The following is a 46725-nucleotide window of genomic DNA, read 5'->3' on the forward strand; positions in this document are numbered from 1 at the left end:
TTTCTGGTTTTACCAGTACACTTGTATCGGCTCCGCCCCTAGCCCGACGTTTCGCGCGTCATCTGCTGGGGGAAAATGACGAAATAATTAGGGTTTGCTGAAAAAGTTTTTCGTGGGGACAGGGTGTGGGGTGTGGGGTGTGGGGTGTAGGTTTTTACCCATTTTCATCTGGTAAATTACCTAATTTTCAGGGAAAAAGTCCCAGAATTTTCCCCCCGATCCCTCCCAGCTCTGGGACTTTTTGATTGACCAAAAGTCTAAAAGTCTTACCCAACAAGGTTTTTAGATTTATTTAGCAAACCCTAATTGCTAATTGACAAAAGTTAAGAGAGAAATTAACTGATGGTTGCCATTAACCCTAATCGACTTTTTCCAATTGCCAAAGAATTTGGTTTCCCTCGCGTCTGACCCGGGAGATTACCCAATTTCGCCACGGCCAATGGTCGCCGCGACTGGTAACGGCCCCTGGATTAATATCCATTAAATCGGCCACTTCGGCGCTGGTAATCAAATAACCGCGATTGGCCACTTCATCGGCAATGCGTAGGGTTTCGATCAGATGTCTTAGCTGGTCAACTCTTTCTCCCCGGGGTAATTGGATTTCATCGCCAGCGCTATTAGGTGGTTCATTCATGATGATGGTCTGGTCAAAGTTGATTAACAATAAAAATTGTCGGTTAAGGCAAACAATCAAGCTTTCCTCTCGTTATTCTATCGATTCTATCAATAATAGTTGTCATCAAAACAGTCCTATCTCCTCGAATCTTACCGTCATATCTTTACTAAAACCCTAAAAACCTCTTGACAAAAAACACAAAGTATAGTAACGAAATTCAGGGAACGGGGAAAGTGGTTAGCGGTAACTGATAACTGATCACTGATAACTGCTATAAAATTGGACTAGCCTTTTTCCCCAGAAAAAAAATTCCCCCTCCATGACCTTAATCCTCTACAACACCCTCAGTCGTCGCGAAGAACCCTTTACCCCCCTCATCCCCGGCATTGTCTCCATGTATTGCTGCGGCATTACCGTCTATGATTATTGCCATTTGGGTCATGCGCGTACCTGTGTGGTTTGGGATGTGGTGCGGCGTTATTTGGAGTATCTCGGTTATAAAGTGCGCTATATTCAGAATTTCACCGATATTGACGATAAAATTCTCAATCGGGCTAAAAATGAACATACCACCATGGCAGCCGTAGCCGAGAAATTTATCCAGGCCTACTTTGAGGATATGGCAAAATTAGGAGTCAGACCGGCGGACGCTTATCCCCGGGCCACTCATACCCTCGACGGTATCAAGCGCCTAGTCTATGAATTAGAACAAAAAGGCTATGCTTACCCCAGCGATGGCGATGTTTACTACTCCGTCCGTCGTTTTTCTGATTATGGCAAACTATCGGGGCGAAAACTGGATGATCTGCAAGCTGGCGCCAGCGGCCGGGTAGAAACCGACGACCCGGAAGCAATTAAAAAACAAGACCCCTTTGATTTTGCCCTCTGGAAGGGGGCAAAACCGGGGGAACCTAGTTGGGATTCTCCCTGGGGCCAAGGTCGTCCGGGCTGGCATATTGAATGTTCGGCCATGGTTAAAGAACAATTGGGAGAAACTATCGATATTCATGTGGGGGGAAGTGATCTGATTTTTCCCCACCACGAAAACGAAATTGCCCAAAGTGAAGCGGCTACGGGTAAACCTCTAGCCCACTATTGGTTACATAATGGCATGGTTAAGGTGGCCGGGGAAAAAATGTCGAAATCCCTCGGTAATTTCATCACTATTCGCGAGTTATTGGCAAAATATGACCCCTTAGCCGTGAGATTATTAATTTTAGGCGCCCAATACCGCAAACCGATCGATTTTTCCGATGAGGGATTGCAGGCGGCCACTAATGGCTGGCATACTTTACAAGAGGGTTTATCCTTTGGTTATAAGCATCTTCCGCCCGATAATCCCAGAATTACCGACCAAGAGCTAGAAAATCGCTTTCAAGAGGCGGTAAATCACGATTTTAACTTTGCCGGTGGTTTAGCAGTGTTATTTGAAATCGCTAAGGAATTACGCAAGGAGGGTAATAATTTAACCCATGCGGGTAAGACAGACAGCAATCTGGCCCAATTAGCGGTAAAATGGCATACTTTGGTGAAATTGTCTAGGGTTTTGGGCTTAGAAATTGCCGCTGACCAGGGAGAAACCCCTGTTTCTGAGGGAATTAGTGCAGCGGATATCGAAAATCTCATCCAACAACGGACAGAGGCAAAAAAAGCGAAAAATTACGCCGAAAGCGATCGCATTCGTGCAGAATTAAAAGCCCAAGGCATTAGTTTAATCGACCAACCCGGGGGAGTGACTAAATGGTTAAGAGAGGGAGACTAGAAATTCTTTAACCACTTCCTCTACTTTGCGATTGCGGCCATCCACCTGATAGTTTAATTTCTGCATAGTGCTGGAGGTAATTTTGCCAGTGAGTTTGGCTAAAACCTGTCGCAATTGCGGATATTTTTGCAAACTATCCCGGTTAAAAATCGGTACCGCTTCGTAGGGAGGAAAATAGCGTTGATCATCTTCTAGGATGACTAAATCTAGCACGGGAATTAAGCCATCGGTGGAATTTCCCGCCACTAAATCCACCTGTTTTTCGGCTAAAGCGCGGTACATTAACCCTAAATCCATCACTTTCGGGGGTTGGGCAAAAGTTAGGCCGTAGGTCTTTGCTAATCCCTTGTAACCGTCTTCCCTTTCCAAAAATTCATAACCAAAACCCGCTTGCCAATTGGGGGTATATTTAGCCACCTGCGAGAGAGTTTTAAGATTGTATTGACTGGCGGTTTCTCCCCGGATAACAATGGCGAAAGTATTCTCAAATCCTAGACTGGGAAAGACTTCTAGATTAAATTTTTCTGGATAAATCTTTTGCAGCTTTTCAAAGACTAATCGGGCATCGTTCAGGGGTTTTTCCTGTAAAATTCCCGTGAAAGCCGTGCCAGAATACTCCACATAACCGTCGATTTTACCCGCTTTCACCGCTTCATGACAGATCAGAGTACCACCGAGATTAAATTGACGTTCAACCCGTAAATTCGTCTCTTTTTCGATTTCCTGTGCCAAAATTTCCCCTAAAATCACCTGTTCGGTAAAATTTTTGGAACCGATCACCACTGTGCCGGGGGATGAATGGAAAATTTGAGTCAAGAGGAAAGATAGCAAGGCCAACCCAATTAAACCTAAGCCCCATTGCCATTTAGAGGGCTTTTTCGGACGTTGCGAAGGGGAAAAGGTCTTTTCTAGCCGACCGAGACTCCAATCGGCAACAAGGGCTAAAAAAGCGGCAGGAATTGCCCCCGCCAAAATTAACTGATTGTTGACCGTGGCAATACCGCGAAAAATAAACACTCCCAAACCACCGCCACCAATGGCGGCTGCGATCGTAGCTACACCGATAGCAATCACCGTGGCAATTCTCACTCCTGCCAAAATTGTCGCCCCTGCCAAGGGTAATTCGATATAGCGCAGGATTTGACCGTCGGTCATGCCTAGGGATAACCCGGCTAATTTTAATTCGGGATCAACTTTTTTGATGCCCAGATAGGTATTTAAAACAATTGGCAGTAAAGTATAGAGAGTTAGGGCAACAATAGCGGGAATTTTGCCGATTCCTCCCAAAAAAGGCACGGAAATTAAAAAACCAAATAGGGCTAAACTGGGGATAGTCTGTAGGGTGTTAACGATCGCTATAATCGGTGGGGCGAGAATAGCTTGACGACTAATTAAAATACCTAGAGGAATCCCGATTAAGCTACCCATAGCCATGGCTATTCCCGTCAAGAAAAGATGCTCTCCTGTGCGAAAAGCGATTTCCCCCCCATAATCTAGCCAAAAACTATCCATAAACTTCCCTTAAAGCGGCTGCTTCATCCTATTGTATAGAATAAATAGTATCTATTAGTTCCAGTCTTGATTTAAAGATTCTATCACCATCTTGACATTATTTCCTCCCTAAAGACCAATGACTAACAAATTTAATCCTCGGGCTAAAACTGTTGCCGATTGGGCCTATATCGGTATTGATAAACATTTTCATAAAGTTCTTAGACACGAAGCTGGGGTTTTACTCGATCAGGATACGGAAGAATTACATCAAATTCGTGTGGGAATGCGCCGTCTTCGCAGTACTTTAACTGGTTTTGCACCCGCTTTAACCATGCCGAAATCTGCCGATCAAAAACGGGTGGGTAATCTGGGCAGAATTTTAGGAGAATTGCGGGATTTAGATGTGTTAAAAGAGGCTTTTATCGGTCATTATCAGCCAATTTTGCCCCCGAAAGAACAGGATTTACTAAAGAAAGTTTTACAAGTTCTCGAACAACAAAGAAAAAAGGCATTTGCTAAGGTAGAAAAGCTGTTAAAGTCCGATAAATTTCTCAATTTTAAGGCAGATTTTGCCAGTTGGTTGGATAATCCCACCTATCAACCGATAGGAAAATTAGATATTGCCACGGTTTTACCAGACTTATTATTACCGCAAGCGAGTCGCTTTTTACTGCACGAAGGCTGGTTAGTTGGGGTAAATTTAGAGGAAGATCAAAAAGTAAGAGAGTTTTCTAGTCAAGAAATTGATGACTTATTGGAAAAGGAAGGATTATTACTGCATGATCTTCGCAAAGAAGCCAAGCGTTCCCGCTATAATATGGAGTTATTCACTCAGTTTTATGGCGACAAATATCAAGAGTACCTAGAAGATATTAAAAACCTTCAAAGTATTCTCGGAGAAATGCAGGATTGTTGTGTTCTCTCGGATTTTCTTAGCCAAATTTTCCCCAATTGTCTCGCCAAGGAAATGCCCACCTTACTCGAAATTTTCCGAAATATCCGTCACCAAAAATGGCAAGAATGGCAACCCTTACAAAAGAAATTCCTTGACGCTGACACCAGAAAAAGTCTGCACAAGACAATTTTACAGCCTATTTTTCGGCCAAATAGTGTAAAATTAGAAACTAATCCAGAATCCTGAGATTAGAACCGATGAATTTTTTTCAAAAGTTAAACCACGCCATTAGTCAAAACCAGACTCTACTTGTCCTCGGTTTAGATGCTAACCCCGAAATGATGCCCTCCACCCCGGGAGAATTAATCGTTAATTTAGAACAGTGGCTCAAGTTTATTATCGATGAAACTGCCCCTTTTGTCTGTGCCTACAAACCAACTTTAGGCTTTTATCAAGCTTTGGGAGCGGCAGGGTTAGAATTATTACAGCGAATTTTAACGGCAATTCCCCCTCATATCCCGGTCATTTTGGATGCTAAACACGGCGATATTAATACTAGCAGTATTTTAGCCGAGACTATCTTTAAAACTTGGCAGGTGGACGCGGTTACTCTCAATCCCTACTCCGGACAGGATCACGTTGCTCCTTTTTTAGTTTACCCCGAGCATGGTGCTTTTATCCTCTGTCATACTTCCAATCAAGGCGCGATTAATCTGCAAGAATTCCCCAGTCGCGATAATCCTTTTTATCTGCAAGTTGTCAAAGAAGCTTGCACTTGGGGAACTCCCGAACAAGTATTTTTAGAAGTGGGAACTACTCAACCAGAGATATTGAAAAGGATTCGCAATTTTGCTCCCGAAAGATTGATTTTATTACGCAGTATTTGGGAAGAAAAAAGTCAATTCTCCGAGTTAATTACTGTGGGTTTAAATAGTCATGGCGAGGGTTTATTAATTCCTGTACCCCAAGACTTTTTATCTCAACCCGATTTGGGGGCAAAAGTCAAGGATTTACGAGAGGAAGTCAACAAAATTCAACAAAATCACCAGCAAGAATCGAGCCAAGATGATACTTGGACTGCTAACGTTTGTCTTTTAAAACAACATCCTCATCAGGATTTAATTCTACAATTATTTGATATTGGCTGCTTGATGTTTGGCGACTATGTGCAAGCATCGGGAGAAACTTTTTCCTATTATATCGATCTGAGAAAAATTATCTCTAATCCTAATATTTTTCAGCAGGTAATTGAAGCCTATGGAGAAATATTAAAAACCTTGACATTTGACCGCATTTCTGGTATCCCCTACGGTTCTTTACCTACAGCTACGGGTTTATCTTTATTATTAAATCATCCGATGATTTTCCCCCGCAAAGAAGTAAAAGCTCACGGCACAAGAAGAGTAATTGAAGGTAATTTTCAAGTGGGGGAAACCGTGGTAGTAGTGGACGATATTTTAATTTCTGGCAAAAGTGCGATCGAGGGGGCAGAAAAGATTAAATCGGCGGGATTATTAGTTAATGATATTGTGGTTTTTATCGACCATGGTGGCCCTGTTAAAGATAAACTTCGTAGCCATGGTTATCAACCTTATTCGGTTTTAACCCTAGCAGAAATTACCGATACTCTCTACGAAGCGGGAAGACTGACAGAAGCAGAATATAGCTGTTTTTTAAATCGCTCCCATTGATATTTAGGGTTTGCGGCAAAAAGTAGGGGCGAAGCATTCGGATAGAATATCTAGGGTTTCACCGATAGGTTATTGCCCGAATGCTTCGCCCCTACAGGACGCGGGCCGATGAAGAGGCCAGGTTTTGAACCACGATTCTCTCAAAATCTTGCACCTGTGGGAGCGAAACAGAACCCTAAAACCCTTACCTCGTCTATATTTCACATTTATTCAGCAAGCTCTACTTAGTTTCTAGCCTTCTTTTTCGGTAGGAGAATCGCCGAATCCTTTCTTGGAGCCTTTTGCCTTTTGCCTGTTGCCTGTTGCCTTCAGAAGCTGATCACTGATTACCGATCACTGGAAATTGTTAAGAAACTTGACTGCGTAAGACCTTTAAGGGATTGAGGAGCTTACCTTCTTCCTTTTCCTCAAAAATAGTTAAATCTTCGGGTTTACAACGTTTTATATGCAATTTAATCCCCTGCGCTCCTTCTGTTTTCAAATCTTCTTCGTAACCAGCTTGAGCGACTTCAGCCTCGTCTTTAGCGAGAAAAGGACCAAAATAATAAGTACATCTGGGATAGTCGGTTTTAATCTCGACCCAGTAGGCTAATCCGAACCTTTCGAGTAAGCTAATCAAAAATTCTTTCATTTCGTTCCCCATCTAAATCTACTCTGGTGGTTTTGTTACGTTTGTTTACATTTCGCAAACTTCCTTCCTATTCTATTTATACTTTCTCCTTTTGGCTATTGGGAGTGTCGAAAAATACAGATTTTCAGTCGGGGGAATTTTGCCAGCGTTGCCGGTAAACCTCGTAAAGAGCCATAGCCGCCGCCACCGAAGCATTGAGACTGGGGGTTTTGCCTGCCAAGGGGATAGATACCAACTCATCGCAGGACTTTTGGGCCAACAGACTCAAACCCTCTCCCTCCGAACCTACCACCAATCCTATCGCACCCGTTAAATTGATTGTGTGTAAAGATTTACCAGTTTTTGCCGCCGTGCCGTAGAGCCAAAAACCGGCCGCTTTTAATTCCTCTAAAGCACGATTGAGATTAACCACCCTAGCGACGGGTAAATATTCCAGGGCCCCCGCCGCCACTTTCATCACCGTCGATGTCACCCCAGCGGCGCGACGTTGGGGAATAACTACCCCCTGACAACCCATAGCTTCGGCGGTGCGAATGATTGCCCCAAGGTTATGGGGATCCGTAATACCTTCAGCGATGACGATGACGGGGTGGCGACTTTTGCCCTTAGCTTTTTCGATCAGATCGGCTAATTCGATATACTCATAGGGAGACATTTGGGCGGCGATCCCCTGATGATTGGCCTTACTGGTAATCTGATCGAGACGGAGATCGTCCACCTCATCAATTACCGTGCCGTTGGCTTTGGCTTTTTCCAAAAGGGTATGATAACGGGGATCGTAACGGAGTCGATTGACTACCCAAATCCGATTCAGTTGGCGCTCCTCCTCCATGGCCGTTAAAACCACCCGGCGACCGTAGAGCAGATCATCAGCTTCTTGGTTTTCTGGAGTTACTGTCGGGGATTTAGCCAGAATTGGCCCAGTTTTTGACCGCGAGGGCCGGCGAAAATTACTATTATCGGACTTGCTACGAAATGGTCGATCGCTCATGATTGCATGGATTAATAAAAGGGGGTCGGGAATAATAGTTAGTAAAAGTATAGTCAAATATAGACAGACTCAATTCCATTGCAGAAATTCCCTTCACTTTTACTTCGAGAGATTAATTCTCCTTGGGTGAACTACGCACCTCTCTATCCCATAGCAGTTAAACGCATTTGGGAATGCTTTTCGTAAAATACCTGAGGGCTATAATTCTAGTTTTTCTAATAGTTGATGTAATCTTGAGGGGTCTTGTAGATAAAGATAGCCGAACAGGGTTTCTAAACTGCTGGCCTGCTGATAGACTTGGGCTGTCAGACGACGACGTTTTCCCGTGACCGCATTGCGTCCCCGGCGCAGAATTTCTTTTTCTTGGTCCGTCAGATAGGGCTGCAGTTGCGCTAAATCTAAAGCCTGTTGTTCGGCCCTGACTTTGCCCACCACCTGAGCGTGATAGTCTCCCAGACGCTGGGGCGGCAGTAAATAATAGGTGCGGATGTATAATTCATAAACAGCATCCCCCAGATAGGCCAGAGAAGCGGGCGATAATCGGTCAAGACCCTCTAGGATTGGTGAACCCTGGCCACTGACCTGTAAGCGAAGTTTTTCGAGAGGAGATTCCACGATTTACGCTTTTTCTAGATATTCGATCGCCGCTTCCAGGGTGGATCGCAGGGAAAAAAACTTCTCCAATCGCACCAGTTTTACGGTTTGAGTTACCCGCGCATTGGTAACAATTTGTAAACTGCCCCCTTCGGTTTTGGCCTTTTTCACCAATTTTACCAAAGCCCCTAAACCGGAGCTATCGATAAAATCAATCTGAGCCAGGCTAATAATCACATCCTTAGGACCCTGCTCCACATAGCCTTCGATCACCTTACAAAAAGTCGGTTCGGAAAAGGCATCTAAAAGACCCGTCAAACGGAAAATTTGGTACTTATCTCTGACCTCGCGGGTGCCTCGCAAGCTGACAGTCAAGTTAATTGCTTCTGGAATAATCGCCTCCTAGCTCTAGAGCCGTAAAAATCAAAACCCTAGTATATCCTAAAAATTTACGCCCGATCCTTTTTTGCTTGCCGCATTAAATCAACAAATTTGCCAAACAGATAATCGGCATCGTGGGGGCCAGGACTGGCTTCGGGGTGGTATTGCACCGAGAAAAAGGGCAAGGACTTGTGTTTTAAACCCGCTACGGTGCGATCATTGAGGTTGAGATGGGTAATCTCCACTTGCGGATTTAAAGAGGCTTCCTGCACGGCAAAACCGTGATTCTGACTGGTAATTTCCACCTGTTGCTGCAGTCCACAGGGTTGATTTAACCCGCGATGGCCAAATTTCAGTTTAAAGGTTTCTGCCCCTAGGGATAGGCCTAAAATTTGATGACCCATACAGATGCCAAAAGTGGGTTTTTCCCCTTGCAAAAGTTGCTTGGCTAGGGCAATACCTTCGGTGACAGCCGCTGGATCTCCCGGTCCGTTAGAAAAGAAAATACCATCGGGATTATAGGCGGCGATTTTTTCCGGGGGAGTGTCAGCGGGAACCACGATCACCCGACAACCGTAGCTGGCTAAACGCCGGAGAATATTGCGTTTGATGCCAAAATCGATCGCCACCACCGTTAACGGTTCTTGATCGCTATCAATTGGCGCAAATTCCCAGGCGGACGGAGTGGGAGTCGTCCATTCGTACACTTCCTTGGTGGTTACTTCTTTGACGAGATTTAATCCCGCCATACTGGGGGCCGCCTGCACCAGCCGCAGTAAATCGTGATAATCGAGTATTTCCGTGGAAATTGCCCCATTCATCGCCCCAACCGAGCGAATTTTGCGGGTCAGGGACCGGGTATCGATGCCATAGATGCCAATAACATGATGAGCGGCCAGATAATCCGGTAGAGATTGGCTAGAACGCCAATTACTGGGCCGGTGGCAGATGTTTTTGGCGATCGCTCCTTTCACCTGGGGACGAATTGACTCCTCATCCTCGGGGTTAACCCCCGTATTTCCCAATTCTGGATAGGTAAAAGTGACGATTTGACCAGCATAACTGGGATCGGTGAGGACTTCCTGATAACCGGTCATCCCCGTGTTAAAGACAACTTCGCCGACGGTGGTTCCCTTGGAGCCGAAGGAATAACCCTCGTAAACTGTACCATCGGCCAGAACTAATAAGGCTTTTTGACTAGCAGCACTGGATATCATCGTCAATTTTTTAATCTTGAGTAGTGGTGAGAAACAGAAGTCAAGGATAGACTAGAACAGGGACTAGAAAACGAATTGCTTAGTTTTAATTGGCTAGAGCGTTTTATGATTAAGAGTACATCCGCTCAAGGACAACAGCCTCCCCTGACTAGCCATCGGCAAAATCCTATCGCTTAAAAAATAACTATATAAGTAATATGAGTCCAAGAAAACTGACTGATGCCACGAAAAAAGAAATTCTTAAGCTTTATCGGGAAACGGAGGCCACCACTTCCACCTTAGCCGAGCGTTATGGAGTGAGTAGTTCTACGGTCAGTCGTTTTCTCAAAAATTCTTTTTCTGGCGAGGAATACGAGCAGTTAATCCAGAAAAAACGCTTGGCCCGCAATGGTCGCGGCCTTGAGGAGGAGGAGCCAGCAGCGGATCTACCAGAAAAAGCGATCGAGGTGATTAGTGTTCGGGCAGCCCAAATCGCAGCTAAGGATGAGCAGGCTTTTGAGCCACCGATCGCTTCTGTGGAACAATTAACCCTGTTAATGGATACCGTTTACCCGCCAGAAGCAGATAATCCAGAAGATACAGAAATTAATGGCGATAAGACTCTAGAAACCGCTAATTTAAGCGAGTTTTTCGTCGAAGCTATCGAGGAAGAGGAGGAAGAAGATGAGCTTGACGAGGATTGGGATGAAGAGGAGGATGAGGATGAAGATGAGGAGGAGGGGGAACTAGCGGACAGCTATTTAGGCCCGACTATCGTTAAAACCGCCCAATTACAGATCTTACCCCTCTCGGCGGCGGCTTTTCCCAAAACCTGTTACTTGGTCATCGATCGTGCTGCCGAATTAATCACCCGTCCCCTCAAGGATTTTGCCGAATTGGGTAAGGTTCCCCCTCAGGAAATCCAGCAGCGCACTCTCCCCATCTTTGAAAGTCATCGCATCGCTCGTCGTTTCTCCAAGCGCAAGGAAAAAGTGATTAAAGTTCCCGACGGTCGCCTGATCGAAAAAGCTCACGCTCAACTGGAAGCTAAAGGGATCACCCGTCTGCTCATGGATGGTCGTATCTACGCTTTAGAGTAGGGAATTAGCGGGTTAGCAGGGTGTGGGGTGTGGGGTGTGGGGTGTGGGGTGTAGGGTGTGGGGTGTAGGGTGTGGAAAGAATAAATAAAAATAATCTCCTGTCTCCTGTCTCGGAGTCTCCTATTTAAACAATAGATAAGTTTTTTAACAAGAGTAGTTTTAGATACTAATTACCCGATGCACTGGGGTAGAATTGGAAAAACCAGTCCAACTGTTTTAGCCAAGCTACTTAACTATGATGAAAATTAACTTGCTGTTCGCGTTATCTTCTCTTAAAAAATCGAAAAAAAACTTTACATAAACTCAAAGGAGGGCATCGTAAATTGCTCATCTAAAAGCAGAGTGAGTTATCGGACAAAGTTTTTAGGTGCTTTTGTTGATTACTTCTTAACCACCATCTTATAAGTAGAAGAAGGGAGATGAAAGTTAATCAGTTACTAAGACTCTACGAACAAGGAGAGCGGGATTTTTTAGCCATTGACTTGATGAGTCTAGATCTACAACAAGTGACTCTAATCGCTGTCAATTTTGCTGCGGCCAATTTGCGCGGAACTAATTTGAGTCGCTCTTTTTTGACTAAATCAAATCTGCGGGGAGCGAGTTTGAATTGGGCGAATTTAACCTATGCCAAATTAAGTCAAGCGCAATTAGTGGAAGCGGACTTAACCAAAGCCAATCTCACCGGGGCCTTTATGGTACAGGCAAACCTGCGTAACTCGCGCTTAAGTGGGGCGGATCTTTCCCATGCTAATCTCCGGGGAGCGAATTTATGCGGGGCGAATTTATGCGGGGCGAATTTATACTTAGTTAATCTCTTGGAGGCAACCCTAGATAAAGTCAATCTCAATTGGGCCAATTTGCAGGAAGCGCGGTTAAGTGGGGCTAAATGTCGTCAGATTTCCGCAAGGGAAGCCAATTTTAGGGGCTCTTTTCTGAAAGAGGTGGACTTTCAAGGGGCCAATTTAGAAAGGGCTAATTTTAGTGAGGCACGTCTGACGGGTAGTGATTTACACGGGGCCAATTTAGCGGGTGCTAATCTAGCGGGAGCGCGTTTACAACAGGTAAATCTACAGGGAGCGGACTTGAGGGGTGCTAACTTGACGGGGACTTGTTTTGAGAGTGTCACTGGTTGGACAGAAACCGCCCAAGAAGATGATATTTTTCCCCTAGACTGGTTTCAGCCCCGTTTTGCTACTTAAAAGTCAATATATCTTCCGAAAGCCCGTCCTTTTCCTATCAATTAACGATTAGCTGGAGTGGTTAATCTTTGGTTAGGAATGGGGATTGGGGGAGCATTATTCGGCTCATCCTCGAAGAGTAAAGTAGGGGGAGGAGGAGGAGTGGTAGCGCCGGGAGATGCTGCTGGAGATGGACTGGGATTAACGGCAACGGGGGGACTTTTCGGAGTGACGACGGGTGCGGGAGAGCTAAAACCGAGGAGAGCTTTGCCAAAGGGAAAAACATTTCTCCAGCGTTGAATATTGGGATGACCAAACCAATCTTGACGGGATACCTTCACCGAGAGGAGAGGTGCGATCGCCCCTGATTTTTCGGCCGTTATCAATAAATCAATTTTATTAATACCCTGTTGTTGATTAAAACGACTGATGATAGTTTTCTCGGCTAATTGCGATGCTCTAGTCAATAATGCTTCGTAGGATTCTCCCTGTTGAACTGTGATGGGAAGATTAACAGTGGATTGAGCAAAAACCACGTCAACGGCGATAATTCCCGTCAGCAGCGTTAAAACAGTAATAGACTTGTACATAGGACAGACGGTTAAACAGTCACTCCCTGGTTAGGGTCGGGATCTTCCCTGTTAGAGTTCCCCGATCGCTTTCTTAAATTACCATGATCGATCTCTGGCCACAATGGAATTTTTTCGGTAGCGTAATCGTCCTTAGTCCCTAGCAATAGGCAATAGGGGAATACTTAGGGCTGGCTGAATAAATCTAAAAACTTTGTTGGATAATATCTTTAGGCTTTTTTCAAATCAAACAGTGCCGGCCATTGGAGTGATCAGAGGGAAAATTCAGGGACTTTTTCCCTGAAAATGGGTAAAACCCCACACCAACGCCAAACTTTTTCAGTATAACCTAATTATATTTGGCCTTATCGACCAGAGGTTGTTAATTATGACACAAACTAGCGAAACCGTTACCTATTCTCTCGAATCTGTCCTAACAAGGATCGAGAGTAAAATCGACAATCTCCAAAGAGATGTTAATCAAAAATTTGACAGTCTCCAAAGAGATATGGATCAGAAAATTGACAATCTCCAAAGAGATGTTAATCAGAAAATTGACAGTCTCCAAAGAGATATGGATCAAAAATTTGACAGTCTCCAAAGAGATATGGATCAAAAATTTGACAGTCTTCAAAAAGATATGAATCAAAAATTTGACAGTCTCCAAAAAGACGTTAATGATTTAAAGGTGGAAGTCACAGAAACCAAGGGAGATATTAAAACTCTTGACCAGAAAGTCGAAAGAATAGATAAACGACTGGAAAAAGTTGAAGATAGTTATGCAATCCTAGTTAAAGATATTGCGGACTTAAAAGGGTTTAAATCCCTGATTATCCCCATGGTCGTAGCTTTTTTAAGTGCCGTGGTAACTTTAGGATTGCGCGGCTTTTTTCTTGGTAATAAACCTTAATTTTTTATGTCAAGAAAGTAGTTATTTGTAAGAGGTTGTTAATTATGACACAAACTGGCGAAACCGTTACCTATTCTCTCGAATCTGTCCTGAAAGAAATTAAAGATAGCATTAAAGAGGTTAATCAGAAAATTGACTCTCTCCAAAGAGATGTTAATCAAAAATTTGACAGTCTCCAAAGAGATATGGATCAGAAAATTGACAGTCTTCAAAGAGATGTAGATGAGAAAATCGACAATCTCCAAAGGGCTATGGATCAAAAATTTGACAGTCTCCAAAAAGATGTTAATCAAAAATTTGACAGTCTCCAACAAGATGTGAATGATTTAAAGGTGGAAGTCACAGAAATCAAGGGAGATATTAAAAATCTTGATCAGAAAGTCGAAACAATGGATAAACGACTGGAAAAAGTCGAATCTAGTTATGCAATTCTAGTTAAAGATATTGCGGACTTGAAAGGGTTTAAATCCCTGATTATCCCCATGGTTGTAGCTTTTTTAAGTGCCGTGGTAACTTTGGGATTGCGCGGCTTTTTTCTTGGTAATAAACCTTAATTTTTTATTTCAATAAAGTAGTTATCTGTAAGAGGGTTTTAATTATGACACAAACTAGCGAAACCGTTACCTATTCCCTTGAATCTGTCCTGACAAGGATCGAGAGTAAAATCGACAATCTCCAAAGAGATGTGAATCAGAAAATCGACAATCTCCAAAGAGATATGGATCAGAAAATCGACAATCTCCAAAAAGATGTTAATGATTTAAAGGTGGAAGTCACAGAAATCAAAGGAGATATTAAAACTCTTGATCAGAAATTTGAAACAATGGATAAACGACTGGAAAAAGTCGAAGATGGTTATGCAATTCTAGTTAAAGATATTGCGGACTTGAAAGGGTTTAAATCTCTGATTATTCCCATGGTTGTGGCTTTTTTAAGTGCCGTGGTAACTTTGGGATTGCGCGGCTTTTTTCTTGGTAATAAACCTTAAATATATCAAGGAATATTGTTATCATCAAGTTTATTTTTTACTCTACCAATAAAATCTATGAGTTTTTGTATTAATCCTCATTGTCCCAAACCGAAAAGTATCACGGAGAGTCGTTACTGTCAATCCTGTGGTTCCGACTTGCTTTTAAATGGTAAATATCGAGTCACAAATTTATTGAGTGCCAAAGGTGGATTCGGTAATACCTATGAAGTGATAGATGAACGTAAAATACCTAAAGTGTTAAAAGTTCTTACCTACGATTCTAGCAAAGCTATTGATTTATTTCAACAGGAAGCCAATCTTTTAAAACAATTAAATCACCCTGGTATTCCCAAAGGAGAAAACTATTTTATTTATCATCCCCGGGAGAGTCAAACTGCTTTACACTGTTTAGTCATGGAGAAAATTGCTGGTATTGACTTAGAAGAACATCAAAAACAAAGAGGATTTAAACCGATTGATTATAATCTCGCTTTGGATTGGTTAAGTCAGTTGGCTAATATTCTCCATGAAGTTCATAAACATAAATTCTATCATCGTGATATCAAACCCTCTAATATTATCTTAAAACCCGATGGTCAATTAGTTTTAATTGATTTTGGGGCAGCGCGACAGGTGACTAAAACCGTCCTAGCAGGAGGCAAAAATACGGGAATTTATACCCCCGGATATGCTCCTCCTGAACAATCTCTTGGTCACTCTGTCCCCCAATCAGACTTTTATGCTTTGGGCAAAACTTTCGTCTTTTTGTTAACCGGTAAAGAACCCAGTGACCCGAAAATTTATAATATTAATACAAATGAATTTAACTGGCGTAAATATGCACAAAATATCCCTTCTCGATTAGCAGATTTTATCGATAATTTAATGGCAGAAAAACCTATTGATCGACCGAAAGATACCAAAACTTTGCTAAAAATTATTACCGATATTAAAGCCAATCCCCATCAAACTAAAAAAACTAAAAATTCTCCTCCTGAAAAACCTAAAATTATTCCTATTCCCAATCCTGCACTTATTTCTTTACTCGCCGCAATTTCTCCCAGTTATGCTGGGTTTTGGCTCCGTTTCAAAGCTTCTTTAATTGATTCTTTTATCGTTTTTATTATCGCAGCTTTATTAGGTGGTTATATCTGTTTTCGCTTACAACAATGGTCAACTTTTCAAGATTTAAATCTTAACTTTGATATTCCCAAAGAAATCTGGGTTTACTATGCAGCAGGATTAAGTGCAGCCGGAACAACAATTTTTGGTTTTGCTTTATTTATAGTGGCAATTATCTATAATATTCAAGCCAAAGTTAACTTTACTCACGAGCATATTGCCATTCTGACTGCTCTTGGTTTAGGAATAGTTATTAAATGGTTATATTATGTTTTCTTAGAATATCTTTTTAAAGCCACTATTGGTAAAATGTTTTTTGATTTATCCGTCACCGATAGCCAAGGCCGACGCATATCTTTTGCAAGAGCAAATCGCCGCTACTTACTAAAATATCTCTCCACTGCTCCCTTATATTTGGGCTTTTTACTGGCAGCCTGGACAAAGAAAAAACGCGCCCTTCATGACATGATTTCTGGTACACAAATCCGCAAAAAAAAGTAACCAGATACTAAATAGGATAAGATTAACTACAATAGGGACAAGATATTCCTGCTCGGTAATTGGGGGACTGTTTATCTTTTTCATCGATGGGATGACCGCAAGCGGGACACATTTCATAATGTCCTACCTCTAGATTAGCTGTTAGTGCCACTCTTTGATCAAAAACAAAACATTCTCCTTGCCAAAGACTCTGATCGGGACTAACTTCTTCTAAGTATTTCAAAATACCTCCCTCTAGCTGATAAACTTGAGAAAAGCCTTGATTTAATAAAAAAGCTGCCGCCTTTTCACAACGAATTCCCCCCGTACAAAAAAGAGCTATTTTTTTATCGTTAATACTATCAAAATTTTCCTGAATATACTCAGGAAATTGGCGAAAATGCTGGATTTCTGGGTTAAGCGCTCCCGCAAAAGTACCGATCGCCACTTCATAATTATTACGAGTATCGATCACTACCACGTCCGGCTCTTTCAGCAATTGGTTCCACTCTTCAGTTTTGAGATAAATTCCTGTGTTTTCGAGAGGATTAGCCTTGGGTTGACCAAAAGTCACAATTTCCTTTTTTAAGCGAATTTTTAAGCGTTGAAAGGGCAAATAATCACAAACAGACTCTTTCACCTCTAGATTAGCTAAACGAGTATCGGTTTTTAACCAACTAATCACTTCAGCGATCGCTTGACGGTTTCCGGCGATCGTTGCGTTAATCCCCTCGGCTGCCAGAAGAATAGTTCCTTTAATTCCTCTTTCTTGGCAGTATTTTTGTATTTCTGGCTGTTTTTGACGATAATCTGACAAAGCCACAAACTGGTAAAAAGTGGCGACTAGATAAGACATGGCAGGCAAGGGAAAAATTAACTTGTAATATTTTTCACTATAGGTTATAATAACGAGAGTGTCTCAAAAACCAGATCGGGGGTTTAGCTCAGTTGGTAGAGCGCCTGCTTTGCAAGCAGGATGTCAGCGGTTCGAGTCCGCTAACCTCCATAGTCATGACTGATTCCTCTTTGCTTGGTGATTAGCTCAAGTCTTCTTGGGGAGACAATTAGCTAGGGTTTGCTGAAAAAATCTAAAAACCTTGTTGGGTAAGACTTTTAGACCTTTTGTCAATCAAAAAGTACCAGGTATGGGAGTGATCGGGGGGAAAATTCAGGGACTTTTTCCCTGAAAATTAGGTAATTGACCCCCTCAAAATCGGTAAAACCCTACACCCTACACCCCACACCCCGCACCCTGTCCCCACCAACAAACTTGTTCGGCAAACCCTAATTACTAAATGATGTCTCGTACCTATCAAGCTACTGGAATCAATCTGCAAGGAATGGCCTTCGGAGAAGCCGATCGCCTCTTAACTATTTTGACCGCCGAGTATGGTTTAATTAGAGCCATCGCTCCAGGTGCGCGCAAGTATAAATCTTCCCTGCGGGGTAGAAGTGAACTATTTGTGGTCAATAATCTGTTGATAGTCGCAGGAAAATCCCTAGATAAGGTCGTTCAAGCTGAAACTATCGAATCTTATCCCAAATTAAGTCAAAATCTCGCCAAACTAACCGTTAGTCAATACCTCTGTGAACTGGTTTTGGCGATCGCCCTGAGCGAACAACCCCAGAGGGAATTATACGAATTAATCTGCAGCCATCTGGCCAGAATTGAAGTCCTCGACGAGAATGAATACATACTTCCCTACCTTTGTCAAGCAATTTTTCATTTCTTAATAATTGCCGGCTTAGTGCCGCAAGTCCATAACTGCCTGTTGACGGGAAAAGCTTTAATTGGGGACAATTGCCTAGGATTTAGTTTCGAGGCAGGGGGAATAATAGATCTAGCTGCCCTAACAGAAACAATCAACCCGCCCAAAATCGATAGTAAACTGACGCGGCAAGAACTGCAATTACTGCAATGCCTAGGAAAAACAGATTTTCCCCCAGAAGAAAACCTTACCTCAGAACTAGCTTGGATTAACCTCGATCGTTTGCTGCGTCGCTATACTCAATATCATCTGGGAAAAACTTTTCGCTCCTCGGCATTAGTTGAGGGTTTATCTCCCTTAGAATTTTAAACAGATAGCAAAAATCATCATAATGCAACTGTTTGACTCAGAAACTGACGACGCTACGTCCAGCGCCTCCCCCACTCCTGTTTTTAATTCTTCCGATTCCTCACCGAGGCAATCCGACGCAGAAACCATGAACCGCTTGCCTAAACGTGCGCCCAAATCCAATCCTAGTCAGGGTTTTGCCCCAGTGCTAAAAAACCCGCGCTTTCTCATTCTCTGGGCGGGGGGAATTTTTTCCCAATTAGCGGATAAATTCTATTTAGTCCTGATGATCTCCCTAATTGCCACCCATTACCAAGAAGCCGATCAATCGATTAGCGGCTGGGTATCGGCGATAATGATTGCTAATACAATTCCGGCGGTGTTAGTGGGTTCGGTGGCGGGTGTATATGTTGATAGATGGTTAAAAAAACAAGTTTTAGTTATTTCTAACCTTTTACGCGGGGTTTTTGTCCTCGTCATACCCCTATTATTATGGTTAGTGCGCGAGCAAACTTTAGCGGTTCCCCTCGGTTGGTTGCCTGACGGTTTAAGAAATTGGCATTACCGGCTACAAGGAGAATTTAATTTACCCTTCGGTTTTTTCCTGTTGTTAGTCATTACTTTTCTTGTCTCCACCTTAACCCAATTTTTTGCCCCCGCCGAACAATCTACCCTGGCATTAGTAGTAAAACGTCGTCATCTTCTGCCCGCAAATTCCCTCAACACTTTAACCACCATGGCAGTATTAATTATCGGTTTTGCCATCGGTGAACCTCTATTAGCTTTTGCTGATAGCATTTTCGGCACGAGAGCCGGACAATTTGATATTGGCAAAGTGATGATTGTCGGTGCTTTTTATATAATTGCCGGTTTAATTCTAATTATCCTGCGAACTAGCGAAAAATATGTTATTCCTACCGCAGAACAGCCCCATGTTTGGGAAGATATCCGCGACGGCATTCGTTACCTCAACAAAAATCATAAAGTTCGTAACGCCCTAATTCAATTAGTCATCTTATTCTGTATTTTTGCTGCTCTATCAGTATTAGCCGTCAGTATGGCGGAAAAACTACCCGGGTTAAAAGCTTCTCAATTCGGCTTTTTATTAGCCTCCTGTGGTGCAGGAATGGCAGTTAGTGCGATTACTTTGGGTTATTGGGGCCAAAAATTCTCCCACACCCAATTAAGTCTCTGGGGTTCTCTGGGTATGGCGGCAGCTTTAATCGGTTTATCTTTAGCAACAAAGAGTTTAATTTTAGCCTTCGCTATGACCGCTTTATTAGGGATTTTTGCCGCTTTAGTCGGGGTTCCCATGCAAACTACCCTACAGGCAGATACACCCCCCGAAATGCGCGGTAAAGTCTTTGGTTTAGAAAACAATGCCGTTAATATTGCCCTCTCTTTACCATTAGCTGTTGCGGGTATCGCCGAAACTCAATTCGGACTCCGACCGGTACTATTAGCTTTAGCAGTTATGGCAGTCATCGGCGGTGGTTTTACTTGGTATGTTTCTGGCAATTTATCTAAAGATTAGCGGAACTTTTCAGTTATCAGTTATCAGGAGTCAGTTATCAGGAGTCAGTTATCAGGAGTCAGTTATCAGGAGTCAGTTATCAGGAGTCAGGAGTCAGGAGATTGCCTTTATTTATTCTCCTATCTCCCCCGCAAAGAAGCGGGCGTTGTCAGATCAGAATATGAAGAATGAATTGCGACACAACGAGAGCCTTACTGTTAAAGCGTTTTCAAGTCTGCTCTGATGCGCCATCATCTTCAAACTTGACAACGCCACTAAACGGTTGTACGAACAGGGTTATCAACGAGAGGATATTCTCAACCTCTTTAAAATAATAGAAAACGGGTTTCTTAAAGAAACCCGTTTTCTGGATAATCCTAAGAGTGAGCTAACCCGCTACACTTTTGTCAACTTTTATTGATTTAATGTCCACTTTTACCGTAAGTATTGTCAAGTAACCTTAAACTTGTTAGAATCAAAGAGTTGTTATTTTCTGGTAGTCATTCACCGATGAGATTAGTTAAGATGATATTACATGACTAATAATGTTGATCATGATCGCTTATTTAAGGAATTGATTTCCACCTTTTTTGTCGAATTTATTGAGTTGTTTTTTCCTGAAGTAATGAATTATTTAGACACAGACTCAATTACTTTTTTAGACAAAGAAGTATTTACCGATGTCACGGAAGGAGAAAGGCATGAAAGCGACTTAGTAGCACAAGTTAGGTTTCGCGGAAAAGAATCTTTCTTTCTGATTTATGTCGAGGCGCAGGAAAGTTCTCGAAAGTGGTTTAACCGGCGGATGTTTACTTATTTTGCTCGCTTTCATGAGAAATTTGTCTTACCGATTTATCCGATTGTAATTTTTTCTTACTCCCAGCCCAAAAAAGAAGCAATTAGTCAGTATGTAGTCGATTTTCCCGATTTTAAGGTGTTAGAATTTAACTCTGAGAGCTGAGAGGGGGACAAGCGAGCTAGAAGGTAGATAGGGCAAGCGATATCGCTCTTTGTCCTTTGATGTAATCCTTCAACCGATAGCGGCTAATTTGCATTAGCTCTTCTATATTTTTTTGGGAACATTTGATGTAGCTGGAGCCAATGATAGAGATGTTGACCCACATAAAAACTGCTGTGTCTGCGTTGACCTTTATATCTTGTTTCAGGTCTTGTGACATATTTTTGGATTCCCATATCCTTAATTTTTTTACCTTGCATTGTGGCACTTGTAGAGGCGATAGCTATAACAATTATCAGCTTTGATAGGTATTGCGGTGCTAATTGAGAACCTTCTAAGCTATAGCCTCCCGACTTAAAATCTCGAAACATATCCCCAATATCAAATCTTTTTTGATCGGCAATTATTGCCGTCTCTAAATCTCCAAAGTTAGTCAGAATATACCAAGGTTCTTTTGTTTGAAAACCCCAGTAGTTTTTTTCCACTTACCCGCTAAGTTAAACTCGACAAATCCCTGCTCTTTTGTAATATTGACATCCTTCAAAAATAGTTTAGTTCCTGGACTTAAACCTAACTCTCTCATTTCTTGATAAATTCATTCTTTTGTCTTGACATTTGTACTTTGTTTTTGTCTTAAACAAAAGTACAAACTCTTTTTCTGAAGACACTTTCTAAGACTGACCGAGCAAAATTCTCTATCTCCTAACACCACTATTTTATGACCTGATAGCACCGTCAATATTTTCGCCAATACTCGCTGCTGTTCTTCGAGATTACTACTTCCTTTTTTATCTAATATCTACCAATATATTGGCATGGCTTTTTTGTTATAAATCAAACTCACCATCAAGATATTAATTGCTCCCCAACTCGTCCAGTCTATGGCAATATATACTAATCCTTTTGTTGTGAATCTCTGCTGCTGTTTTAACAGCTCTTTTAGGCAGGGAAACCAGATTTTTTCAATATTCAGAATTTCCAGCTTGAAAAATCTTTTTAGTTTTTTTCTCCGACTCTCAAACAGGATTGGTATTGGTAGTGCTTCTGCTAATATCTCTAACTTAGCTTGCTTTAGTATTTGCAAGGTTCCAACTATCATTAACAACAGTAGATATCCGGCTCGCCCCAGTTCATTCTCTAAGACTTTCTGGTATTGTAAAGTATGAAGCGATCGAATCTGGTAATATTGCTGCGGTGCTAAAACTGAAGCATCGTAGGTAAGATTTAATAATCCGAAACCGCAAAAAACCACTATTAGAAAGGAGACAATTAAGAACAATTTTTGCTTAAACAGCATCGGGATTAAAAACGGTGAGCTAAAAAAAATAAATTCCCCGTCCGGGACAGGGAAAAAATCTATCTTGATCAACAAAACAATTAATCCAAAAATCCCATTAAAGTTTCGGGATCATCGATTTCATTGGAAGCAACGGGACGATTACCCATGACTGTATAAGTTTCGCTAATGTGCAGATGACTGAGAGCAATCGGACGATTGCCAGAAATCGCTAGAGTGCTGCTAACTTCCATACCACTAGAGCCGACAGGACGCAATCCACCTACGGAAGAATAGGTACTAACCACTTTCAGATGGCTAACTTCTACGGGACGGCCTCCGGGTAACATTTCATCTTCCGTGAAGTGAAGATGGCTAGTACCAACAGGACGATTTTCGGGTAAGCGATGTTCGGGTTGATAGAATTTTAAGGCTTTGGAAGCCGATTCAGCGTTGTTTTTCACCGAAAGGGCGACCACTTCTTTATCTTTGGCGGTTTTAGCCGTAGTAGCTTTACCGCGTGTGCTGGTCTTTTCTTCTGTAGTTGCTGGGGTTTGAGTCCCGTTCGTTTCTAGATTTTCCACCGTCATAACCTGATACTCCTTTCCGTTAATAGCTTCGGAGAAACGATAAGATTTAAGTTTAGGGTATTCTCGAAGACTTTTAATCTTTTTTTAAAATCCTCTCTAATATTAAGATACATCTTTCTTTCCCCAAAACCCTATCAGTGTTGGTAATTTGATTGATAATTTATTTTGCCTGTTCTCTACACCTAGCCGCTAATGACCGCTTTTCAACTACAAGCACCCTTTCAACCCACCGGGGATCAACCGGCAGCGATCGATAAATTAGTAGATTCCCTGCAAAACCAGCATCGTTTCCAAACCCTCTTGGGGGCAACTGGCACCGGCAAAACCTTCACCATTGCCGCTGTGATCGAGAAAATCGGCAGGCCTACCCTTGTCCTAGCCCATAATAAGACCTTGGCTGCCCAATTATGTAACGAATTGCGGCAATTTTTCCCCAATAACGCCGTGGAATACTTTATCAGCTATTACGACTACTATCAACCGGAGGCTTATATTCCTGTCAGCGATACCTACATCGAAAAGAGTTCTTCAATTAATGATGAGATCGATATGCTGCGCCATTCAGCCACGCGCTCGCTGTTTGAACGCAGGGATGTGATCGTCGTCGCTTCCATTAGTTGTATTTATGGTTTGGGAATGCCGGCGGAATACCTGAAAGCGGCGATTTCCTTAACAGTTGGTCAAGAGTTCGACCAAAGGCAATTATTACGGGCCTTGGTGTCAGTGCAGTACAATCGCAATGATTTGGAGTTAACTCGCGGCCGTTTTCGTCTCAAGGGCGATATTTTGGAAATTGTTCCCGCTTACGAGGATCGGGTTATTAAAATTGATTTTTTTGGCGATGAGATTGAAAGTATTCGTTATCTCGATCCCCTGACGGGGGAAGTTTTGCAAAAATTAGAGCGAATTAGTATTTATCCGGCCCGTCACTTTGTTACCCCGGAGGAACGTTTAGAGGTAGCCTGTCGGGATATTAAAACCGAGTTAGATAACCGTTTATTGGAGTTAGAAAAAGCGGGCAAATTACTGGAAGCGCAACGTTTGGATCAACGGACTCGTTATGATTTAGAAATGTTGCAGGAAGTGGGTTATTGTAATGGCGTCGAAAATTATTCGCGGCATTTAGCGGGTAGATTAGCGGGGGAACCGCCGGAATGTTTGGTGGATTATTTTCCCCAAGATTGGTTATTAGTTGTGGATGAATCTCATGTCAGTGTGCCGCAGATTCGCGGGATGTATAATGGCGATCAATCACGAAAAAAAGTTTTGATCGATCACGGGTTTCGTTTACCCAGTGCTGCGGATAATCGTCCTTTGAAGTCGGAAGAATTTTGGCAGAAAGTTAATCAATGTATTTTTGTTTCGGCCACTCCGGGAGATTGGGAATTAGAACAGTCAGAAAATCACATTGTTGAACAAATTATCCGACCGACGGGAGTTTTAGACCCAGAGATTTTTGTGCGACCAACCGAGGGACAAGTGGATGATTTATTAGGGGAAATTAAGGAGCGAGTGCGGTTAAATGAACGGGTTTTGATTACCACTTTAACCAAACGCATGGCCGAAGATTTAACCGAATACTTGCAAGAAAGGGGAATTAAAGTTAGATATCTACATTCAGAAATTCAATCAATTCAACGGATTGAAATTATCCAAGACCTGCGAGAAGGGGTCTTTGACGTGCTGATCGGGGTGAATTTGCTTCGCGAGGGGTTAGACCTGCCGGAAGTGTCTCTAGTAGCGATTTTAGACGCAGATAAGGAAGGATTTTTAAGGGCTACCCGCTCTTTAATTCAAACTATTGGCCGGGCTGCTCGTCATATTCGCGGTCAGGCAATTCTTTACGGAGATAATCTCACTAATAGTATGATTAATGCGATCGAAGAAACTAAGAGACGGCGAGCTATTCAAGAGGAATATAACCAAAAACATGGGATTATTCCGCAACCGATTGTTAAAAGGTCGAGTAATTCAATTTTGGCTTTTCTGGATATTTCCCGTCGTCTCAATTCCCAACAATTAGATCAGGTTTATGAGAATATAGAAGAACTTTCTTTAGAACAAATTCCCGAATTAATTCAACAACTAGAAGCGCAAATGAAAGAAGCGGCGAAAAATCTAGAATTCGAGGCAGCGGCTAAATATCGTGATCGGATTAAGCAATTGCGAGATAAATTATTAAATCACGTTAGATAAACCTATGACTAGATTTATTCATGACCAGTTTGCTAAAGATTATCTCGAAGAATTATTATCTTCTCTGGGAGAAGTAAAATCGGCACGGGTTGTACGAGGAGAAGTACGAGAAATCGATGTCTGGTTTTCACCCCAGATTCTCGATAATAATCCGAGAGAACTGCTAGGATTACTGGGAAAAATGGCGATTAATCCCTGTTTATTTGAACCCTTTCGCAATCCTGTCACTGCTACAGAAATTAGGACTTGTCTGTTAAAACTGTTGGAAGTGGAAGGAGAAATTAATCGTCGAGCAAATCGTCAGAAAACGAATGTTAACGATGGAGAAATCCCCTGTCTCTGGATTTTGACTCCCAGTGCTTCCTCGCAACTGTTAGGAGGATTCGGAGCTAAATTAGATGAGGAGAATTGGGGGGAAGGTATCTATTTTTTGGCTCCCTCTTTACGCACGGCAATCACCGTTATCCATCAATTACCCCCAACAGAAGCAACTCTCTGGTTAAGAATTTTAGGCCGGGGAAAAGTACAAGCAAGGGCGATCGATGAGCTAGAATCGTTACCAGAGGATCATCCTTTTCGGGTAAATGCTCTAGAATTATTATTAAACTTGAGAACTTCTTTAACTAACGATCAAGAGCTTGAACAGGAGGACAGAGAGTTAATTATGAGATTATCACCTTTATACACTTCCCGTCTTCAGGAAGAACTGGATGCTGGCCGTCAACAAGGTCTTCAACAAGGTCTTCAACAAGGTCTTCAACAGGGTCTTCAACAGGGTCTTCAACAGGGTCTTCAACAGGGTCTTCAACAAGGAGAACGTCTGGTGGTAGAAAATTTATTGAAAGCTCGTTTTGGTAATTTAGACCCAGATTTGTCCGTAATCATCGATCGCATTTTATTATTACCAGTGGAGGAGTTTACCCCTTTAATACTCAATTCATCTCGCACAGAATTAATTGCCCACTTTTCTAATTGAAAGCATAACTCAATCTTTTGATGATAGTGGATTTGAAAATTGGCTGATTAACCAGAGCAGGCAATTTTCTGGGCAAATTCGGGGATATTTCGGATTAAGCAATTGCGAGATAAATTATTAAATCACGTTAGATAAACCTATGACTAGATTTATTCATGACCAGTTTGCTAAAGATTATCTCGAAGAATTATTATCTTCTCTGGGAGAAGTAAAATCGGCACGGGTTGTACGAGGAGAAGTACGAGAAATCGATGTCTGGTTTTCACCCCAGATTCTCGATAATAATCCGAGAGAACTGCTAGGATTACTGGGAAAAATGGCGATTAATCCCTGTTTATTTGAACCCTTTCGCAATCCTGTCACTGCTACAGAAATTAGGACTTGTCTGTTAAAACTGTTGGAAGTGGAAGGAGAAATTAATCGTCGAGCAAATCGTCAGAAAACGAATGTTAACGATGGAGAAATCCCCCGTCTCTGGATTTTGACTCCCACCGCTTCCTCGCAACTGTTAGAAGGATTCGGAGCTAAATTAGATGAGGAGAATTGGGGGGAAGGTATCTATTTTTTGGCTCCCTCTTTACGCACGGCAATCACCGTTATCCATCAATTACCCCCAACAGAAGCAACTCTCTGGTTAAGAATTTTAGGCCGGGGAAAAGTACAAGCAAGGGCGATCGATGAGCTAGAATCGTTACCAGAGGATCATCCTTTTCGGGTAAATGCTCTAGAATTATTATTAAACTTGAGAACTTCTTTAACTAACGATCAAGAGCTTGAACAGGAGGACAGAGAGTTAATTATGAGATTATCACCTTTATACACTTCCCGTCTTCAGGAAGAACTGGATGCTGGCCGTCAACAAGGTCTTCAACAAGGTCTTCAACAGGGTCTTCAACAGGGTCTTCAACAGGGTCTTCAGCAGGGTCTTCAACAGGGTCTTCAACAGGGTCTTCAACAGGGTCTTCAACAGGGTCTTCAACAGGGTCTTCAACAGGGTCTTCAACAGGGTCTTCAACAGGGAGAACGTCTGGTGATAGAAAATTTATTGAAAGCTCGTTTTGGTAATTTAGACCCAGATTTGTCCCTGATCATTGATCGCATTTTATTATTACCAGTGGAGGAGTTTACCCCTTTAATAATTAATTCATCTCGCACAGAATTAATTGCCCACTTTTCCAATTAAAAGCATAACTCAATCCTTTGATGATACTGGATTTTAAAATTGGCTGATTAACCAGAGCAGGCAATTTTCTGGGCAAATTCGGGGATATTTCAGCTTTCTTGCTAATTTGTGGCCAAATTAGCGGCAATTTAACTCTGATGGCCTGAGAATAGCTTTTCTAAAGCTTCCTTCAAGGTTGGTTCCATGACAATTTTATTTTGATAAGCAACTGTTACTCTAGCGATTGTCGGGACACTATTTTGGTCTGCCACTAGATACAAAGGTTCTACATAAAGCAGCGATTGTTCAATGGGAATAATTAATAGGTGTCCTTGCAAAACTTTAGAACCGTCCCGATTCCAAAGGGAAATCTGTTGAGAAATATCTGGATCTTGGTTAATTAAAGCCTCAATTTGATTCGGTCCGTACACTAACCTTTGTTTAGGAAATTGATAGAGCAATAACTTACCATACTCTCTATCATCTGAACGAGCTGCCAACCAAGCGATTAAATTTTGCCGACTAGAGGGAGTATAGGGATGGAGGAGAATAAATTCTTCTTTGTCGGAATCGGGCAGTTTCATGATTAAATAATAGGGTGATACAGCCTGGGGTTCCGTGCCGTAAATTTCTAGGGGAATTTCCCATTGATCCTCCCGATTATAAAATACTTGCGGATCGGTCATGTGATAGGTTAATAATCTTTCTGCTTGGGTACTAAATAAATCTTCGGGATAACGGATATGACTGCGGAGAGTTTTCGGCATTTCTGCTAAAGATTTAAAGAGATGAGGAAAGATTTTACTCCACGTCTGAATAATTGGATCATTTTCATCGGCAACATAGAAATTCACCGTTCCATGATAGGCATCCACTACCACTTTGACCGAATTGCGAATATAGTTAAATTTATCTTTACCCGGGTCAGAATAGGGATAGCGATCGCTGATAGTATAAGCATCAATAATCCAATGTAATTTACTACTACTATCGCCCACATCTGCCGCTACTAAATAGGGGTTGCGATCATAATTTAAAAAAGGTGCGATAGTTTGCACGCGATTTTGGATATCACGACGCATTAATAAGCGAGTTTCGGGAGTAAAATCTTGGCTAAATAACATTTGCCAATCCCGCAGATAAAGGGCAAATAGCCAACGTCTCCACCCCTTCCCCACTAAGATTCCTCCCTTTCCATCGTAGGTATTATAGACATTTCCATCCCCGCTAGGAAAATCCAATTCTTCTGCGGTGGTGGGAGTCATCACATAATTATTAGTTAATTCCCCGTAGTAAATGCGGGGTTTACCAATGGGAATACTATAATCAATTAATTCGCTAGAGGTTTGTAGAGCTCCTTCGTCTTTATTTGTGCCGATATCTTTGACAAAATAGTAGGGTAAACCCCCGGCAGCCACTAAATTAACTGGGGAAAGAGTGAACCCATAACCGTGGGTATAAACGAGATGTTTATTCACCCAAGTATTAGCAGAAGTGGGAACCGCACTATAATCTAATTCTCTAGCGGCAATAATGGTCTGTTGTTTTTCAGATATTTGACGTTCCTCGATTTTTTCAGGCAGTCCTACGCGTACCCGATAGCGATCGATATCAGCATCGGGGAATTTATAATATAAGCGAATTTGCTGTAATTGTCGGTTAGTTTCTAGCAGTGGTTTGGTGTCCCAAAGACGAATATTATCGATAGTTAGATGGTTTCTCTCTAAAACTTCGGCATTTAATTCGGCCTGTGGATCGAAAACTTGGGCATCAATTCTATCTAAGGAAAAAGCCGCTCTTGTGGATTGAATACTTCTTTCGATATAGGGTCTTTCTCTCACTAATTCATTCGGTTGTACGACAGTTCTTTGCAATAGTCCACTGATACTTGTGCCACTTATCCAAACAATTAAATAGAGAAATACAGGAACTAAGTAGGGGAAAAATACCAACTTTTTCTTAGTATTTTTGTATAACTTGCGACGGTCTTTTTTACCAAATAATGCTTTTTCTCCTAACCATATAGAGGTTATTCCTGCAATAATTCCCAGAATAATTTCAATAAATTGACCAACATGAACATCGATATAACCCGCACCATAAACTACCCCTTCCGGAGAGTAAAGTAGCAGGTAACGCTGAATAATATGGTGTAATACTAGCAGCCCCATTAACCCACTCCACAGGGCGTATAAATGACGCAGTTGCGGACGGGAAAACCCCGGAAATGTTCCCAGAGAAAGACTATTACCCGAAAAAAGATAGGTTAAAATAACAGCAAAAAGAGTATATATTCCCACACCACCGAGCCATAATTCTAGTAACTGCCACAGGGGTAATTGAAAGATATAAAAACCTAAATCATTCCCGTATTGAGGATCGTTAATATTGAAAGGAACACCATAAAAATATTTTAAAAAATTCGCCCACTGCCCAGCAATAATAAAAGATAGCATTACAGTAAATACTATAGATATTATTCTCAAAAAATACTCGGTTTTAATTAATAATCCCAAGACTAAAAGAGCGATAATTACCCCTTGCCAAAGATTACTAGAAATATCGGTTAATACTTGCCTAATCCAAACTATTTGCAGAGGAGAACTTAGGGAAGAACTAAGGTTAGGGAGATTAAAATCTGGTGTCCAGAGACTGAGGGCTAGTTTACTGTAATACAATAACATTGACCCAATCCAAGCTCCAATTCCCGTTGCGATAATCAAAAGACTGAGTAAATTAATACTGGGAGATTGAGGACTGGGAGGATAACTATCTTCTTTCGGTTTTTGCCAACGAAAACGCTGGGCTAAACGTAAATTAGTAAAGATAAAAAGTAGAGAAAGAATCGCACTTCCCCAACCTAATCCTAGTTGCCAAGATAATTGCTTCAGGAAAGTGTTTAAATAACCCATCTCGGTAAACCAGAGGCTATTGGCCACCACTAACACCCCCAACTCCCCGATCACAAGGCAGCCGAGAAACAGTAAAATGGGTTTAGCGATCGAGCTTCGGTTATGTCTGATCAGCATAAATAAAGTGATAAGGGAGAGTCTTCTTTCATTCTAGCGATTTTAGTTTCTCCCTGCTGCTTTTTCTTAATTTAAAGATAAACTTAAGAAACTATAGCCGGGTTAGGGCAATAATTTAGCTGAAAGTCAGCAATTTTCCCTAATTTTAGCGAGGATTAGCAGACTGGAGTATTTCCCGAAAAATCCTGCGTCGATAGGAAGGAGATTCATTGCTCATATTCCATAAAGTTTCGTAGAAAAAGAAAGAAACACCAAAATTTTTTTGTCTCGATTTTTCCACTTGTTGAGTAATATTAACCATCGGAATCGGACGACCTTTTAAACCAGATAAAATCCCAATAGCCACGGGGATAGATTCTCTAGCTTGCTGTAATTCTGGTTGCGATAATTCCCAGTCAAAGGCGTTCATATCAGTTCGATACACTTGTATTATTAACTCATCAATCAAGTTTTTTTGCTGCCATTTTTGCCAATCTAAAAGATAGGACTCTAGAGAGAAAGTGTAGGGATTAGGAGATAGGGAAATAATTGCTTTAGGTTGCTGCTTTTTAATCGTCTGGGCTAAACTATTCATATAGTCAGTAATTTTATCGGCCCGCCATTGAATCCATGCTTTATCTTGGTAATCTTGCGGTGGTAATTGTCCAGAATGTTCCCTTTGATAGAGTTTAATCGTGGTTTCATCATAGCCAAAATCGGTGGGATAACCAAAATGATCATCAAACTGAATTCCTTCTATATCGTAGTTAGTAATAATCTCGCTGACTAAATCCGTAATAAAGTTTTGTACTTGCGGATGTAAGGGATTTAACCACACCCGTTGATGCACTTTTCCTTCCCACCAAATCACACTTTTATCCTGTCTTTGGGTTAACCAATCGGGATGTCGTTTGGCTAATTCTGAATCCGCAGGAGCCATAAAACCAAATTCAAACCAGGGAATAATTCTTAATTTTTTCCGATGACCTTGGCTAATTATTTCCTTTAAAAAGTCGCGATTTTTTAAAGATTCATGGGGATCGATCGCTCGTCCTGTCACTTTTTCTGCTACCCTAGAAGGATAGAGTGTATAACCCCAATTCCAGACCGTGGGATAAATAGTGTTAAAGTTTAAATCGGCCAACCTATCAAGGGCATCTTTTAGGGTTTCCCGTTTAAATAATACCTCACTATCGATATTAGTTAACCAAACTCCACGAATTTCTGGTTTTTCTTGGGTTTGATTGGTGGATTGTGCGGGAAAATTAAAGGTTATCGTCATGATACAAGCAAAGATAATTAAAAATATTAACCAGCTTATTTTCCCGTATCTTTGACTATAAATCACTAAACCATCGGCGAAATTATTAAAGGTTTTACTGATTTTATTCATAATGGGAAGTGGGGGAGTGGGGAGACTTATCAGTTATCAGTTCACTGATAACTGATAACTGATAACTGATAATGGCTAAATTATCTCTCTAAATTGCGAGGATCTAGAGAATCGCGTAAACCATCACCGAGTAAATTAAAAGCTAAAACGGTGAGAATAATTAACAAAGCAGGCGGCCAAATTAACCAAGGTTGTAGAACAATAATTGAGGCATTGGTAGCCAGAGAAAGCATATTTCCCCAACTAGGATCCGGCTGTTGAATTCCCAAACCAATTAAACTTAAAACCGATTCGGCCACGATAAACCCCGGCACGGCTAACGTAGCAGAAATAATTATATAACTGGCAGTTTGGGGCAGCACATGACGCAGAATAATATAAAGGGGTTTTGCTCCCATAGCTTTGGCGGCCTGAATAAATTCCTGTTCTTTCAGGGATAAAACTTGACCGCGAATTACCCGCGCTAATCCCGACCAACTGATAAAAGAAGTAATCAAGACGATTAATAAAAAGCGCTGGGTGCTGGTTAATCCTGCGGGTAAAACAGCCGCTAGGGCCACGAGTAAATATATGCCGGGGATAGTCATTAAAACTTCCACAAAACGCATTAAAATCCCATCTAACCAACCGCCAAAATAGCCAGAAACGCCACCGACAAATAAACCGATAGGGAAAGAAATTAAAATCCCGACTAAACCGATAAATAAACTAATTCTGCCCCCGAAAATCAGGCGACTAAAACTATCGCGTCCCGATTCGTCAGTTCCCAATATATTGATTCTACCATCGCCGATGACCCCGAACAGATGGAGATCAAAAGGGATACCGGGGAATAAAGTTACTTCATCCCATTTTGGCGGCAAAGGTAGGCGAATTTGACCAAAATTATAGGTTTCACCCTGAACCAAGAGACGCAGCGGCAAGGGTTTGTTAAAATCTCTCATTAGCTTCCGCTCACCAGTTTCTATATTAATAGCACTTTGAGTGGTGGGATAGACGTGGGGGCCAATCCACTCACCCTTGTTACTTCCCGACTGCGAGCGCCAAAAGATTTGGGTAGGGGGTAAGAGAGACTGACCGGGTTGGGAGGAGTAGGGAGAGTAGGGAGCGACAAAATCCGCCGCCATTACGCTTAAATAGAAGATTAACAGTAAAACTGCTCCCCAACGGGCGAGAGGATTATCTTTGAGTTTGTGCCACCAGTCCATAGGCGATGAGGTCAATAGGAGAGTTAATCTTTATTTTGCTAGTTTGATTGCTACAATTTATCATACCAACAAAAAAGCTGTCTAATGTTTATCAATCCCCTTGTTTATGAGAAATCTCCTGTCTATCGTCAAGATTTTGAGACAGCGCAACCGTTTAAGCATTTGGTCATCGATAATTTTTTAGTGAGGGAGCAAGCGCAAATTTTGCTAGAAAATTTTCCCAGTTTTAATTCGCAAAAAGCCATTAGTGAGTTAGGAAAAGTTGGCGGGAAGGCGGTTAATGAGGATTTAATCGGTTTGGGGGGTGTTTATCAACAGTTTGGCTGCTACGTTCAAGCTCAAGAGTTTTTAGAGTTAATTTCCCAATTAACCGGTATTGATAATTTAATTCCAGACCCTAGTTTTTATGGGGGTGGAACCCATGAAAATTTACAGGGTCAAGAATTAGACCCTCACATTGATTTTAACCTCGATGAGCGTCACTGGTATCATCGCCGCTTGAATTTATTAATCTATTTAAATCCCCAATGGCAAGCAGATTGGGGAGGAAATCTAGAGTTACATTCCAATCCTCGTCAACCAGAAGAAAATAAGATTAAATCTTTTGTACCTATCTTTAATCGTTGTCTTATTTTTGAAACCAATGAACATTCATGGCATGGATTTTCTCAGATTAATTTACCAGAAAATCAACGGCATTTATCCCGGAAATCTCTTTCTATCTATCTCTATACTAAAGAACGTCCAGCCGAGGAATTATCACCATCTCATACAACTTTTTACATCCCGCGCCCGCTGCCAGAAAATATTCAACCCCATCAAGTTTTAAGCTCGGAAGATTACCAACAAATTAAAATTTTATTGAAAAGACGGGATGATTTAATTCGTTTTTATCAAGATAGAGAACTGAAAGAATCTCAGGATTTAGTTAGTTTAAAATCCCATATTAAGCGCTATCTATCCCTCCAATATCCTCGCCTATGGAAAATTATTAAAAGTTTACCCCGTTGGCAAAAGTGACCAGAAAAAAATCCCTATTTTCCAATCAAAGAAAGTAGGGAATAATCAAAAAAACTGACTGGGAACTTAGCCTAATAACTGGGTAGCACGGGTAGTTAAAGCATTGGCAGTTAAACCATTATAGGCCATAATTTCCCCGGCGCTGGCGGTGGTTTCTCCCCGTTTCCAAGCGAAGACATCCCGACGCGCATTACTGCGTAACATAATCGGTTCTAACATGGCACTTGTACCACCGGTTACTCCGATTAAAGCATCACCAGCAAAGAGACTTTCAAAACCAGCATCATCGAGGAAATTATTATCCGCTTCCGAGCTAGTTTCACTCATCACATCGCTAGGACGATAGAGACGACGGGGATTAATTACCGAGACGATTTTTACCCCGATTCCTGCTGCTTCTAACTGTTGTGCAGACTCAAAGACGGGTAATAAAGTCATATCACCAATGACGGCAAAAACGACTTTTTTGCTGCCTTCCGATTCGTGGAGAATTACGCCGCCTTTTTCTAAAGCTTGACGGGTTTGCTCAAAGGTGGTTCGCACCGGTAAAGGCGATTTACTAGCGGTGATTGTAATGCCTTTATTGCTAGTTCTTAACGCCCATTCATAGCAGACTTGAATACTGTTAGCATCGCAGGGAAAGAGAGGGAAAATATTACCATTTCGCATCATAGCGGCGAAATAATTTTCAATCTCTGGGCGTTGGTGTGTCCAACCATTACGTCCTTGCTCCAAGGCTCCGGCGGTGAATAAAGTAATAGTAGAAGGGGTGGGACGACGTAACTCGGCCATCGCTTGGGTTACAGTCTGCCAAATCGGTAAACCATTGATAGCAAAAGACTCGTAGGAACACCATAAAGTCCGCGCTCCCAAGAGAGATAAACCGACGGCTAAACCAGCACAGGCATCCTCGCTTAAAGGCTCATAAACTTGACCTTTAGGACTCTGGAAATAGGTATCATCGCTGGTGGGGTGAATAATCTTTAAACCGACGTTAATATTATTAATTCCCGAAGCGGCATTACCATCAGCATTAGTGACAACAAAATTGGGGTCAGCTTTACCCACAGCTACCACTAATTCCCCCATAGCAGTGGTGGCCACTTTTTTATCTCCACCCACAGTATATTCGGTCATCGGTAAGGTTCCTAAATCCGGCAGCGGTAAGACTTTTTCCGTTACCACTGTTTCCGCTGCCGGACCCCCTCCAGAGCGCTCGAAATTAGTACGAACAATTGCCCAAGCTTCAGGGAGTAAAGCGCGTTCTTGTAAGGCAGCAACGATATAATCTTTTTCTAGAGAATCTCCCGGATAAAGATTATGGGAAGCCGCTCCCCGTTTGTGAACTCCCGCCCCTTTCAGTTGTTTAATAATGATCACCGTTAGTTTACCACCTAGGGCTAATTGGGCGGCTTTATCCGTGGCTATTAACACCGCTTTCATGAACTCCAGACGCTGGTTAAAAGAGAATTTGGTGCTATCTACATATTCCCCATTTTGATTAGCATCATCGAAGTCTTTAGCATTAATAAGAATCACTTCCTCGAAACCATTACCGCGCCAATAGGCTTCCATTTCGGCGTTAGTTTTCAGGGACACCATGCTATGGTGTTCTTGGGAATAGCCATTCCAGACTAAAATCGGCAAAAAATTAGTAATTTCTGGATAAGCAGTGTGAAAATGACCAAAACTACTCATAATGTAGGGTTCTCCTAAACCACCATCCCCGATAGTCACAGGGAAAAGGGTATTAGGGTGTAATTTGGCCGCCGCCATGGCGAAATGTTGTCCTTGGCCCAAAGGACCGGCCGGCCCGAGCAGTCCGGGGATTTGTCCAGAAAGATGCCCTAAAAGTCCGTGTTTTTCCCGAAAACGTTCTCCCAATTCGGTGACGTTGCTGATGCCCATGGCTTCGAGAGAGCGATCGAGAAAGACGTTACTATAAAAACCGGGGGCATGATGGCCCACTTCGGTGAAGATATTTTTCTGGCCTAACATCATCAAAGAGGCAATTACGTCGGCAGCGCTGGCAAAACCGCCAGGGTGTCCCGATTCTTTGGTAGCGGTGATTTGTAGGGTGAGGTAACGCAAAGCATCGGCGGCTAGGAGGGTTTGATAGATAGCATTTGGGTCATTAGCGGCACTAATAGCAGTTTTTCCCTCAGCGATAGCGGCTTTTCCTGCATATTTATCAAATTCGGGTAAGGAACCCCCAAAATATTTTATCCCTTGACAAAAATCGGGAATTGTGCTAGTAGCTGTCATAAAATTAATATACCCCTTTACATACAGGCAATCGTTAAAACCATCTTACAGTTAGCGGTAACTCTCGATAGATGCGATATTACAGGGGGTTTCCATAGGCGATCGACTATTTGTGCTACACTGATCGCCAATGTTAGCAATAAAATTAATCCTATTGATCATGTTAAATAGCAGCCAATTACAGCATTTAATCAGCAAATCACTGCGTTATCTATTAATTATCGGCACTATTGCCCCTCTAACTTCCTTAGAGGCTCGCCCAGTCCAAGCTACTCCTCCTAGTAGTGCTGCACCCCCTAAAGAAGCGATTGCCCCTATCCCCGCAGAAAGCAAAGATTACACCCTAGGAGAAGGGGATAAAGTGCGCGTCACCATCTACCAAGTCGCGGATTTAAGCGGCGATTTCCTCGTCTTACCCGATGGAACCCTAACTTTACCTCTGATTGGTAGCGTCAAAGTGGAGGGAATGACCGTCACCGAAGCCAGCCAAACCCTGGCCAAACGTTACACCACCTATCTCAAACGTCCCGTGGTTACTGTTAGCGTTCTCACCCCCCGGCCTCTGCAAATCGCCATCGCGGGGGAAGTCAATCGTCCGGGTACTTATACAATTAACCCCGAACAAAGCCAAAAAACGCCCCTATTGACGGAAATAATCCGGCAAGCGGGGGGAGTGACTACGGTGGCCGATATTGGTCAAGTTCAAATCCGACGCAACCTCAAGGGACAAGAACAGCTGATTCAAGCCAATCTCTGGCAATTAATCCAAAAAGGCGATACAACCCAAGATATTAGCCTTAGAGATGGTGATAGCATTGTTATTCCCACTAAAACGACCCTTAGTGTCGGGGAAGTCAATCAATTAGCCGATGCCAATTTTGGACTAGATAGCGATCGAGAAATTAATGTTACTGTGGTGGGAGAAGTTTATCGTCCTGGCTCCCATCGTATTGTCCCCAATCAAGTTAACACCGTCACCACAGAGAATAATCGCGGAATTCGACGACAACCAGCCCGACTAACCCAAGCTATCCAAGAAGCGGGAGGTATCAAACCCCTCGCTGATATCCGACAGGTGCAAGTGCTGCGTTATACCCGTGACGGTTCCCAGCAGAAAATTCCTGTAGATCTCTGGAGTTTGCTCGAAAAAGGTGATATAACCAGCGATATCTTTCTTCAAGAAGGAGATACGGTGATTATCCCTACCGCTACTGAAATCTCGGCCCAGGAATCAGAAACCCTAGCATCGGCCAGTTTTGCCCCTAAAACCATTAACGTGAAAGTGGTCGGGGAGGTGAAAAAACCGGGAACAATTGAAGTTCCTCCCAATACCCCTCTCAATCAGGCAATTTTAACCGCAGGAGACTTTGATAAGCGTCGCGCTAATCAGTCCACAGTGGAATTAATTCGTCTCAATCCTAACGGAACCGTCACCAAAACCTCAATTAACATCGATTTTTCCCAGGGTATCAACGAGAAAACTAACCCGATTCTCCGCAATAATGATGTGGTGGTGGTTCATCGTAGCGGTCTGGCCGCCACTACCGATACCCTAGGTACGGTTTTAAGTCCCTTTACTGGTGTTACCGGTATCTTCAACGGATTGTTAAATCTTTTACGTTAAAAAAGTTTACTTTACCCGGATGTCATTAGCTAAGTAATCGAGCTAATAATAGATATAGAAACGGCGAAAAGTCGTGAGCGGTCACGGCTTTTCTGCTCGATAAACTCAGGAAAGAAAACTATGATTTTTCTCCTTACTCTAGCCCTAATCTCCCTGTCGATTAGCTACAATGTTCACGGCGAAATAATTAGCCTCAGTACCCGCTTATTAGGCCTTTTTTGTGGCTTGTTAAGTTTGTTCTTTACACCCCTACTGGTAAAGGTTTTTATCCTTGTCACTTTAGTCCTCTTTAGCTGAGATTTTAAACCCTAAACTCGACTAAAACCCTAAGCATACTTAACCCATCAAAAAAACTGTTATGCAAAAACGCTATCTCGGTCAGACTAATATAGAAATTACTCCCCTTCTCGTGGGTACTTGGCAAGCAGGAAAAAAGATGTGGGCAGGTATTGAAGATGAGGAAAGTATTAGGGCTATTCGTGCCGCTTTTGAGGCAGGAATTACCACTATAGATACAGCCGAAATCTACGGGGAAGGTCACTCGGAATCGATTGTCGCTCAAGCTTTGGCCGATGTGCGAGAACAGGTAATTTATGCCACCAAAGTTTTTGCTAATCACCTTAAATATGAGCAAGTTATCGCAGCTTGCGATCGCTCTTTAAAAAACCTCCAAACTGATTATATCGATCTTTATCAAATTCATTGGCCTAGTGGCTCATGGAACACGGAAATAGTGCCTATTTCTGAAACTATGGCCGCTCTTAATTATCTGAAAGCACAGGGAAAAATTCGCGCTATAGGGGTTTCCAATTTCTCCCGCTCTCAACTGGAAGAAGCTCGTCAATACGGCAGAATTGAGAGTATTCAACCTCCCTATTCTCTCTTTTGGCGCTCGGTAGAAAAGGAAATTATGCCCTATTGTATAGACAATAATATTTCTATTCTGGCCTATTCTCCCCTTGCCCAAGGTTTATTAACAGGAAAATTTAGAAACGGTTATCAGTTGGCAGCAGAGGATCATAGAATTAAAAATAAACTCTTTCATGGCGAAAACTTTCAGAGGGTACAAGCGGCTTTAAATCAATTAGAACCGATTGCTAACCGCTATAATTGTTCCCTAGCTCAATTATCTCTTGCTTGGTTAATTAAGCAACCTCAAACTAATGCAATTGCTGGGGTAAGAAATGCCGCTCAAGCAGTTAATAACGCTCAAGCAATGACAATTAATTTAATCCCAGAAGACCTAAAATTAATTGATAATATTGGTAAACAGGTAACTGATTTCTTAGATGATAATCCCGTGCTGTGGAATTTCTAAAAGTTATACAGCAGTTATCCTAAGGGTGAGGATAGAAGTTTTGGTTAATTCTCAGGAAAAAGCCTGTATAATGATGGCTATAGTCCGATTCTTACCGCAGGATTATCCCTATGGCTAAATCGAAAAAACAGAATCTGCAATGGATTAAAGAAACCCTCGACTTAAATCCAGATCATAACTGGAAATCTAGTCCGGGTAACAGTATTTTTGTAGCTGGTCGCGGTGCAGTGCGCTTTGAAGTTCCTCAAGATTGGCATTTTGAACCCGATGATAATTCCTTTCGTTTTTTAGATAGAAAACCCCCCGATGATGATTGTCGTTTAGAGGTTTCCTATAATTTACTTCCCCCCGGAGATTGGAAAGAATTACCCCTAAAAGGAATGGTCAAAAAGTTAGCTCGTGAAGATAGCCGCAATCCTCACGAAATCGGCGAAGTTATCCAAGAAAAACGCCAAACTGTCCGCATTGTTTGGGTGGAAATTCAATTCATCGATCCCCAAGAAAATCGTCCCGCTTATTCGCGCATTGCCGTGGGTATTGGTTCCGGGGTTCAATGTTTAATTACTATGGATTATTGGGTCGATGATGCGGACAAATTCACCCCCGTCTGGGATACGGTTATCTCCTCGCTGGTGTTAGGTTTATACATTCGTGATCCCCGCAGCGGTTTAGCTTTCCCCGACTAAAGGTAATAGCAATTTTGCAGGAAAATTTCCTTGACAAAAAACCTTAATTGTGATAGTAGAAAAATCGATCGCTCGACTCTGGTGGGGATAGCTGCCGGTCCCCGCATTGACGGGATGTGCAGGAAAGCAAGAGGCACTGAGACTCAAACGCAAGCTATGACCTTGAGGAATAGTGATAAAAGTAGCCTGCATGGCCATATTTAGGGATGATTCGGGATTATTTACCCGTTTATAACCCTGAGTGATATTAAAAACTCGACCATCGGGGGTAACTTGAGAAACCACCGCGCAGATATCGAAACTAACCGCATCTGCTTGACAATAACAATCCAGACGGGGACTACCCAAAATCGTTAAATCCTTCTCTAGAGGGGGAGAAGTATAGGTAATCACATCACTGCGACAGTCTAGCATGGTGCGGTCGAATATTCCCCCCGGTAGGGCGCTATGACCTCCTAAAGATGGAACCGGTCGCCAAGGATCGTGAACGATGGTATCCTCGATCGCAGGTTCTAACAAAATCGCGCTTAATTTCCCCTCATCCTCGCGCAGATTGGCTAAACCCTGACTAGCAAGATAATAAATTTGCTGATTTTCTGTGGAAAAATTTTCCAGATATTGCCATTGATTAGACCCCATTTGAAATAGATACAGGGGAGGATTTTTAAATAACTCCGTTTCCTGACCTTTTAAGAAATAATCAAACCATTGCAGCTGCATTTTATCCACAGGACTAATTGCCTCTTGACCATAATCTATCTCTCCTACTTTTCTCCCCCAGGGTAGATGAGTCCAAGGACCAATAATTAGCCGTTGGGGATAGACAGAACGACTTTGCATTTCTTGGTATAAACTCAAAGTTCCCCGGAGATGAGGATCGAACCAACCCCCGATATGTAACATCGGTAAATCGATATTTTTTAAAAGGTTTTGCGGTGATAAATTTTGCCAATAGTCATCGGGAAGATAACGAGTAATCCAATCGTGATAAAAAGAATCGGCGGCTAAATCCTGTAAAATTTGGGGAGAGGCTGCAATAGGATCAAAAAGGGGTAAATTTCGGGAAGCTACCCAGAGTTTTTGATAGGCAGTTTCGTCCCCTTTTAATCTAGCTGTTTCCGCAGCTAATTGTATTGACCAAGCGAGATTATATTGTAAATTAAATGCTTCATTTTCATAACCCCAATCTCGATATAAATCGTGAGCAATCATCGCTGGGCAAATAGTTTTTAAAGAACCGTGACCATTAGCAGCCGCATATAATTGGGTCATTCCCTGATAGGAAAAACCATACATTCCCACCACACCCGTATTATTAGAAATAGTTAAAACCCATTCAATAGTTTCTAATCCGTCGCTAATTTCATGGGCAAATAAATTAAAATTTCCCGTCGAGTTTCCCCGTCCCCGCACATCCTGAATTACTACAATATAACCCTGACTTGCATACCAGCTAGGATGGGCATAAACCACCGTGGAAGCGATCGCTTTTCCGTAGGGTTGTCGCATTAGTAAAATGGGAAAAGATTCCCTACTATCGGGACGATAAATATCGGCAGCTAAACTAATTCCATCTTTGGTGATGAAACTAGCTGTTTCTTTTTTTATGGGGTAGGGATTAAACATTATTATCTCTTTCAGATAAAAAATACTGTCAGGTGGCTCAATCGAGAAAACTTGACCAAGACTAGATAAAGCTTAACTAAATGTTACAATAAAGACGGACTGCCTCAACTGCCTAGGACTGGAGAAAAATCAGCGATGCTACGACTAGAGAAAATTAGTAAGATTTACCCGACGGGAGAAGTGTTAAAAGATGTCACTTGGGAAGTAAAAACTGGCGATCGCATCGGGTTGGTGGGAGTCAATGGGGCCGGAAAATCCACCCAACTGAAGATTATTATGGGGGAAGTGGAACCCACCGCCGGGGAGATCATCCGTCCTACCAGTCTCCATATCGGCTATCTTACCCAAGAATTTGAAGTGGATCCCCGTCGGACGGTACGCGAGGAATTTTGGACGGTGTTTAAAGAAGCGAATCAAGTCCACCATCAACTAATAGAAATTCCCCAGCAGATGGAAAAAGCTGATCCTGAAGAATTAGATCGCTTAATTCATCAATTAGATCGCCTACAAAGACAATTTGAGGCATTAGATGGTTACGGATTAGAAGCACGCATCGAGAAGATTTTACCAGAAATGGGCTTTACTATTGATGACGGTGATCGCTTGGTAAGCTCCTTTAGTGGTGGTTGGCAAATGCGGATGAGTTTAGGCAAAATTCTCCTGCAAACTCCCGACATTTTACTCCTCGATGAACCAACTAACCATTTAGACTTAGAAACCATTGAATGGTTAGAAAAATTCCTCAAGGATTTAACCACTCCCATGGTCATAGTGTCCCACGACCGGGAATTTCTTGATCGCCTCTGTACCAAAATTGTCGAAACTGAAAGGGGGGTTTCTACCACTTATCTAGGTAATTATTCTGCCTACCTACAGCAAAAATATGAACAACAATCCGCTCAGTTAAGTGCCTACGAACGTCAACAAAAAGAACTAGAAAAACAGCAAGTTTTCGTCGATCGGTTCCGGGCCAGTGCCACCCGTAGCACCCAAGCAAAAAGCCGGGAAAAACAATTAGAAAAGGTGGAAAAAATTGAAGCACCAATCGCCGATGTGCGTACCTTAAAATTCCAGTTTCCTCCAGCAGTTCGTAGTGGTCGAGAAGTGGTAACGATTAAAAATCTTGTTCACATTTACGATGATAAAATTCTCTTTTTGGGAGCAAATCTGGAAATAGAAAGAGGCGATCGAGTGGCGTTTTTAGGCCCCAATGGTGCGGGAAAATCGACGCTTTTACGCTTAATTGTTGGGTTGGAAGCTCCCACAGAAGGCTCGATCGAAATCGGTAAACATAACGTTATTCCTAGTTATTTTGAGCAGAACCAAGCGGAAGCTTTAGACCTAACTAAAACTGTTTTAAATACCATTCATGATGAAGTTCCCGATTGGAAAGATGTGGAAGTTCGCAGTCTTTTAGGGCGATTTTTATTCAGTGGGGAAACGGTATTAAAAAAAGTAGAATCCTTGAGTGGTGGCGAAAAAGCACGTCTTGCTTTAGCCAAGATGTTACTTGCTCCCGCTAACTTATTAATTCTCGATGAACCCACCAATCACCTCGATATTCCCGCGAAGGAAATGTTAGAATCGGCTTTAAAAGTTTATGAAGGCACGGTTTTAATTGTTTCCCATGATCGTTATTTTATCTCCCAGGTAGCTAACAAAATTGTCGAGATTCGGGATGGTGAATTAATTGTCTATGCGGGAGATTATCACTATTATCTAGAAAAACTAGACGAAGAAAAACAAAAAGCCGAACAAAAACGCATTGAAACCGAAAAAGCGGCCAAATCTGCCGCTAAACGCGCTAAACAAAAGGCCAAAAAAGGTTAGAATGTAGAGTATCAACCTATCCACGATTATCTATCAATTAATTAATCTTATGGCAGCTATAAAAGTAGGCGATCGAGTTCCTAATTTTTCTCTCCCCTCCCAAACAGGGACAACGTTTAATATCGGCGATTTAATCGGTAAAAAATCCCTGGTCATTTATTTCTATCCCAAAGATGACACCCCGGGTTGTACCGCAGAATCCTGCGCTTTCCGCGATAGTTACGAAGTGTTTACCGATGCGGGTGCGGAAGTTATTGGGATTAGTGCCGACAGTCCCCAATCTCATCAACAATTTGCCCAAAAATATAATCTTCCCTTCACCCTTTTAAGTGATAGCGATAACCGAGTGCGGAAATTATTCGGTGTTCCCGCTACCTTATTTGTCCTCCCCGGACGAGTTACCTATATCATTGATAAAGAGGGAATCGTCAGACATATTTTTGATTCTATGTTAGATTTTAAGGCTCACGTTACCGAATCTTTGAACACAATTAAATCTTTTTAGGTTGATGATCACGAAAGAAATCCCGATCAGATAATTACTTGGGAAGAAATTAAAACATCTATCCGATAATTGTGCTGATTCTGACTAAAAAATACGCCAATTAAAGTCTGAATTGCTGCTTCTCCTCTGGTTTTAGCTGATCGCTTATGGATCAAAACTCATCTTAAAACAGAGGAGGAAAAACCACGGTTCTCAACTTAGTTGGGGTTTAACTAGGAGGATTTTTATGCCAAGTAAAATAAAAAGTTGCTCCTTCACCTGCTTGAGATTCTATCCAAATTGTACCTCCTTAACTGTCTTTAGAGACTAGATAGTGATCGGTTGTTCTCCTCGGTTTTAGCCAGCGTCAACCATCGCCAACGTTGATATGTTCTGCTTGTGGAAAAGCTTGCTCAGAAGTGGCAACCCTTTCTAAAAAACAGAAGGGATCACAGTCATCTAATTGAGATAAATTATCAAAACAATCATCGATCGCTTTTCTGGATAAAAAAGGTACTTATAGCGGTTCTCACACCTGTCTGGCAAACTTAAACCTTTGCTGATTAAGCTTTTTAACATCGATAATGTACCTCTTGCGAACAGGAAACGCTATATTATAGAAAAATATTGCTGAGATTTTTCCTATGCCTCTAATTAAAATTCAAACTTCTGTCACCTCCCTCGATGATGAGACGGTTAATCAACTTTTGCAGAGTCTTTCGGCTAAATTAGCTAAACATCTGGGAAAACCCGAATCCTATGTGATGACAGCTTTAGAATCGGGGATAAAAATGACTTTTGCTGGCACTTTTGAGCCGGTGTGTTATGTGGAGATTAAAAGTGTTGGTTCTATTTCCGCCGCTCAAACTAAAAGCATGAGTAGTGATTTTTGTCAAGAAATTGAGGCTTATTTAGGAATACCGAAAAATCGCATTTATCTAGAATTTGCCGAGGCGAAAGGTGATCTTTGGGGATGGAATGGCACTACTTTTGGCTAATTTATGCCAAAATTATCGGAGATAGGGCTTATTTTAACTCTCTGGTGAGGATTTTTGCCTGTTCAATCCAAGCTAACATCACCGCAATATCGGGACATAAATCGCGTCTTTGCAGATTAGCCACCTGAAAATTGATGTTTGTGCCAATTGCGGGGATGAGCCTTTTTCTGTCAACTCTTGAGGTTGACGCGTTTCATTTTTGAATTGGCGGATGGTATTAAAGTAGAATATAGGGATTATACTAAGTATAGAAAAATTACAGCTTTGTTTCTAAAGATGAAGTGTAACCTAATTTGGTATCGAATCCTGACGACCGGCTCCCCAAAACGAAAACTTTGTACTTCACCATTAAGATAACTGCTATAAGATGAATTTATTAGAAGAAGTTAAGGCAAAAACTAAAGAATTTCGTACCGATAACTATCCTATGTCAATCGGAGAGATTATTAGTCTTTATAATAACAAAGAAATGACAATTAATCCAGATTTTCAAAGATATTTTCGTTGGACAATAGCCCAAAAAAGCCGATTCATAGAATCGATACTATTAGGAATTCCTATTCCCTCTATTTTTGTCTATCAGAGAGAAGAAGATAGTGTTTGGGAATTGGTGGATGGATTACAAAGGATTTCAACAATTTTGGAATTTGTTGGCGATTTAAGAGATGAGGACGATGAAACTAAGAAAAAACCGAAACTGGTGCTTCAAGGTACTAAGTTATTACCTAGCTTAAACGGAGTTATGTGGGAAGGTGCAGAGGAAGGAGAGTATAATTTGCCCCCATCTCTAAAAATAGATTTCAAAAGAGCGAAAATACAGGTTCAGATTATCCAAAAAGAATCGGATAAAAATGCTAAGTTTGAAGTTTTTGATCGTTTAAATACCGGTGGCTCTTTTTTATCTTATCAAGAGGTGCGTAATTGTCTTTTGATTATGCTAGATAAAAGCCTATATAAGTGGTTAGAAGACTTGGCAGAAAATGAGAATTTTAAAAATTGTATTTCCCTATCCGAGCGATTAAGACAAGAACGCTACGACTTGGAACTAATTCTTAAATATTTTGCCCTGTCTTCTCCCACATTTGATCCAAAATCATTGAACAAAAAAGAGGTTAATGAATATTTGACTGACTATCTGATAGAATTATGCAATTCCACCACTTTTGATCGTGTGTTAGAGCAAGAAAAATTCGCTAAAATGTTTTTATTGCTTGATCAAGCGACGAATGAAGATACTTTTACCAAATATGATGGAACAAGATTTAAGGGTAAATTTCTCGATTCTGCTTATGAAGCGATCACCACAGGATTACGAGAAAATATTGATGATTACTCTACTCAAGATATTGAACTGCTAAGAACAAAAATTCAGGAAATGTGGTCAGAATCTGACTTTATTTATAACATCGGTACGGGATCGAGAGCTAGAACTAGAATGCTCAAAATGATTGAATTTGGCAAAAAATATTTTAAAAAGTAATGAGTAAAGATAATAGAACTATCGAAATTCTCCAGAAAAACTTAGATGAAGATATGGCATGGCGAATCAGAGAACTTAGTATTTTAAAAACTAAAATTCCTCCACAAAAAGGAACTGAGCAAGATGTATTAATTAGAGCCGGAATAACCACTCTCTATGCCCATTGGGAAGGTTTTATTAAATATGCAGCAGAATGTTATTTGCAGTTTGTTTCCTTAAAAAAGGCCAATTCAAGTCTGAATTGCATCACTGTCTGATCTACCTTTATAGAATACCTCATTCGGGGTACGATAGTCAAGACATTTTCGAGGACGATTGTTAATCAAGTTTACGGCTCTTTCCACCTCCTCTGGCTTAACGATTTTAAAATTCGTTCCCTTGGGGAAAAATTGTCTTAACAGTCCATTGGTATGCTCGTTTAATCCCCTCTCCCACGAATGATAAGGAGTAGCAAAATAAAAATCTGCTCCTAGTTTC

General features: G+C 41.7%; 42 protein-coding genes, 1 tRNA gene and 2 pseudogenes (1 of these 45 cut by a window edge). 26 read left to right on the top strand and 19 right to left on the bottom strand.

Annotated features, from left to right (window positions below; all coding sequences use genetic code 11):
- Nucleotides 1–101, top strand: the 3' portion of a protein-coding gene (locus tag H6G40_RS01545; RefSeq protein ID WP_002733421.1) for an NAD(P)/FAD-dependent oxidoreductase. The gene continues 1057 nt to the left of window position 1, outside the view; only the last 101 of its 1158 coding nucleotides appear in the window; its start codon lies beyond the left edge, outside the window; its stop codon occupies nt 99–101.
- A gap of 257 nt (nt 102–358) precedes the next feature.
- Here the strand turns inward: H6G40_RS01545 and H6G40_RS01550 are convergent, their stop codons facing one another.
- Nucleotides 359–634, bottom strand: a complete 276-nt coding sequence (locus tag H6G40_RS01550; RefSeq protein WP_002732855.1) for a hypothetical protein — start codon at nt 632–634, stop codon at nt 359–361.
- A 301-nt stretch (nt 635–935) separates the two neighbouring features.
- Here H6G40_RS01550 and cysS point away from each other — a divergent pair, with 301 nt between their 5' ends.
- Entirely contained in the window at nt 936–2378 is a 1443-nt protein-coding gene (cysS, locus tag H6G40_RS01555; RefSeq protein ID WP_190537163.1) for a cysteine--tRNA ligase, read from the top strand.
- Here the strand turns inward: cysS and H6G40_RS01560 are convergent.
- Nucleotides 2361–3890 carry a glycine betaine ABC transporter substrate-binding protein gene (locus H6G40_RS01560; RefSeq protein WP_190537165.1) on the bottom strand — a complete coding sequence of 510 codons (1530 nt, stop codon included), beginning with the start codon at nt 3888–3890 and terminating at the stop codon, nt 2361–2363. The genes cysS and H6G40_RS01560 overlap by 18 nt on opposite strands.
- 118 nt (nt 3891–4008) lie before the next feature.
- Here H6G40_RS01560 and H6G40_RS01565 point away from each other — a divergent pair, with 118 nt between their 5' ends.
- Nucleotides 4009–5013 carry a CHAD domain-containing protein gene (locus H6G40_RS01565; protein WP_069475128.1) on the top strand — a complete coding sequence of 335 codons (1005 nt, stop codon included), beginning with the start codon at nt 4009–4011 and terminating at the stop codon, nt 5011–5013.
- A gap of 11 nt (nt 5014–5024) precedes the next feature.
- The gene (locus H6G40_RS01570) at nt 5025–6458 is read left to right on the top strand and encodes a bifunctional orotidine-5'-phosphate decarboxylase/orotate phosphoribosyltransferase (protein WP_069475127.1); all 1434 of its coding nucleotides are present in this window, start codon (nt 5025–5027) and stop codon (nt 6456–6458) included.
- Nucleotides 6459–6804: 346 nt separating this feature from the next.
- Here the strand turns inward: H6G40_RS01570 and H6G40_RS01575 are convergent, their stop codons facing one another.
- The 6 genes and pseudogenes from H6G40_RS01575 to carA all read right to left on the bottom strand — a co-directional run bounded on the left by H6G40_RS01575 (nt 6805) and on the right by carA (nt 10272).
- Nucleotides 6805–7101, bottom strand: coding sequence for a DUF1816 domain-containing protein (locus H6G40_RS01575; RefSeq protein ID WP_004158539.1), 297 nt, complete (start codon nt 7099–7101; stop codon nt 6805–6807).
- 112 nt (nt 7102–7213) lie between these two features.
- Nucleotides 7214–8080: a 23S rRNA (guanosine(2251)-2'-O)-methyltransferase RlmB gene (gene rlmB, locus H6G40_RS01580; protein ID WP_002733719.1), complete on the bottom strand. Its 867-nt coding sequence runs from the start codon at nt 8078–8080 to the stop codon at nt 7214–7216.
- Nucleotides 8081–8179: 99 nt separating this feature from the next.
- Nucleotides 8180–8269 (bottom strand): annotated as a pseudogene (locus H6G40_RS24085) (IS200/IS605 family accessory protein TnpB-related protein); the annotation flags it as partial.
- Between the two features lie 9 nt (nt 8270–8278).
- Nucleotides 8279–8695 (bottom strand): Mini-ribonuclease 3, encoded by a 417-nt coding sequence (locus tag H6G40_RS01585; RefSeq protein ID WP_002734315.1) that lies wholly within the window; start codon nt 8693–8695, stop codon nt 8279–8281.
- 3 nt (nt 8696–8698) lie between these two features.
- Nucleotides 8699–9049, bottom strand: coding sequence for an STAS domain-containing protein (locus tag H6G40_RS01590; RefSeq protein ID WP_002733056.1), 351 nt, complete (start codon nt 9047–9049; stop codon nt 8699–8701).
- A 74-nt stretch (nt 9050–9123) separates the two neighbouring features.
- Nucleotides 9124–10272, bottom strand: coding sequence for a glutamine-hydrolyzing carbamoyl-phosphate synthase small subunit (gene carA, locus H6G40_RS01595; RefSeq protein ID WP_002731566.1), 1149 nt, complete (start codon nt 10270–10272; stop codon nt 9124–9126).
- Between the two features lie 197 nt (nt 10273–10469).
- Here carA and H6G40_RS01600 point away from each other — a divergent pair, with 197 nt between their 5' ends.
- Both H6G40_RS01600 and H6G40_RS01605 read left to right on the top strand, forming a co-directional pair.
- Nucleotides 10470–11351: a helix-turn-helix domain-containing protein gene (locus H6G40_RS01600; RefSeq protein ID WP_002734017.1), complete on the top strand. Its 882-nt coding sequence runs from the start codon at nt 10470–10472 to the stop codon at nt 11349–11351.
- A 419-nt stretch (nt 11352–11770) separates the two neighbouring features.
- Nucleotides 11771–12550 carry a pentapeptide repeat-containing protein gene (locus H6G40_RS01605; RefSeq protein ID WP_002733848.1) on the top strand — a complete coding sequence of 260 codons (780 nt, stop codon included), beginning with the start codon at nt 11771–11773 and terminating at the stop codon, nt 12548–12550.
- A gap of 41 nt (nt 12551–12591) precedes the next feature.
- Here the strand turns inward: H6G40_RS01605 and H6G40_RS01610 are convergent, their stop codons facing one another.
- The gene (locus H6G40_RS01610) at nt 12592–13119 is read right to left on the bottom strand and encodes a hypothetical protein (RefSeq protein WP_002734671.1); all 528 of its coding nucleotides are present in this window, start codon (nt 13117–13119) and stop codon (nt 12592–12594) included.
- 367 nt (nt 13120–13486) lie between these two features.
- On the opposite strand from H6G40_RS01610, the gene H6G40_RS01615 reads away from it, so the two are divergent.
- Genes H6G40_RS01615 through H6G40_RS01630 form a run of 4 tightly spaced genes read left to right on the top strand, consistent with a single transcriptional unit; the run spans nt 13487 to nt 16601 of the window.
- The gene (locus tag H6G40_RS01615; RefSeq protein WP_002733032.1) at nt 13487–14008 is read left to right on the top strand and encodes a hypothetical protein; all 522 of its coding nucleotides are present in this window, start codon (nt 13487–13489) and stop codon (nt 14006–14008) included.
- A gap of 44 nt (nt 14009–14052) precedes the next feature.
- On the top strand, nt 14053–14562 hold the full coding sequence (locus H6G40_RS01620) for a lipolpp family protein (RefSeq protein WP_042790277.1): 510 nt from the start codon (nt 14053–14055) through the stop codon (nt 14560–14562).
- Nucleotides 14563–14606: 44 nt separating this feature from the next.
- Nucleotides 14607–14996 (top strand): coiled-coil domain-containing protein, encoded by a 390-nt coding sequence (locus H6G40_RS01625; protein WP_002732724.1) that lies wholly within the window; start codon nt 14607–14609, stop codon nt 14994–14996.
- A gap of 57 nt (nt 14997–15053) precedes the next feature.
- On the top strand, nt 15054–16601 hold the full coding sequence (locus H6G40_RS01630; RefSeq protein ID WP_069475126.1) for a protein kinase domain-containing protein: 1548 nt from the start codon (nt 15054–15056) through the stop codon (nt 16599–16601).
- 22 nt (nt 16602–16623) lie between these two features.
- On the opposite strand, the gene trhO is transcribed toward H6G40_RS01630, so the two are convergent.
- Nucleotides 16624–17436, bottom strand: coding sequence for an oxygen-dependent tRNA uridine(34) hydroxylase TrhO (trhO, locus tag H6G40_RS01635; RefSeq protein ID WP_002733376.1), 813 nt, complete (start codon nt 17434–17436; stop codon nt 16624–16626).
- Between the two features lie 77 nt (nt 17437–17513).
- Between trhO and H6G40_RS01640 the strand changes: the two genes are divergently transcribed.
- From H6G40_RS01640 to H6G40_RS01655, 4 genes and pseudogenes are all read left to right on the top strand, one after another.
- Nucleotides 17514–17586, top strand: a tRNA-Ala gene (locus H6G40_RS01640).
- A 289-nt stretch (nt 17587–17875) separates the two neighbouring features.
- Complete coding sequence (recO, locus tag H6G40_RS01645; protein ID WP_002732991.1) at nt 17876–18658, top strand: DNA repair protein RecO; 783 nt, start codon at nt 17876–17878, stop codon at nt 18656–18658.
- Nucleotides 18659–18680: 22 nt separating this feature from the next.
- Nucleotides 18681–20171, top strand: coding sequence for an MFS transporter (locus H6G40_RS01650; RefSeq protein WP_069475125.1), 1491 nt, complete (start codon nt 18681–18683; stop codon nt 20169–20171).
- A gap of 514 nt (nt 20172–20685) precedes the next feature.
- Nucleotides 20686–21099: pseudogene (locus H6G40_RS01655) on the top strand (Rpn family recombination-promoting nuclease/putative transposase); the annotation flags it as partial.
- Between the two features lie 95 nt (nt 21100–21194).
- Here H6G40_RS01655 and H6G40_RS22990 read toward each other — a convergent pair.
- The 3 genes from H6G40_RS22990 to H6G40_RS01670 form a co-directional block, all read right to left on the bottom strand.
- Entirely contained in the window at nt 21195–21593 is a 399-nt protein-coding gene (locus H6G40_RS22990; protein WP_002734667.1) for a hypothetical protein, read from the bottom strand.
- A 314-nt stretch (nt 21594–21907) separates the two neighbouring features.
- A complete protein-coding gene (locus tag H6G40_RS22995; protein ID WP_242028693.1) occupies nt 21908–22480 on the bottom strand; it encodes a hypothetical protein in 573 nt (190 codons plus the stop codon).
- Between the two features lie 5 nt (nt 22481–22485).
- Entirely contained in the window at nt 22486–22974 is a 489-nt protein-coding gene (locus tag H6G40_RS01670) for a hypothetical protein (protein WP_002733480.1), read from the bottom strand.
- Between the two features lie 192 nt (nt 22975–23166).
- Between H6G40_RS01670 and uvrB the strand changes: the two genes are divergently transcribed.
- The 3 genes from uvrB to H6G40_RS01685 all read left to right on the top strand — a co-directional run bounded on the left by uvrB (nt 23167) and on the right by H6G40_RS01685 (nt 27329).
- Nucleotides 23167–25170, top strand: coding sequence for an excinuclease ABC subunit UvrB (uvrB, locus tag H6G40_RS01675; protein WP_069475124.1), 2004 nt, complete (start codon nt 23167–23169; stop codon nt 25168–25170).
- A gap of 4 nt (nt 25171–25174) precedes the next feature.
- Nucleotides 25175–26146, top strand: coding sequence for a flagellar assembly protein H (locus H6G40_RS01680; protein WP_069475123.1), 972 nt, complete (start codon nt 25175–25177; stop codon nt 26144–26146).
- 139 nt (nt 26147–26285) lie between these two features.
- Nucleotides 26286–27329: a flagellar assembly protein H gene (locus H6G40_RS01685; protein ID WP_069475122.1), complete on the top strand. Its 1044-nt coding sequence runs from the start codon at nt 26286–26288 to the stop codon at nt 27327–27329.
- A 128-nt stretch (nt 27330–27457) separates the two neighbouring features.
- Here the strand turns inward: H6G40_RS01685 and H6G40_RS01690 are convergent, their stop codons facing one another.
- From H6G40_RS01690 to H6G40_RS01700, 3 genes are all read right to left on the bottom strand, one after another.
- The gene (locus tag H6G40_RS01690; protein WP_069475121.1) at nt 27458–30337 is read right to left on the bottom strand and encodes a UPF0182 family protein; all 2880 of its coding nucleotides are present in this window, start codon (nt 30335–30337) and stop codon (nt 27458–27460) included.
- Nucleotides 30338–30482: 145 nt separating this feature from the next.
- Nucleotides 30483–31709 carry a glycoside hydrolase family 10-like protein gene (locus H6G40_RS01695; protein WP_002731661.1) on the bottom strand — a complete coding sequence of 409 codons (1227 nt, stop codon included), beginning with the start codon at nt 31707–31709 and terminating at the stop codon, nt 30483–30485.
- 80 nt (nt 31710–31789) lie between these two features.
- Nucleotides 31790–32917, bottom strand: coding sequence for an ABC transporter permease (locus tag H6G40_RS01700; RefSeq protein ID WP_069475120.1), 1128 nt, complete (start codon nt 32915–32917; stop codon nt 31790–31792).
- An 84-nt stretch (nt 32918–33001) separates the two neighbouring features.
- Here H6G40_RS01700 and H6G40_RS01705 point away from each other — a divergent pair, with 84 nt between their 5' ends.
- Complete coding sequence (locus H6G40_RS01705) at nt 33002–33937, top strand: 2OG-Fe(II) oxygenase (RefSeq protein ID WP_069475119.1); 936 nt, start codon at nt 33002–33004, stop codon at nt 33935–33937.
- 66 nt (nt 33938–34003) lie between these two features.
- Here the strand turns inward: H6G40_RS01705 and H6G40_RS01710 are convergent, their stop codons facing one another.
- A complete protein-coding gene (locus H6G40_RS01710) occupies nt 34004–36202 on the bottom strand; it encodes a phosphoketolase family protein (protein ID WP_190537167.1) in 2199 nt (732 codons plus the stop codon).
- A gap of 130 nt (nt 36203–36332) precedes the next feature.
- Between H6G40_RS01710 and H6G40_RS01715 the strand changes: the two genes are divergently transcribed.
- The 3 genes from H6G40_RS01715 (at nt 36333) to H6G40_RS01725 (ending at nt 39830) form a co-directional block, all read left to right on the top strand.
- Entirely contained in the window at nt 36333–37826 is a 1494-nt protein-coding gene (locus tag H6G40_RS01715; RefSeq protein WP_123230849.1) for a polysaccharide biosynthesis/export family protein, read from the top strand.
- A 358-nt stretch (nt 37827–38184) separates the two neighbouring features.
- Nucleotides 38185–39144, top strand: a complete 960-nt coding sequence (locus tag H6G40_RS01720; RefSeq protein ID WP_069475117.1) for an aldo/keto reductase — start codon at nt 38185–38187, stop codon at nt 39142–39144.
- A gap of 110 nt (nt 39145–39254) precedes the next feature.
- Nucleotides 39255–39830, top strand: coding sequence for a hypothetical protein (locus tag H6G40_RS01725; protein ID WP_069475116.1), 576 nt, complete (start codon nt 39255–39257; stop codon nt 39828–39830).
- On the opposite strand, the gene H6G40_RS01730 is transcribed toward H6G40_RS01725, so the two are convergent.
- On the bottom strand, nt 39813–41456 hold the full coding sequence (locus H6G40_RS01730) for a CocE/NonD family hydrolase (protein WP_190537169.1): 1644 nt from the start codon (nt 41454–41456) through the stop codon (nt 39813–39815). The genes H6G40_RS01725 and H6G40_RS01730 overlap by 18 nt on opposite strands.
- 135 nt (nt 41457–41591) lie before the next feature.
- On the opposite strand from H6G40_RS01730, the gene H6G40_RS01735 reads away from it, so the two are divergent.
- The 5 genes from H6G40_RS01735 (at nt 41592) to H6G40_RS01760 (ending at nt 46505) form a co-directional block, all read left to right on the top strand.
- Nucleotides 41592–43286: an ABC-F family ATP-binding cassette domain-containing protein gene (locus H6G40_RS01735; RefSeq protein WP_069475115.1), complete on the top strand. Its 1695-nt coding sequence runs from the start codon at nt 41592–41594 to the stop codon at nt 43284–43286.
- Nucleotides 43287–43335: 49 nt separating this feature from the next.
- Nucleotides 43336–43791, top strand: a complete 456-nt coding sequence (locus H6G40_RS01740) for a peroxiredoxin (RefSeq protein WP_069475114.1) — start codon at nt 43336–43338, stop codon at nt 43789–43791.
- A gap of 623 nt (nt 43792–44414) precedes the next feature.
- Nucleotides 44415–44768, top strand: coding sequence for a phenylpyruvate tautomerase MIF-related protein (locus H6G40_RS01745; RefSeq protein ID WP_002734736.1), 354 nt, complete (start codon nt 44415–44417; stop codon nt 44766–44768).
- 367 nt (nt 44769–45135) lie between these two features.
- The gene (locus H6G40_RS01755) at nt 45136–46248 is read left to right on the top strand and encodes a DUF262 domain-containing protein (protein ID WP_052277779.1); all 1113 of its coding nucleotides are present in this window, start codon (nt 45136–45138) and stop codon (nt 46246–46248) included.
- Nucleotides 46248–46505 (top strand): MAE_28990/MAE_18760 family HEPN-like nuclease, encoded by a 258-nt coding sequence (locus tag H6G40_RS01760; RefSeq protein WP_242028694.1) that lies wholly within the window; start codon nt 46248–46250, stop codon nt 46503–46505. Before H6G40_RS01755 ends, H6G40_RS01760 begins: the two co-directional genes overlap by 1 nt.
- Here H6G40_RS01760 and H6G40_RS01765 read toward each other — a convergent pair.
- Nucleotides 46479–46725 (bottom strand): IS30 family transposase (locus tag H6G40_RS01765; RefSeq protein WP_190537171.1); only part of this gene is annotated, 247 nt, incomplete at its 5' end. The two genes, H6G40_RS01760 and H6G40_RS01765, sit on opposite strands and share 27 nt — an antisense overlap.

The organism is Microcystis viridis FACHB-1342 (assembly GCF_014698335.1).
Lineage (GTDB): Bacteria > Cyanobacteriota > Cyanobacteriia > Cyanobacteriales > Microcystaceae > Microcystis > Microcystis ichthyoblabe_A.

Coding starts and splice junctions, on each gene's coding strand:
- H6G40_RS01550 (WP_002732855.1), bottom strand. CDS start 634: ATGAATGAACCACCTAATAGCGCTGGCGATGAAATCCAATTACCCCGG.
- cysS (WP_190537163.1), top strand. CDS start 936: ATGACCTTAATCCTCTACAACACCCTCAGTCGTCGCGAAGAACCCTTT.
- H6G40_RS01560 (WP_190537165.1), bottom strand. CDS start 3,890: ATGGATAGTTTTTGGCTAGATTATGGGGGGGAAATCGCTTTTCGCACA.
- H6G40_RS01565 (WP_069475128.1), top strand. CDS start 4,009: ATGACTAACAAATTTAATCCTCGGGCTAAAACTGTTGCCGATTGGGCC.
- H6G40_RS01570 (WP_069475127.1), top strand. CDS start 5,025: ATGAATTTTTTTCAAAAGTTAAACCACGCCATTAGTCAAAACCAGACT.
- H6G40_RS01575 (WP_004158539.1), bottom strand. CDS start 7,101: ATGGGGAACGAAATGAAAGAATTTTTGATTAGCTTACTCGAAAGGTTC.
- rlmB (WP_002733719.1), bottom strand. CDS start 8,080: ATGAGCGATCGACCATTTCGTAGCAAGTCCGATAATAGTAATTTTCGC.
- carA (WP_002731566.1), bottom strand. CDS start 10,272: ATGATATCCAGTGCTGCTAGTCAAAAAGCCTTATTAGTTCTGGCCGAT.
- H6G40_RS01600 (WP_002734017.1), top strand. CDS start 10,470: ATGAGTCCAAGAAAACTGACTGATGCCACGAAAAAAGAAATTCTTAAG.
- H6G40_RS01605 (WP_002733848.1), top strand. CDS start 11,771: ATGAAAGTTAATCAGTTACTAAGACTCTACGAACAAGGAGAGCGGGAT.
- H6G40_RS01610 (WP_002734671.1), bottom strand. CDS start 13,119: ATGTACAAGTCTATTACTGTTTTAACGCTGCTGACGGGAATTATCGCC.
- H6G40_RS01615 (WP_002733032.1), top strand. CDS start 13,487: ATGACACAAACTAGCGAAACCGTTACCTATTCTCTCGAATCTGTCCTA.
- H6G40_RS01620 (WP_042790277.1), top strand. CDS start 14,053: ATGACACAAACTGGCGAAACCGTTACCTATTCTCTCGAATCTGTCCTG.
- H6G40_RS01625 (WP_002732724.1), top strand. CDS start 14,607: ATGACACAAACTAGCGAAACCGTTACCTATTCCCTTGAATCTGTCCTG.
- H6G40_RS01630 (WP_069475126.1), top strand. CDS start 15,054: ATGAGTTTTTGTATTAATCCTCATTGTCCCAAACCGAAAAGTATCACG.
- trhO (WP_002733376.1), bottom strand. CDS start 17,436: ATGTCTTATCTAGTCGCCACTTTTTACCAGTTTGTGGCTTTGTCAGAT.
- recO (WP_002732991.1), top strand. CDS start 17,876: ATGATGTCTCGTACCTATCAAGCTACTGGAATCAATCTGCAAGGAATG.
- H6G40_RS01650 (WP_069475125.1), top strand. CDS start 18,681: ATGCAACTGTTTGACTCAGAAACTGACGACGCTACGTCCAGCGCCTCC.
- H6G40_RS01670 (WP_002733480.1), bottom strand. CDS start 22,974: ATGACGGTGGAAAATCTAGAAACGAACGGGACTCAAACCCCAGCAACT.
- uvrB (WP_069475124.1), top strand. CDS start 23,167: ATGACCGCTTTTCAACTACAAGCACCCTTTCAACCCACCGGGGATCAA.
- H6G40_RS01680 (WP_069475123.1), top strand. CDS start 25,175: ATGACTAGATTTATTCATGACCAGTTTGCTAAAGATTATCTCGAAGAA.
- H6G40_RS01685 (WP_069475122.1), top strand. CDS start 26,286: ATGACTAGATTTATTCATGACCAGTTTGCTAAAGATTATCTCGAAGAA.
- H6G40_RS01690 (WP_069475121.1), bottom strand. CDS start 30,337: ATGCTGATCAGACATAACCGAAGCTCGATCGCTAAACCCATTTTACTG.
- H6G40_RS01695 (WP_002731661.1), bottom strand. CDS start 31,709: ATGAATAAAATCAGTAAAACCTTTAATAATTTCGCCGATGGTTTAGTG.
- H6G40_RS01700 (WP_069475120.1), bottom strand. CDS start 32,917: ATGGACTGGTGGCACAAACTCAAAGATAATCCTCTCGCCCGTTGGGGA.
- H6G40_RS01705 (WP_069475119.1), top strand. CDS start 33,002: ATGTTTATCAATCCCCTTGTTTATGAGAAATCTCCTGTCTATCGTCAA.
- H6G40_RS01710 (WP_190537167.1), bottom strand. CDS start 36,202: ATGACAGCTACTAGCACAATTCCCGATTTTTGTCAAGGGATAAAATAT.
- H6G40_RS01715 (WP_123230849.1), top strand. CDS start 36,333: ATGTTAGCAATAAAATTAATCCTATTGATCATGTTAAATAGCAGCCAA.
- H6G40_RS01720 (WP_069475117.1), top strand. CDS start 38,185: ATGCAAAAACGCTATCTCGGTCAGACTAATATAGAAATTACTCCCCTT.
- H6G40_RS01725 (WP_069475116.1), top strand. CDS start 39,255: ATGGCTAAATCGAAAAAACAGAATCTGCAATGGATTAAAGAAACCCTC.
- H6G40_RS01730 (WP_190537169.1), bottom strand. CDS start 41,456: ATGTTTAATCCCTACCCCATAAAAAAAGAAACAGCTAGTTTCATCACC.
- H6G40_RS01735 (WP_069475115.1), top strand. CDS start 41,592: ATGCTACGACTAGAGAAAATTAGTAAGATTTACCCGACGGGAGAAGTG.
- H6G40_RS01740 (WP_069475114.1), top strand. CDS start 43,336: ATGGCAGCTATAAAAGTAGGCGATCGAGTTCCTAATTTTTCTCTCCCC.
- H6G40_RS01745 (WP_002734736.1), top strand. CDS start 44,415: ATGCCTCTAATTAAAATTCAAACTTCTGTCACCTCCCTCGATGATGAG.
- H6G40_RS01755 (WP_052277779.1), top strand. CDS start 45,136: ATGAATTTATTAGAAGAAGTTAAGGCAAAAACTAAAGAATTTCGTACC.
- H6G40_RS01760 (WP_242028694.1), top strand. CDS start 46,248: ATGAGTAAAGATAATAGAACTATCGAAATTCTCCAGAAAAACTTAGAT.